Origin of the sequence: Pseudoalteromonas sp. Of11M-6 (assembly GCF_022347905.1) — a bacterium.
In the GTDB taxonomy this organism is placed as follows: domain Bacteria; phylum Pseudomonadota; class Gammaproteobacteria; order Enterobacterales; family Alteromonadaceae; genus Pseudoalteromonas.
Genome location: NZ_JAKRFW010000039.1, coordinates 1 through 52,799 on the forward strand (window position 1 = coordinate 1; position 52,799 = coordinate 52,799).

Here is a 52,799-nt window from a genome sequence, read left to right on the forward strand (position 1 = left end):
GTTGGAGTTTGGAACCTTGTCGCGGGGTTATGTATTCGTAGCAGCGACTTTATGTCGCGATGCTGTTATCTCGGGGTAAATCCGCAGCTTTAGGTGTGGCGTTTCGGTGCTGCTGTCGCGGGATAAACCCGCTGCCACGAGGTTGGAGTGCTTGTCGCGGGGCTATGTATTCGTAGCAGCGACTTTATGTCGCGACGCTCTTATTACGGGATAAATCCCGGTTACGGATCGCGATTCTCTTTTTTATTTTATCTCGTGACGATAGCTGCACTGAAGCTATCGCTACACATTTACAATTTATACCTCGTTAATAAACAACCATTATGTTGCAATTATTTACGATAAATTTAACTTCATTCATTGTGTATTTAGTGTACCAACGGTATCCTACTTTCAAACTAAATCAAGCGGTTGGATCTAACGCTTTACTGTGATAAATTAGCGGGGTCATCGTGGGCTGTTTCTATCTTGGTCATAGTTTTGACTACAAAGCTCGCGTTGAATCGGGTCAGGGAGTGACTTAGTCCCTGTCTACCATACAAATTTTTAATTTAAAGCTTTCATTGCTAGCAATGAAGCTTTTTTTGTGTGTTAACACGCTAACGTGGCGTTGTTAATAAAAAAGAAAACAAGGACTAATCATGATTGCAAACAAAAAATCTCTTCTTGCGCTGTCAGTCGCATCTGCGTTGACGCTTTCAGGCTGTTTCAGCGACGATGACAATAACACAACAACTCCACCACCAGAGCCTACAGATCCTGTAGTTGTAGCACCTGATGCTCCTAATGCTCTTTCTCTAGTTGTGAATGGTAGCGTTGTTGACAAAAACAGCACTAACGTTGTTCCTGCAACAATCGCATTCCTAGAAAATGGTGAAGCTTCTGAAAACATCGTAAATACCAAAGGCGAAGTAACTGCAACAGTTGAAACTGGTGATGCTGGTAATTTTGTATTTACTGTTAAAGAAGGTGCTGAGCTTTCTCAAGTAACAGCCGTTGTTACAGCGAACGGTTACTTCTCAAAGAGCTTCAACATTGATCTAACTACGGAAGAAGATGTTGCTGAAGTTGCGGTTCAACTAGCACTTGTTTCTAAAAATACAGATTCAACTGTTGAAGAAGTTGTAGAAACTGAAGTTGAAGGCGGTGTTGTAGACGCTGCAATCACAGCAACAGCAGCTAAAGGCAAAGCTGGTGCTAACGTGGTAATTCCTGCTGGCGTTGTACTTCGTGACGCAAATGGTGAAGCTATCACTGGTACAAAAGTATCACTAAACGTTGGTTCTGCAGATCCTACATCTTCAGCTGCCGGTGCAGTGCTTCCTGAAGGACTGAATGCAGATAGCGCTGCGACTTTAGCAGCTCCAGTTGGTGTTGCTAACGTAACAATGACTGATGAGAATGGCGTTAAGATCAAAAAGTTCAGCAACCCAATCTCTATCTCAATCTCTATTCCAAAAGATACTGTACTAGCATCTGAAGGCCGCGCTGTTGAAACTGGTGATGTATTAGGCCTTTCATCTCATAACGAAGATACAGGCGTTTGGACTAAAGAGACTAATAATGAAGTTACTGTTGGTGCTTTAAACGAAGCAGGAACTGCGTACAAAGCTTCGTTTATGACCGACCACCTTACATTCTTCACCGCAACTGATGAAGTTGCTGTATGTAATAATGATGTTTCTGTAAACATCACTGGTGACGTACCTGCAGGCGGCTTATTTGTTGATGTGCAATCATCTGATATCAATGCAACTAAGTTCATTGCTTCAGGAGCAACTTCTAAAGTTATTTACACTGCGGAAAACGCGGGTAAAAATAACGTAAGTGCAGACGCGACAGCACGTATTGTACTTCGTGATGCTGAAGGTACAGTTTGGTTTGATACTGAAAATGAAGTAGCTGTATGTGGTGAAGCTGTTGCAGCAACGTTAGAAGCGCCAGCGGTTGAGTACACAACAGCATCATTTGACTTAACGGGTGTTTGTTCTAATGATGAGTCGGTTTCTGTTCCAGTACAAAACTCAGTGATTACTTACCGTCGTGCTGACAAAGCAACATACCTTGCTGCAAATGCTGAAGGTACATATTCGTTAAATAACCTAGTTGTTGGCGAGACGTACACTGTAAGCATTGATCCATTATCACTAGAAGTTGCAGAAGGCCAAGCTACATCGTTTACTTTTGAAGCGGGTGCTGAAGTTGCAGACCAAGAGCTAAAAATGGCTTGTGAGACAGTAACTGGTTCTTAATAACGTCTGTTATTAAGCCTTAAAAAAGCCGCTGAATAGCGGCTTTTTTTGTTGTCAAAAAAGTTACAGACATCCTAACATAAGTACGCTTAGCAAAGTTTGGACGTCATAAATATTATTAAAGTAATATTACGGTTGTTATACACTTGCTTCTATTAAAGGGACTTGAAGTAACTTTGTATACGAAAATCTTTAAAAATTATTAAAAACTTATACTATCAAGCTGGACAATCTTAAAACCTTCTCTATATTTAAACTTCGATGTATTAAAACGCGCGACGGTGCCGCCTGGCGCTTTCAAAAAAGGGAACAAGGACCAATCATGATTTCGAACAAAAAATCTTTACTCGCTTTGTCTGTAGCTTCAGCTCTAGCATTATCTGGCTGTTTTAGCGATGATGATGATAATGTAGTTGTTAAGCCGCCAGAACCAACAGATCCTGTGATTGTGGCGCCAGAAACGCCAGCTGCTCTAGCATTTGCTGTAAGCGGTAACGTAGTTGATATTGATACTGTTGATATCGTTGCACCGGCAACAATTGCCTTTTTTGAGGATGGAGAGCCTGCCTCAAACTTGGTTAACGTCAATGGTGATGCAATAACACAGATTGCAACAGAAGATGGTAGCTACACCTTTACCGTAAAAGAAGGTGCAGACGTTGGGATCGTAACTGCGGTTGTAACTGCTGACGGCTATTTTTCAAAAAGCTTTGAAATTGATTTAAGTAACGAAGACTCTGAGGCAACTTTAGAAGCTGAATTGGCGCTCGTGTCAAAAAGCGGTGATGAAGTTGTTGAAGCAAGCGTTTCTGAAAGTGTAGCTAATGCAACAACTGCATCTGCTGTTACTGCTGCGGCAGCAAAAGGTAATGCAGGCTCTGATGTCACTATTCCAGCCGGCGTGCAATTAAGAGATGCAAACGGTAATGCAGTTACAGGTACTTCTGTTTCATTAACTGTTGGCTCTGCGGATCCTACATCCAGCAAGATCTCCGCTGTTTTGCCAGCTGGATTGAGTGCAGATAGTACAACCAGCGTTAAAAAGCCAGTTGGTGTAAGCAATATCGTGATGCAAGATAACAATGGAACTAAGATCAAGCAATTTAGTCAAGAGATTGATGTTTCTGTTTCACTTCCTGTCGCAACCTTAGCACCATCTGGTGATAGAACAATTCAAACGGGAGACCTGTTTGATGTTTCTTCGAATAATGAAGATACAGGTAAATGGCAGTCAGAAACGAATAAAGCAACTGTTGGTGCGTTAAATGCGGAAGGTACGGCTTATAAAGCATCTTTCAAAACCGATCACCTTACGTTCTTTACATTGTCTCGTTCAGTTCCAATCTGTACGCAAGGTATTACTGTTAATGTGACTGGTGATACTGTTCCGAGTTCAGGTCTATATGTAAGTATGACTTCAGCAGATGCAAGCGTATCAAGTTATTTACGTGGTGGTAGTACGTCAAAAACAGTCGTTTCTGCAAGCACTTCAGCTCGTTACGGTATTAGCTCAACGGCATCAGCACGTGTAGTTATTCGTGACGCAGCAGGTAACGTGTGGGGGAATGCTTCTGCAACGAATGCTGAAGTTCCGGTATGTGATGGCCCAATTTCGATCGCGCTAGCAAATCCAATTCAAACCACAGTTAATGAAAATGTAACTGTTAGAGCAGTTTGTTCTAACGATACAACGGTAACAGAAGTTATCCCAGGTGCGATTGTAAAGTATAGAGCTAGTACTACTAAGCCATTCCGCACAGCAGCAAATAATGGTGACGGTACTTTTGCACTTTCTGCACTTAACGGTGATATCGCATCATATGCTGTTAGCGTAGATCCTCGAATTTCGGCACCATTCACAACGTCTATTACGCCTGATGGAACAGATGAGACCATCGATGTTTCAGTAGCGTGTGACACTGTAACGGGTAGCTAAGAAAAGAATGATTAGTCCAATCAGTTAAGCCGCGGAGACGCGGCTTTTTTCTTTTCTCAATTAAATATATACATGTAGGTATTACTCGTTATCACTTTTTCGCGGGATAAACCCGCTGCTACAAACTTGGCGTAGCAGCGACTTTAGGTCGCGACTCTTTTATGGCTTTAGGTCACGACTCTCTTTTATGGTTTTATGCCACAACTCTTTTCTTTACGCGCTTGTCGCGGGATAAACAGGCTGCTTTGAGGAGAAGGTAACTATCAAACTTCCGAAAAAGACTAAAAACCGTTAAACTTAAGATCTTTAGTATACTCAATACGTTGACTACAGTATGAAATCTCATTTAGGCCGAAGAGCGTTTTCCTCTATGGAACTTCATACTTTGTTCAATGGCTATATATACTCGGATGAAAAGTTGAAGCGTGAGCAACCCAAGCATTGGCATTTTTGGTTACCTTTGCTGAGCTATTATACGGGGGCTTACAGTGATGAAATTGGTTCTCTTACACTTGATGATATTCATTATGAAGATCATGTTCATGTGTTTCATTTTAATACTCACGGTAAAATTCAACCACGTATTGTGCCCATCCATTCTGCTTTATGGCAAAGCGGGTTAGAGCAGTATTTAGCACTAGTCAAACAACAAGCTCATCATCGCATACTATTTGATTTACCAGCTAAGACTGGGCGCTATAGCGAGAAAGTCAGAATTTGGTTTTCTGGCGAAGGGGAAAGGCAAGGGTACTTGCAGAAGTGTGGTCTACCTAATGTTGACCAGCAAGGCATGAAAACTGCGATCAGCAGCCTGCGTTTGAATTTTGAGCAGCAAGTTAGAATTTCAGCTATACAGCTCGGTACAAAAAGCAGCTTCCAATACTTGCTGGGTCTCAAGCAAGATGGCCATGAAGTGAAACGTCCTCCTCTTTGCTTACTGAAGCAGGTCATTTCACCAATCCGAGTTATCAATCCGAATATTACATGGCAACGCTTTTTAGATCGACAGTAAAGTGTAGTATTCAGCTACTACCACTGTGTAGATCGTTTGCTTTATTATTTGCAAGGTAAGTTAAGCAGGTAATACGCAACATTGACGCCAAATTTTTAATCTCACCATGGCGTTCAATTACTTCTTGATAAAGAGTTGAAATAAACTCAGCTAAAGTAAGCCGTTCATTCTTAGCTATGTTTTCTAGCAGGTGCCAAATTTCGTTCTCTAAAGCAAGGCTAGTAACAGCACCTTGAATTCGGATAGAGCGCTTATCTACTTCGTAGCAGTGAGGGGGGGTTGATGCGTAGAGCTCACACATATAAATTCCATAGGTAAAGTAATGGCAAAAATGATCCATTCAATGATCAGAGTGAAAGATGCTGGTCATTCAACTAAATTTTATCATGATGTATTTGCATTGACAGTGAAGCGACGACTAGATTTTAGTGGCTTTTCTCTTATCTATCTTGGCAATGAAGAAACGTCCTTTGAATTAGAGCTGACTTGGAATCATGAGGCTACGGATTATACCATCGGTAATGGCTATGGGCATCTTGCATTTGCTGTAGATAATTTGGAAGTAATTTACGATAAAGCCCAAAAAAGTAACTACAATCCTCAAGCAGTCAAGGACTTTTATAATCACGATGTATTGGTAGCAAGGTTCTTTTTTATCAAAGATCCTGATGGGTATGATATTGAAGTGATTGAAAAAAGTGACGTATATCGGTAGAAACGGGGGACTCCGCGTCAAAGGTTGTAAATCTCAACATAAAATCGTTAAATAAGTCGCGACCTAAAGTCGCTGCTACGCATGTGCAAACCGGTAGCAGCGGGTTTATCCCGCGACCCTAAGCTATAGAAGAGTCGCGACTTAAAGTCGCTGCTACGAATGTGCAAAAACCGGTAGCAGCGGGTTTATCCCGCGACCAAGGTTGGTGTAAGTCGTGATATCAAATCTTACAAGCGTCGCGACCTAAAGTCATAAAAGAATCGCGACCTAAAGTCGCTGCTACGAATGTGCAAACCAGTAGCAGCGGGTTTATCCCGCGACCAAGGTTGGTGTAAGTCGTGATATCAAATCTTACAAGCGTCGCGACCTAAAGTCATAAAAGCGTCGCGACTTAAAGTCGCTGCTACGAATGTGCAAACCGGTAGCAGCGGGTTTATCCCGCGACCAGGGTTGGTGTGAGTCGTGATATTAAATCTTAAAAGCGTCGCGACCTAAAGCCATAAAAGAGTCGCGACTTAAAGTCGCTGCTACGAATGTGCAAACCAGTAGCAGCGGGTTTATCCCGCGACCGGGGTTGATTCCAATATACTTTTCAAGTTTGCTCTCTTTCAAATCTGCTCTATTCTTTATGTACGTAGAGTTATAAGGATATAACATGTACAAAAGTCAAAACTTGAGGAATAAGCGGGTCTCACTCGTAAATCAGTTCTATGCAATTACCGTAACGTGCAAAGATAGAAAGTCGTACTTTAACTCCTTTTCGATTTGTGCTGAGGCCGCTAAGACAATCATGGCTTGCGAAAAGGAACGCCTTTTTAAAGTTATTGCTTTCGTTTTAATGCCTGATCATCTGCACTTAATCATACAGCTAAATGGCTCCCTTAGCTTGTCAGATGCAATTCGCGCCGTAAAGGGTCGAATTACGACTCGTTTACGCTCATTTGGTGTCTTTAGCTTATGGCAAAAAGGTTATTATGAACACTTGATTCGAAGCGAAGATGATTTAAAAGAGCAAGCAAGGTATATAATTCAGAACCCAATAAGGGCTAACCTTGTTACGCGGGTATGTGAATATCCATATTGGTTTTGTATATGGGTGTGATTTATTAAGGTGATTGAAAGTCATTACAAGCGTCGCGACCTAAAGTCGCTGCTACGAATGTGCAAACCGGTAGCAGCGGGTTTATCCCGCGACCAAGGTTGGTGTAAGTCGTGATATCAAATCTTACAAGCGTCGCGACCTAAAGTCATAAAAGAGTCGCGACTTAAAGTCGCTGCTACGAATGTGCAAACCGGTAGCAGCGGGTTTATCCCGCGACAAACTAAGAAGCTAGGCTTAATTGATGAAAGCGTTTTAAGAATTGTGAAAATTCTTCACCTAACTGCTCGTCACGAATAGCATATTCAACGATAGCTTTAAGATAACCCAGCTTATCTCCGCAGTCATGTGAGCGTCCACTCATATGAAAAGCTTCAACGGTTTCTTTTTCCATCAACATATCGATTGCATCTGTTAACTGGATCTCGCCACCGGCACCGACAGGTGTTTTCCTTAATAGGGGCCAAATATTTTTAGAAAGTACATAGCGACCAACCACTGCTAGGTTAGAAGGAGCCTCTTCAATGCTTGGCTTTTCGATCATATGCTTTATCGCGCTACTCTCGCCAGCGCTAAGTTGAATGCCATTAACATCAGCGATACCGTACTTACATACGTCCTGCTGTGGAACCGGTTCTAGCATAATTTGGCTAGTTTTGGTTTGGTTAAAACGAGAAAGCATTGCAGCAAGGTTTTCTTTACTTTGATCCGCAGAATATTCGTCTAAAACTACGTCAGGTAATACAACAACAAAGTCATTGTCACCAACAATGGGCTGCGCACATAACACAGCATGTCCAAGGCCCTTAGCTTCACCCTGACGAACATGCATAATAGTGACGTCGTCAGGACAAATTGAGCGCACTTCATCCAATAGCTTGCGCTTTACGCGCTTTTCTAATGTAGCTTCCAGCTCAAAGCTAGTATCAAAATGGTTTTCAATTGCATTTTTGGACGAGTGAGTCACTAATACGATTTCTTTGATACCTGCTGCAACGCACTCTTTGACTATGTACTGAATCAGAGGTTTATCTACCAAAGGCAGCATTTCTTTTGGAATTGCTTTGGTCATTGGTAGCATCCTAGTTCCCAAACCTGCCACAGGAATCACTGCTTTCATATCATCTCCGGTTTAATTCTTGCTGCCTTTTTTCGACATAGCCCGCAATTTTAACCATTATAAGCTAAGTTGCAAACAAATTTATGTTGCAATATGTACGGTTGGTAATTGAAGTTTGGTTTTTAACTCTAGCGAATGATGTTCCATCGCGATGTAATAACGAATGATTATTAGTTCTTTCTGTTGCAAGTATATAATACCAATTAATCTTAATACTTGTTCAATTTGACGGAGCAAAACTGATGCTATCTGCGTTAAAAATTTCTTATTTAGAACAACTGAATAGCAAACTTTTCTCTTGTTTACATGGATGTAGGTACTTTGGCGATAGCAGGACGCGGTAGCGGTATTATCGACAATATTTTCTCGCCTCAAAATAGATCACTTAATTAAGAGAATTGGTATAAATCCATATTTATCCGCTTATTTAAAGGACTTATGTGGTTAGTACTTCGAGTTGAAGTGGTTATAACGGTTGGGTAGTCAGGTGTTGTATGACGTGTTATTGGGTTTCTAGGTATTAAAATAAGCCTATGTGGCAATATTTTATGGCCCAAAAAAGCCCCTTCCGGGGCTTAGATTATTTTTGGGGATAGAGTGATTAAAAGTTCACTGTGATTTCATTTGAACAGATTTCACTAGATTGACACACTTTATACGTGTAGCTGGTAGCTTCTAAATCACGAGAGAAGTCTCTGAATTTACCAGTATTTGAGACAGATTCAATCGCTTGTCCATCACGGTAAATCGTTACTTCATCTGCACTGCTGCCTTGCCATGAAAGTTCTACGCGGATAAAGCCTAAGCGAGACTTATTTGCGCGAACTAGCGATAGCTCAATTTCATCAGTACTAACAATAACAGATTGGGTTGTTGTGTGGCTGTTGCCTTCACTATCAGTAACAGTCAGAGAAACGCTGTACTCACCAGATGCTGCAAACTCATGGATCGGGCTTGCGTCAGTACTGATGCTGCCATCACCAAAGTCCCATGCCCAACTAACGATGTCATCGTTCGGGTCGCGGCTCTCATCAGTGAATGTCACGGCTAAGCCTGAAGCTGCAAAACTGAAGCCCGCAACTGGAGGTTGAGGAGATGTTTCACCAAGGCCTGTTAGGTTCAGAGTCCAACTGTTCAATGTTCCAGTATCGATACCTGCATTATCTGAGACAGACAATGTCCAATCACCTGTTGCAACTTCACCATTAAACGCAGCTGAGTTAAAGGTTTGGTTAATGTCGTCTGCGGCACCACCTTGACGGTTATGCAGTGTTGCTACTGTTCCAGCTGGAGAGGTAAGTGTAACAATTAAGTCGCCAATGTAGGTGTGTGTAATATCCACTAGGGTATTACTATCAAACACAGTAACCGTATCAGCTACAGTGATCACAGAAGTAATACCAGAAGCATCGTTATCAGGGATGTCTACCGCGGTAGTATTTTCATAGCTGAAATCGCTTAACCCTTGAGGTAATACATATAGTCCTACCTGCTCTTGATCTGCAAGTTCACCTGATGTTGCATTGAGTGTAAAGCTATATTCGCCCCATTGAGTCGAAGCCGTAGTTGGTACTGAAAGTGTTACAGTATCGCCAGGCATTGCGGTAGTCGCAGACAATGTCGCACCAGCAATTGGTGAGGTAACAGACAAGTCTATAGTACCCTGCCAGTCAGCGACCGAAGCAAAAGTAAATTCGTATGTTGCAGTATCGCCCGCCGTGATTTCCTGATTAGCAGGACGAGCTGACACTCTAAAGCCAGGCTCTGGGTCTGCATCGATTACTGCTTGATTCACATTTAAGCGCTTACCAGATACTGTTTTATCTGTAAGGTCAGCATTAACATCACCACTTTGCATCAGTAGGTTTTTAAGCTCGATAGCACTTAGTGTAGGATTGATAGAAAGTACCAGAGCAGCAGCACCTGCAACGTGAGGTGTCGCCATTGAAGTACCTGAGTAACTTGAATAACCACCACCTGGAACGGTAGATAAAATTGCGCTACCTGGTGCGCCCATGTCAACAGACGTTAAACCCCATTGAGAAAATGAAGACATCGCATCGGTATGTGTTGTACTTGCAATAGAGAATACGCTGTCGTGTTCATAGCTTGAAGGATAGTGAGGGTTTACGTCGTTATCTACCGCACTGTTACCAGCTGCGGCAACAAATAAGATATCCGCATTTTCACTGGCTGTGATTGCATCAGAAAGTGCTTGGCTGAAGCCGCCGCCACCCCAACTATTATTAGTAACACGAACGTTATGACCCGTGTTTTTAAGCGCAACCATATAGTCAATACACTCAATCGCATCTGAGGTTGAGCCTGAGCCTGATGCATCGAGGAATTTACAGCCTACGATAGACACCTCATGGTTTACACCAGCAACGCCCGTTGCATCGTTGCCTGAAGCACCGATAGTACCCGAAACGTGCGTACCGTGGCCTTGGTCATCCATCGGATCGCCACTACCAGTAATAGCATTGATACCGTGAACGTCATCAATATAACCGTTACCGTCGTTATCAATACCATCCCCAGCTATTTCACCCGGGTTGTGCCATGCATTTGCGGCTAGATCTGGGTGAGTATAATCAACACCGGTATCGATCACACCGACGATAACATCACGTGAGCCAACCGTAATATCCCACGCTTCAGGAGCGTCAATGTCGGCATCTGCTGTACCACCAGTTTGACCTGTGTTGTGCATACCCCACAATTCGTCAAAACGACTGTCATCGGGAATGCCAAGTGCTTTTACTTGATAGTCAGGCTCAACATATGCAACCGCTGGATGATTAGCCAGTTTTTCAATCGCTTGTTTTGCTGTAATGCTATCTAGCTTAAAGTTTGCTAAACGACCTTTCAAAACATGACGGTATTTATCATCAACACCGTCAGCATTTAAATCTGCCATTTTTGCTTTTACTAGGTTTCTTGCATTTGCACGAAGTGCTGCAGAGGTATTTTCTTTAAATACAACTAGGATGCTGTCGTCTGCAGTCGCGGTTGTTGTTTCAATTTGAACTGCCGCTTGAGCTGTGAAAGCAAGTGCTGGTAGCAAAGCCAAAGACAATGCAGAAAGTTTAGATCTCATATTAATAACCTTTTTAATTTCAAGCGTATCCATCGATACACGATTTTTGAGTTGGTAATTTTTCTGGTAGTGGCTGTGGTCTTTTTGGCAACGTCTTAAAACCTAGACGCAGATATTCAGCAGTGCAATGTAAAAAAAGCGTTAATTAATAAAATCAGGATTTTTTACTGGGTAGGAGGTTTAGGAATGAATTATTTGGTTCTTTTTTATGGGATGTATGGAAATGGGTGCGTTTGAACTTTAACCATACTTTTTTTGTATCTCCATTTTTTGTTCGTAATTTTGTGTAAGTTTAGTTTTGTATCGTAATGAAAAATAAAGGATATTTTTTTCATAAAATCTTCTTATTTATCTTCGGTTGTTCCCATCTTAGAGTTAAAGATGACTAGACGTAATAAAATATATTATTTCATCATATTGATTTGCTGACTTTGATATAGATTACGTTTTTCATTAAAAATGTAACACTCTGGTAACTGGCACAGGTGGGAGCGACTCAAGAGTAATGAGTCATAACAGGACGTTAGTTAAGTGAAAGGTTGCAGTTGGCTGAGTTCGGCAACAGCTCAAAGCCTGCACTAAGCACTTAATTGAAAAATAATATAATAAATCTCTAAGGAGAACAGTGTGAAGTTTTCAAAATCAATCGTGAGTTGCGCTATCGCACTTGCGCTAACACATTCTATTACAGCACATGCTGAGGCAAAATCAGATAATAAACCACTTTCAACTTCTGCACTTTCACAAGTAGAACGTGTAAGTGGAACAAGTAATGAGCTTAAGCTTTCACAAACTTCAGGTAGTCAAGGTGGCAACGAGTTAGCTTCTGTGCAACTGGGAACATCTAATCTGACAGATGTGACTACGGTTGGCGACAACAACATTACAGAAGCCGATCAAAATGGTACTGGTAACGTCGCTATTATAACAACAACCGGTAACAACAATAACCAAGTATATAGCCAAGATGGTGAATCTAACGGCGCATTAACGGAAGTTACTGGCGACGATAACGCGATTGACATTCAGCAGTCAGGTAGCGGGATCCTTGGGATTAACAACGAAGCCATCAATATCATTAATGGCGATCAAAATACTATTACGGTATCTCAAGGTTCTGGCGGTCAATGGTTCTACAACCTAAATATGCAAGGTAGCCAAAACGAGGTATCAGCGACACAATCAGGTATGTGGAACGAAGCCACACTTGAGTCTGTACAAGGTGATATGAACCAAATTACTTTGGACCAAGATGGTGTGTATAACCAATATAAAGTGGTTAGTCTACAGGGTAATGAAAACGAAATTGAATCGAGCCAAAGCGGCAATTTCAATGTTATCGCCGTAGAGACAGTGATTGGGGATGACAACCAAATTGAGATTGAGCAGTCGGAAGGTGATAGCAATACGGTTAACGTATTTGAAATTACTGGAGACAATAACGAGCTTAGTATCGATCAGGAAGGCTCAACTAACACCTTTGCGTCAGATTTATTAGTTGGTAGTGATAATGAAGTGACGGCTGAACAGCGTGGTGATGAGAACAAAGTTCAAGCTGACGTTGTTGGTGATAATAACGAATTTACCGCGATGCAAATTGGCAATGGCAACGAGATGTACCTTGGCGTTGCTGGTGAAAACAATGAGTTTTCAGCGACTCAAGTAGGTAATGCGAACATCGCACATGTTGCGAATTTCAACGGTAGTGATAACGATGTTGATGTTACCCAAACGGGTGATGAAAACGAGGTGGTAGTGCAATCATCTTACCCAGACGTTAGCCTTGCAAGCAATGACAACGCCGTTGATATCTCACAAAGTGGCACTGGCAATGGTGTTGTTGTGACGATGAGCAGTGTGTTCGATAGCAGTTCAAACCAAGTAGATATTGCGCAATCAGGCGAATTTAACGCGATAGATTTAATGCTTGAAGGCAGCCGTAATATGTTAGACATCACACAAAATGGTAGCAACAACTTTGTGATGGGTATGGGCTCAGAAGCATTCATTATCAACGGTGATGATAATGCATTTACAGTAAGCCAAATTGGTGATGGCAACTTAGTTCAAGGTGGAATTACAGGTAGTGGTCAAAACATTACCGTAACTCAGGTTGGTGACAACAACGTTGCGACTATCACTCAGCAATAACTAAGTAATAGCTAAGCAATTTAGACAGGGGGCAACACCAGCCCCCGTATTTTGTACTATTCAGCTAACCAAAATATCAATGTGAATCTCGTCAGTAAAGATATTCTATGCCGTGAGTAAACAAATAATGATAAGAATAATAACATTCTTGAGCGCCATGCTCGTTTCTACATTTTCACTGAGTGCACAAGAAGATGTAGAAATTGATGGTTTAGTGATGGATCAGAGTATTAGCCGATTTGGTCATCAGTTTTACTTTCAATTTTCACAGCTTTGGAGAGATGTTCCTAACACCTCGGGAATTAATATCACGGTTAAAGAAACGGTTTTACCAAGAGCAGGCACTCGGTTAGAAGTTTTAATGAATAATCGCGCAGTCTACGCAACAGCGATGGGAAGGAGAGGTGGCTCTGTTGATGAGCGAGTTGAGACTGCCATCTTTACTATTATGGATGCGATGGCGAGAGAACAATATCAACAGAATGGCTCAGAAGATTTAGCAGCAAGTGGGTGGTAACATGGCAACAATAAAAACAACAATCGTGTGTGCTGGTTTAATGCTACTTAGCGGTGCTCATGTGGCAGCAACGGAGCTGGTATATAAACCAATTAACCCCGCATTTGGTGGTAACCCGTTAAACGCCAATATGTTATTGAGTAAAGCGCAATCTCAAAATAAACACAGAGCGCCAATTATAGAAAAGACCTATGATGAAAAGTTTCAAGAATCACTCGAGCGTACGTATCTCAACCGCTTGGTAAGAGAAATTACGGATGTGGCGTTTGGTGATGACATCAAAGACAGTATTTTTGATCAAGACGCGACGTTTATGAGTGGCGACTATCAAATCCAAGTGATCACCAGTACACCCGACACCATTACGGTTAGAATAACAAATACAGCATCGGGTGAAGAAACCATTCTTGAAGTACCCAGATTTGCCGCTTCGGCTGGTGGAGGATACTAAATGCTCCGCGTAACTTTATTGGTATTGTTGTTACTACTTAGTGGTTGTTCTAGCATGTCACGTGTGTTGCCACCGGCGCAAAGTGTGGCTATTGAGCTGACCGATACCGAAACCTTTGCAGAACTAAAAAATTTACCCACACCTAAGGGGCGAATTCCTGTCTCGGTTTATTCATTTCGCGACCAAACAGGGCAATATAAACCACAAGATAATGTGAGTTCATTTTCAACAGCGGTGACTCAAGGCGCTAACTCGATTTTAATGCAGGCACTACACGAAACGGATTGGTTTATTCCGGTAGAACGTGAAGGGCTGCAAAACCTGCTGACTGAGCGCAAAATTATTCGTGCAGCAAGTGATGATAATGATACAAGCGCTTTGCCACCATTAATGACCGCAAAGATTATTTTAGAAGGTGGGATCATCAGCTATGACTCTAATATCCGCACAGGCGGTTTGGGGATGGAATATTTTGGCATAGGTGCATCTGAGCTTTATCGTGAGGATGTTATCTCTATTTATATGCGCGCAGTTGATGTTCGTACCGGGCAAGTGCTGCTTTCTGTCGCGAGTAGTAAAAAGGTGCTATCCATGGAGGTTCGGGCAGGGTTTTTCCGCTATGTGAGTTATAAACGATTGGCTGAAGCCGAAGCGGGTTTTAGCGATAACGAACCGATGCACATTTGTGTAACTCAAGCGATAGAAAAAGCGCTGACTTTGATGGTACAACAGGGTATCGAAAAAGGCGTGTGGTCGGCAGCTACCGCATCGCAGGTCGCGCTTTAGCGCGACAAACCTTTACCACAACGCTCCCTTTTGCGTGGCACGCACTACTAACCGTAGGTCGTGCTTTAGCGCGACAAAAATTTTAAGAACGATACAACCTTGAGCACGTTCTCACACTACCCACTTTAAAATAAAGAATAATACTGGTGCATGAGATTCAACAATAAAGTCAGCCACCAATAAGCTGAGTATGTTAATCTAAATGGCAATGAAATAATAAAGAACGCTAACATCATGCACGTACATATTTTAGGGATTTGCGGTACCTTTATGGGCGGGATCGCAGCCATCGCTCAATCATTGGGGCACAAAGTCACAGGTTCAGATCTCAATGTTTACCCGCCGATGAGTACACAACTTGAATCACTCGGAATTGAACTAACTCAAGGGTACGACCCTAAGCAACTCATCGATGTTGAGCCTGATGTGGTGATCATCGGCAATGCCATGAGCCGTGGTAATCCGTGCGTTGAATATGTTTTAGAAAAGGGTATGCGTTATACCTCAGGCCCTGAATGGTTAAAAGACCATGTATTACGCCAGTCATGGGTGTTGGCAGTTGCCGGTACACATGGCAAAACGACCACTGCGAGTATGTTGGCTTGGTTACTCGAATACGCAGGATTACGCCCGGGCTTTTTGATTGGTGGCATAGTGCAAAACTTTGGTGTGTCGGCGCGCACTTCAGATACGCCATTCTTTGTTATCGAAGCCGACGAATACGATACGGCGTTTTTCGATAAACGCAGCAAGTTTGTCCATTACTTACCTCGCACGTTAATACTCAACAATCTTGAATATGATCACGCTGATATTTTTCCAGATTTAAATGCCATTCAAACCCAGTTTCATCATTTAATTCGCACGCTACCCAGCCAGGGTAAGGCCGTATATCCAGCGGATGATACTGCGCTACAAAACGTCATTGAACGCGGTTTTTGGAGTGAGCAGGAATCCCTTGGTAAAGAATGGTCGTATAACTTGCTCAAGGCTGACGGCTCTCGCTTTACAGTGTTATTTGAAGGCGAAGAAAAAGGCGAAGTAAATTGGCAAGCGATTGGTGTACATAATGTCAAAAATGCCATGATGGCGATTGCGGCGGCAAGACATGTGGGCATTCCAATCGAGGTGAGTATCGAAGCGCTAGGGCAATTTATTTCTCCTAAGCGCCGTATGGAAATTAAAGGGGAGGTCAATGGCGTTACTGTCTATGATGACTTCGCGCATCATCCCACGGCAATAGCAACGACCCTCGCAGGTCTTAGAGCAAAAGTTGGAGATGCACCTATCATTGCTATTTTAGAGCCTCGCTCAAATACGATGAAGCTTGGCATTCATCAAGAAACCTTATTGCAATCCCTTGATGTGGCAGATGAAGTGTATCTATTCGAACCAGATGGCCTATCTTGGTCTCTTAAAGCACAAGCTGAAGCCGCGGGTCGTCAGTGTTTTGCAAGCGTAGATGAGATTGTCGCACAGGTTGTGACAAATCAAGCACCAAACCAGCATGTGTTGATTATGAGTAATGGTGGTTTTGGTGGCATCCACGACAAACTTTTAACTGCATTGAAAAAGTAATCATTATGTCAGAACAAACATTTAATGGGCCAATTACGCTGGCCTTTAGTGGTGCGTCGGGCGCCCCTTACGGACTGAGATTACTCGAGGTATTGGTGTCGTTAAACTATCAAGTTTACGTGCTAATCTCGAGCGCAGCCAGAGTGGTGCTGGATACTGAGTCCAATTTAAAGCTCTCAGGAAATGAACAAAAAGCAACAGAGCAACTACAGACGCTTTTCTGTGCTAAAGATAAGCAAATTCAGGTATTTGGTAAAGATAACTGGTTTAGCCCTGTGGCATCTGGCTCGGCCGCACCAAAGCAGATGGTGGTGTGTCCGTGTAGCGCAGGAAGCGTGTCAGCCATTGCACTTGGGGCATCTGACAATTTGCTTGAGCGCGCAGCAGATGTGGTGATCAAAGAACGTGGCCAATTAATATTAGTGCCGCGTGAGACGCCCTTTAGTCCAATTCACCTTGAAAACATGCTCAAGCTTAGCCGCTTGGGGGTGACTATCATGCCTGCAGCACCTGGTTTTTATCATCAGCCACAAAGTATCGACGATTTGGTCGACTTTATGGTGGCCCGCATTTTAGATCATCTACACATCGAGCATACCTTAGCTAAGCGCTGGGGTTATGGAGAATAATAAAATATGACAATAGCACTGAACATCAAAGGGTTAAAAAAAGTTTATAGTAACGGCGTCGAAGCCGTTAAAGGCATTGATCTCGAAGTTCAAGAAGGGGACTTCTTTGCGCTACTTGGTCCAAACGGGGCTGGTAAATCTACCACAATAGGGGTTATTGCCTCACTGGTGAATAAGACCCAAGGCAGTGTAGAGGTTTTTGGTCATAGTATTGATACTCATTTGGAAGACGCTAAGTCGAACTTAGGTTTAGTACCACAGGAGTTCAACTTTAGCCAATTCGAGACGCTAAACCAAATTCTAGTGACTCAGGCGGGCTATTATGGTGTGCCAAGAGACGTTGCCCATCAGCGAGCCGAGAAGTATCTCAAGCAGCTGGGATTATTTGATAAAAAAGATAAGCAAGCTCGCACGTTATCCGGCGGTATGAAACGTCGCTTGATGATTGCAAGAGCATTGATGCATGAGCCTAAGCTCCTTATTTTAGATGAACCTACGGCTGGTGTGGATATAGAACTACGCCGTTCTATGTGGGATTTTTTGCGTGAAATTAATAAGCAAGGCGTAACGATTATACTCACAACGCATTACTTAGAAGAAGCTGAGCTGTTGTGCCGTAATATTGCGATTATCGATAAAGGTACGATTGTTGAGCACACGACCATCAAGGCATTACTTGCTAAGTTAGACAAAGAAACGTTTGTACTTGATCTTAAGCCACCCATGCAGCCTGTGGCACTCGATGGTTACCAATTTACCACCGTCGATGACCATACTATTGAGGTAGAGGTAGCTAAGTCGCAAGGGCTCAATGGGGTATTCACACAACTCACAGAGCAAGGTAATCAAGTATTAAGTATGCGTAACAAAGCTAACCGTTTGGAAGAGTTGTTTGTTGGCTTACTGGAGCAGGGGAGAGGGGCATAATCGTGTTGAAATATGGCGTCGCGTTAAAAAGTATTTGGATAAAAGAGTGTATTCGGTTTTTACGTATTTGGGTGCAAACCTTAGTACCGCCAGCGATCACCATGACACTTTATTTTGTGATATTTGGCAGTTTAATCGGCTCGCGCATTGGTGATATGGGTGGCTTTAGCTACATGGAGTTTATTGTACCTGGCTTAATCATGATGTCGGTGATCACCAACTCCTATTCTAACGTCGCTTCGAGTTTTTATTCCACCAAGTTTCAAAAGAGCATTGAAGAACTACTCGTTGCACCTGTGCCTAACTATATTATTGTACTTGGCTATATGGGCGGTGGTATGGCGCGAGGCATGCTCGTTGGGCTTATTGTTACTATCATCAGTCTGTTTTTTGTGGATATTCAAATTCACAATCTAGCGGTTATCGTTATTACGGTTATTTTAACGTCAGCTGTGTTTGCATTAGGTGGTTTGATCAATGCGGTGTTTGCCAACAGCTTTGACGATATTAGTATTATTCCGACTTTTGTGCTTACACCCCTGACTTACCTGGGCGGCGTATTTTACTCAATCACATTGCTGCCGGAGTTTTGGCAAGGTGTGTCACAGGTAAATCCAATCATCTATATGGTAAATGCCTTCCGTTTTGGCTTTTTAGGTGTTTCGGACGTTGATATTGGCGTTGCCTTTACGGTATTAGGTGTATTTATATGTGGTCTATTTTGGTTGTCACTGCACTTAATTAAACGCGGTGTTGGACTAAGACACTAACCGCAGGATAAAGAATGAGCGCTGCTATCAATTGCAGCGCTCTTGCGTTATTTCAGGTAAAATCCTTACCATTCCCCCTTAATAATGACTGGTTATGACAGAAGCAAACTCTCGTAGTATCACCACTAATCAACAAGGGCTACACGAAAAGCTCGATGAAATCGTTACTAAGCATCTAACCGCTGAGTTTAAAAAACCCATTGCGGCACATACACAAAGCGCTTTCGATGAGGTTAATGTGCGAGTACAGGCCTTTAATGGACCGATTATTTTGGACTCATGTTGTGGTGTTGGTGAAAGTACGGCAAATTTAGCGAAGCGACACCCTGATGCATTGGTAATTGGCATTGACAAGTCTGCGCATCGACTAGATAAACATGATGTTGAATATAAACAAACGGAACAAGGCCAATATATTTTGGTGCAAGCCGATCTCAATGACTTTTGGCGATTAGCGCTGGAAGCCAATTGGCAGCCGAGTCACCATTATTTGCTGTATCCTAATCCGTGGCCGAAAGCTAAACACATTCAAAGGCGCTGGCATGGTAGCGCGGTGTTTCCTTTTATCGTTAAGCTAGGCGGTAAGTTGGAGCTGCGCAGTAATTGGGATATCTATGTAAAAGAGTTTGCCAGAGCTTTGGCGCTTAGCGGCGTTGATGTTGAAGTGGAAGCCTATGAAAGTGATGAGGCTATTACGCCCTTTGAGCGTAAGTATTGGGCAAGTGGTCAATCAAGCACCCGCCTCGTCGTAACGCTTTGAGCTAACCCATTACAAGTCCGACTTAAGATCGATAAAAGCGGCTTAAAGATGGCCGCTTGCTTTGCCTATCCAGCTACCTTCTAATCTTGCAACGCCTGCAGCTTCCAATTGTTTTGCCTGTTTGCTGGTGGCAACACAGGGTACAATCAAGTCGATCCGCTTGGCATTGCAATGGCTTGCAAGATATTCAATGGAGCTCAGCAGCATCTCATCTTCATCCAAGTTTTCACAAATACAGGCTTCTAAACAAATGGCATCAAGTGGGAGTTTTAAGATCCGATTGATGGTAAGAAAACCACTATTCACACCCGTTACTGCAACATTTGCACCTTTTGCTTTTAACGACTGCATCATTAAGCTCATATCACTAAAGTTTTTGAGCACATCCGTTTCATTAAACTCAAATGTGATAAGTTGTGGCTGCGGGTAACGGCGCAGGATCTGGCTGATATATTCAAAATATTCCGCATCCGCGATTTCACTGTGGCTCAATTGCATGCTCCAAGCATGGTTTGATTTACGAAACCGGGTGACGCATAACTCAAGCAGCTTCATGCTAATTTGGGCGCGGAGTTTTGGTTGCTTCATCACTGGATAAAAATGTTCGGCATCGATGATAGCGCCGCGCTCGTTAAGGACGCGTGCCGTGCAGTGGTACTGAATGTCAGCATGGTCGTGACAAGCTTTACGCGGTGTAAAAAAAGGAATGATGCGGTCTGATTCACACGCGCTTTGCAGTAAACGGGTGAGGTGGAGATTTTTTGATTGTTGCTGGGGGTTTATTTGCAGCTGAGAATCAAAATAACACACTTGGGTATTTTGCTGTTGGGCCTGACGTAGCGCGAGAAAGGCATTTTCAAGTAACAACGCGCAATTGCCTTTAGCAACACCCGCACACAAATTAACGTATAAATGCGGCGCGTCGTATATGGGTTTTGCACAAGGGAATGACTCGGTTAAGTTCGCCAAATAATGCTCACCATTTTCGATGCTGGTAACTAGCGCAATTTTAGAGGTGGTAAGGCGGTAAACCTCAAACGGATGGGTAAACTCGCTAAAGTAGCTCATGACTTTTGCCATAACGTTATCGCCGACTTCCGTGCCATAGAAGCTAATGATATCCTCAAGCTCCTTCACCCATACTACGCTTAAGCATAGGTGTTGCGATTTAGAATATTTAAGTGCTTGCTCAAGGGCAATACGGTTGCCAAATCCGGTGCGGCTATCTGTTGTTAAGGTCTTCTTGTAGTACATAAAGTACAAGCTCACGACAACCAAAAACATCACAAAGAAGAAGCTAGCGTCAATGGCGGCATCCATTACACTTTCTTGTAACTGACTTTCTAAATCGTGAATGGTTAAGTCTGCACCTGCTATATAAGTAGTGCCATCGGGTAGCACAAAAGGAATAAACACACTTTTAAAGTGGCCCCATTTGTCTTTGGCTATTTCAAACACAGGTTCGGTAGAGTGAAAGGCGCTTTTTAGGGTAATCGAAGCCTCGGAATAAACATCTTGATAACGTGTTAGTCGGTTGAGTTTAAGATCTTCTCGGGTGTAACTGGACGCGGTAAAGTGCACGTAAGGTGGTTTAAGCACCATGGTATAGACGTATTCAACATTTAAAGCACGGGCAAGCTCGGTGAGGGCATGGCTTTTTTGTTTAAACTCGGCTGGGGTTATTTGCTCTGGTGACTCGTGATACTTTTTGCCTACAATGACGTTGGCGCTGGTGGCTGCATTGATTAGCTGGGCGTCGATCCTCGCCATGATATCGCGACGCGTATCATAATAGTTGGCGATAACATAAATCGATAGGGCAGCTAAAAAGATAAAAGAGGCTAAAACGAGCCAAGCAACGGGGAGTCGGGAAGTATAACCTGTGAGCCCTAAAAGCGGCGTTGCTTTTGTCGTAGGCTGCTTAGATTTAGCTTTGAGGGGTTGAGCTATACTCCGAGTATTCATGATAATCCTTTATCCACAATATCGCGATTTAACGACGATCAAAATGCCTAACTAGCGTAAGCGTGGCAGCTGCTTTGTTACATAATATAAACAATACAACATAAATTGATGACTTGAGAAGAAATAAAGCAAAAAATTTCCTCACCAATGATCAATAAAATGCATTGTTGCGAGCAAGTCGGTAATATACCGTTTTGTTGGGTTTATGTCCCCATTTTATACCTTATTTTTGACGAGAATGTAAAATAGAAACTAAGGTATTTTTCACTGAACTTTCGTTGGGTTTTCATAAAATTGTCAATGTTTCATGAATTTTAACTAGACAATAGAAGACAATTCCCTTTCTTTACAGTAAAGTTAGCCATTTCATGTATCACAATCTCTTGTGCAATTTGTATCTACTCAATCTCTAAAATGGGTAGGTAAGCTACTGCACCGTTTGATGTTTAGGTAGTATTGATGGGTCCAAAGCGTTGCGCCGTTGCGTCTGAAGAAAGCTTAATGCGTATATTTACCGTGCCTGAGGCGCCTGATTCAACTTTAAGCAGAATCGAGCAAGAAATCTCGAGCAATTTGGCTGGCTTTTTAAATGAGAATATTGCGGCAGTTGAAAAGCCACTGCACGAAGTTGAAAAAGACTTTCAGTCGGCGGTGATCCCCGAAGTGCCGATGTTTGTCTCCGACTATGCGCAAGATATCATGGAGCAATTAGTTGCCCACTCAGTGCATACCGCAGCCCCAAGCTTTATTGGGCATATGACCTCAGCTTTACCGCATTTTGTGTTGCCACTGTCGAAGTTGATGGTGGGACTCAATCAGAACCTAGTCAAAATTGAAACGTCAAAAGCCTTTACTCCGCTTGAACGTCAAGTATTGGGAATGATGCATCACTTGGTTTACGGCAGCGATGATGCTTTCTACGATAAGTGGATGCACAGCGCAAAAACGTCACTAGGTGCTTTTTGTTCGGGTGGCACAATTGCGAATATAACCGCGCTTTGGATTGCAAGAAACCGCTTATTAAAAGCGGATGGTGAATTTAAAGGTATTGGTGCATCGGGTATTGTGGCTGCAATGCTACATTATGGTTACCGAGGCTTAGCGGTATTGGTTTCTGAAAGAGGCCATTATTCGTTGGGTAAGGCCGCAGATGTGCTAGGTATTGGCCGCGATAACTTCATTTCAATCAAAACGGCTGGCAACAATAAGGTTGATGTTGACGCCATGCGAGCTAAAGCTAATGAGCTTGAAGCGCAAGGGATAAAAGTACTGGCTTTGGTTGGTGTTGCTGGGACGACCGAAACGGGTAATATTGACCCTCTAGAAGAGATGGCTGATTTAGCTGAAGAACTCAATTGCCACTTTCATGTCGACGCCGCTTGGGGTGGGGCAACACTACTATCGAATAACAATCGCTACCTTCTGAAAGGGGTGGAGCGAGCAGATTCAATAACCATAGATGCGCACAAGCAAATGTACGTGCCTATGGGAGCGGGTATGGTGTTATTTAAAGACCCGGCGGCATCTGATGCAATTGAACATCACGCCGAATACATCTTACGGAAAGGCTCTAAAGATCTGGGAAGTCATACTTTAGAGGGGAGTCGTCCTGGTATGGCGATGTTAGTGCACGCATGTCTGCGTGTCATTGGTCGTCAAGGCTATGAGATGCTTATTGATAAAGGGATTGAAAAGGCGCGGTATTTTGCTGAACTAATTAAACAAACCCCTGATTTTGAGCTGATCTCTGAACCTGAGCTATGTTTGCTGACTTACCGCTATGTGCCTGAGCAAATAAAAGCGGCAATCGCACAAGCGGATGAGCAAGAAAAGATAGAGATTTATGCTGCACTTAACCGTTTTACTGCGAGTATGCAAAAGCGTCAGCGTGAAGCGGGCCGCTCTTTTGTTTCTCGAACACGCTTAACACCAGAGCAATATGACCGCCAACCCACGGTGGTATTTCGAGTGGTTTTGGCCAACCCTCTGACATCAGAGTCTTTGCTTAAAGAAATCATGGATGAGCAACGCCAATTGGCAATGTCAGATCCGGTATTTAAAAAATACCTCGCAAAATATATTAAATAATCAACGAATAAAGTGGCCTCGCGCCACTTTAATAATCTCAGGCTTATTACCTTTTAGCATTACCTCCTTTACGGATTACTCTACTTATATTCTTATTTCTTACATAATCGTGTGAAAATATTCCAAAACATAGGTTAATTCTAGTATTTAAGACTATGCTTAAAAATTATGGCGCGTTATGCTAGCAGAAAAGAATAAAATCTTCGTATTATGTTGAAGAACTTTAGCAATGTCACTCAGAGGCTTAGGCGGCTCAGCTCGCAAGAGCTTGATGTATCGGGAACATTTCAAAGCTTCCTGATTGATTTACTAGATGAAGGTAAGCTTATCTTAGACGTCACTCGGGTTTCCGTTTGGTTGTTTGATGATCTTGACAAACCTTCTGAGCTTATCAATGTTGCTAATACAGATTGGCAGGGTGACGAGTTACCGGTGCAATTGCCAGCCTTAACATATGAAAACTTCCCCGCTTATTTTTCAGCAATCAACAGTGGTCAATCGATAGATGCGAATGACGCTGCCGCCGATCCCAGAACGTCCGAATTTAAAGAATGTTATTTAACCCCAAACCACATAGTGACCATGTTAGATACGGTGATCTTTAAAAATGGTATTCCTCACGGAGTGGTGTGCTGTGAAGGGAATAATGGCGTACGTACGTGGCACAAAGATGAAATTGCTTTTGCGGAGATGATTGCAGACTGCTGCAGTCGCCGATTACTGGTTAAAGAGTTATGGCAGTTACAGCTGCAACTTACTGACATGGCGTTTAAAGATCCACTCACTGGATTGAGTAATCGACGTTTTTTAATGGATAACGCGAAACGTGAGATCAGTCGTCATGCACGCTTTGATCATCCATTTAGTATGATGATGCTAGACATAGATCACTTTAAAAAAATCAACGATAATCACGGCCATGAAACCGGTGATTTAGTGTTAAAAAGCTTTGCTGAGATCTGCGTAAATACCTTGAGGTTAGAAGATTGTATGTGTCGTTTAGGGGGGGAAGAGTTTATTGTGCTGTTACCTAACACGCCGGTAAATTCAGCGATGGTGATCGCCGAGCGCCTGCGACAAGAAATAGAGCAATCGGTTATCTCTACGCCATCAGGGGAGATCACCATTACATCAAGCTTTGGGGTCGCAGCAGTCAATACCAATTTGCCTTTTGGTCATTCATTAAAAGCCGTTGATCACGCGGTATATCAAGCCAAAGCTGCAGGCCGCAACTGCGTGATCCCCGCGCAATAGAGGTGGCGTTGAATACACTAACCACAATCGCAGCCAATTTGCTATTGCACGCTCAAGTTAGTTGAAGCGTCCGGCTCTGACGCGCTTTACCCTTTGGTTTATCCAATGTCTAAAGCAGTGTGCATAGAGCCATTGCTTGATGCCAGTTAGATTTTTGTGTTGCTGATACAGCGCATCTGGACTCGTATAAAGCCCTAAATCGCGTGTGATACTTTGCTTTTGAATATATGCACCATTTAATGAAAAGCGATTATCGGGTTGCTGTAAACAGGGAGTAGAAATACCAAATCCAGTAAAGCCTTTTGCCTTCGGGAAGTGCTGCTGAACCTGCTTAAGGTAGCCGTCATCAATTATGTAACCTTCAAGCTCTATCCAGCGCTCCTCTAAATAAACTTCAACCCAACTATGGATAATACTTTTTGGAGCAAACCACGCCAGTAGGGTAGGAATTAACCCTTGTTTAAGACTGTTGGCTATCTCAAACCCATGAATTCGGGTGGGAATATCACAAGCCCTTAGCAATGCGACCAGTAATGTTCCTTTGGTATTACATTGTCCATAGCCTTGCTTAAGCACTTGGCTTGCAGTTAGTGTATCTGTCTCACTATAACCAAACTCTATGTCGTCTTTGATGAAGTTATAGATTTGCTCCGCTGCCGTGATTTCATCAAGCTGCCGCCAACCTTTTGCTTCTATTAAGCTTTGGATCTCTGAATGTTGATAATCAACTAAAGGGGTAGTTACTAAAAATTGCTTCATGGTTATGCTCCTATTTTGGTAGCAGTGTGATGCAACTTAGGTAACTAAGCTTGAATAAACTGGCTAAGTTCATGGTTAGTTAATAGGTGTACAATTAAGTTTTTTATTTTGTATTTAGGGAAGGAGCCTATGAGAAAAACAACAAAGATTGTTGATAAGGTATGTACTGACAAAGTACTGAAGCAGCGACCAAGTAACCGCGATGACATATCTTACGGTTATGGAGGATCGCTTGCATGAAATGGAAAGTCTTATTTTATTTCTTACTACTGACGTTTATTGCCTCAATCTATGATGCATTTACGCTGCCGGATCATTTAGCAATAGAATCAAGCATGTTTACTGGGATTGTGTTATTGGTCGCAGATCTCTTAAATGTATTTGGTGCTTTTTGCGTTGCTTATGGCAAGCGTCCTGTTACAGATGTGTGGTTTTGGAGCGTGTCATTAGCACTATTTATTGCTGCCAATGTTTACATTCAGATCCAAGCATTTATTCAGTTTCGTATTGGCTATACGGTCGATGAGATGATTGTTCATTCGATTATTTTTCTCGTCGTATTAACCATATCGTCGCTACCTATGGTTAAGTTGATTGATGAAGCTTATAAGCGAGGTAATAAACAAACGGCTTAGTTTATAGCGCTTTGTGTTTTTAATGCCTCAGTCGGTGTAATGCCAAACTGCCGTTTAAATGTACGGCTCAAATGAGCGCTATCTGCAAACCCCGCGAGCATTGCTGCTTGTGTAAGGTTGTTGCCTTGTTGTATGGCGACAACTGAGCAGATCAGCCTGCGCCACAGCACATAAGGTCGCCATGCTATCCCCACTTGCTCGGTAAACAGGTGTAAAAAGCGACTTGGTGAGAGATAAAGTGACTCGGCAATCGTATTTGCGCTGAAGTGACTGGGTTTAAGGCAAGTTTGTGCGTTAAAACAAGCATCTAATTGCGCCAATACACGGTCAATTCGTGGATCTAAATCCGTCGTTGGTAGATCGGTAAGTCCTACTGTGCGTATTAACTCGGCAAGCTTGGCATTGCTCTTTGGTGCGGTATTTATCTCGATTGCTGCGCAGCTGTTGCTCTGGAGTTGCCCGCCATACACGCTTTTTGGCTCGACTAATATCACCCAGCCTGAGGTCATTTTTAAGCTATGTTCTACGCCACTAGCAATTACGCTTGGGCCAAATAGCGTTTTGTCACCGACTTGCGCGATACAGTCGCTCACGGGCAGGTTGATTTGAATAAGGTGATGTGAATGGCGCGCGGCATTCAAGTCTTTGACAAAGGAGGCGAATATACCTGGAGTGAGGTGCAGCATAAAAACAGCCGAGACTTTCGTCTCGGCGAGCAGTATTAACCAGCGAATGCGTCTTGCAATGGTGGTACAACTTGCTTTTTACGGCTCAGTACGCCGTCCAACCATACTTTGCTTGCTTCAGGCTCAACGTCGTATGCTTTTGCGATGATCGCTTCATCATCAGAAGCGATCAGCATTTGTGATCCTTCTTTCATGATATCAGTAAGTAGTAGCATCACACTGTGGCGATTACCTTCTTCTTTTAATTTCGCGATATCGGCATGTAGCTCATCTTTGATCTTATCAAATACAGCAAGATCAACCACTTCAAGCTGGCCAATACCAACAAGGTTGCCATTCATATTAAAATCTTTGAAATCACGCATGACCAGGTCACGAATTGGTGTGCCTTCAACTGCTGATTTCACCTTGAACATTTCCATGCCAAGCTCTTTAGCATCATCAACACCCGCGATTTTTGCAAGTGCTTCAACACATTTGATATCCGCAGTAGTACAAGTTGGTGATTTGAAGATGACTGTGTCGCTTAGGATTGCACACATCATGATGCCAGCAATATTTGCTGGGATTTCTACATCGTAGAAGTCGTACATCATTTTAATAATCGTGTTACTACAGCCAACAGGGCGGATCCAACACTCAAGTGGTGTTGAAGTTGTAAGGTCGCCTAGTTTGTGGTGATCAACTACGCCAACTACAGTTGCTTTATCGATGTCGTCTGGTGCTTGCGTTTTTTCAGTGTGGTCAACGATATACACATCTTCGCCAGCATAGCTCATCTTAAGCTCTGGTGCTTCAAAACCAAAACGGTCAAGAATAAACTGAGTCTCCGGTGAGACTTCACCCAAACGCGTTGGGATTGCTTCTTCACCAATTTGGTTTTTTAAATAAGCAAGTGCGATTGCACCGCAGATTGAATCTGAATCAGGGATCTTATGACCCACTACATACATTGCCATTGACGGGACTCCTTAAAATTTTGCCCACATTCTAGCAAAATAACTTGTCATTTAAATAGTGTAAATGCGCAATTTGGCGTAGATAGGGGATGGTAACGACAGATTGTTGAACTAGGCGAAATAGCCTCGGTGAGCAAGGGCTAATTGAGCATGTATAAATACAAATTAGTATTATACACTAACCGTTCAAACGCTTAGGAGATAGGTATGATTCAAATGAGCCGTAAGGCGTGGAATAACGTGGTGATCTTTTCCATGTTACTGATGATCTTTTTTCTCAACGGTCTCCACTATAAATTGAATCCCAGCGACGATAAAGCAAAGATTCAAGCTGTGCTACCAGAGCAAAGCTTTGTCTTAACCGTGGCATTTCCTGGCTATAAAATTGAACGCATTGGTACAAGCTGGCGTATCGAGTTACCGCAAGGCTCAAACCAGGCCTTTAGCGAAGATGCCTTAGGTGCGCTTGTCGCCAAGTGGCAAAGTTTACAGCTATTGGTTGTTGAGGCGCCAAAGCAGTTGGAGCCCGCGTTGAGCGCTGCGCAGTTTTGGCTGGCAACTCAAGAGCTTCCCCTTAGCTACCAGCTGTATCCTAGCGATAATGGCTTTGTATTATTTGATAAACAACAACAGCGTTGGTTTGAGCTTGATAGTGTGCAAGCCAAAGCATTATTTCTACCGATAGAATTGTAATACCACACAGTAATAGAGTGAATTATGCCTGAGTTACCAGAAGTCGAAGTGAGCCGTTTAGGCATTCAACCATATTTAGAGCAACATATTATCCAAAGCGTAAAAGTGCACAATGGTAAGCTGAGATGGCCTGTACCAGAGGAAGTACAATTGCTCGAAGGTGAGAGGGTGCTTGCGGTTAAGCGACGGGCAAAATATTTGCTTATCGAATCCAAGCATGGCACTGCGATTTTGCACTTGGGGATGTCAGGAAACTTACGTGTTGTTGATAGCAAAGAGCCACTAAAAAAGCATGATCATGTGGAGATCATTCTGGCCTCAGGTAAGTCGCTCAGATTGAACGACCCGCGTCGCTTTGGTGCCTTCTTATGGCAAGGTGCAGGCGAAGATCATAGCGTTTTTGAAAAGCTGGGTCCTGAGCCGTTGACCGAGCTTTTTACAGCAGAGTACTTATTTGAAAAAAGCAGAGGCAAAAAGCAGCCGATTAAACAATTTGTTATGGATAATCATGTGGTGGTTGGTGTGGGTAATATTTATGCCAATGAATCTTTGTTTAAAGCAGGGATCCATCCCAAAAAAGAAGCAGGTAAAATTTCACTTAAACGCTACCAATTACTGACACCGATCATCAAGGAAACCTTAAGTGCAGCTATCAAACAAGGGGGAACGACACTTAAAGACTTTGCTCAAAGTGATGGTAAGCTGGGTTACTTTGCTCAAGAGTTACTGGTGTATGGTCGCAAAGGTGAGCCTTGCGTAAGCTGCGAAACGCCATTAAAAGAAATACGTCTAGGGCAGCGCAGCACAGTGTATTGCGCTAAGTGTCAGCGCTAAAGTAAAGTGCAGGCTAGGAGCCCGCGGTTTTAAAGTCTATCTTGACTTGGTTTTCTTGTAGCGTTGCTGAGCAAGGGGGGTAACTGCGGGTTGTTTTATACACGCGATCAAAGATATGAATTTCAACCCCTGAATGAAGCGCTTTGTTTGCCGCAAGTTTCGTGTTGTCGAGCAAATCGTGTAAGTCGTGATCAAGCTGGCTGAGCTTTTGCTCAAGGTGCTCGGCTTGCTGGCAGTAGTGCATCTGTGTTGCGCCAATTTTAGTTTTGAGTTGTTGCTTTTTAGCTGCGTCTTTTACTAACTCTGCTTTTTCAATCGCTTGCTGTAGTTGATCTAAAGAATCATTGGTGGCGGCGACTTCTTTGAACAGGGTGTCGGTTTCTTGGGTGATTTTAAGGCCTTTGCGTGCAAGATAAATCATCATCTTAGCGCCAGACTCACTGCCAATCTCTCCCGCTACCACCATTTGCGCATCTATGATTGAACCACCTATTAACTTGCCACTTGGATGATCGCCAGTGCCAACTTGTATCAGCTTTTGCGCTTTAATATCGCAGTGGTTACTCTGCTTATTGATAATAATGTTATCGCCTTCAAGGTAAGTATATTGTCCATGGGCAATCTCAATATTGCCTTTGGCGATAAGCTTGCAGGTTAAGCCTTGTTCATTATTTTGATGGTCGACGTGGCCGATCACGCCACCTCGTACCTCAATATGACCACCTGCAATAAGTTCTCCAGATTCCACCGTGCCGAGCACTGTGATATCGCCTTGTGCAGTCACGTGCATACCCGGCTCCACATTATGGGTAACTATAACGCTGCCATTAAAGTCGACATGACCACTTTTTACTGTGACATCGGCAATCGTAAATACATCATCCACGCGCATACCGTTGGCGATATCAGAGGGGCAACCTGCAATGGTTGCGATAAGCTCTAGTGGGTTGTTGGGGTTGATCTCGGTGCCTTCACCCGCCATAAGCTGGAATGATTCGCCGGGCTTTGCTTCAATACTTTCACCACTAACTGTAAAGCCTTCTTTGCCTGGTGTTGCGGGCTTTTGAGTCACCAGTAAATCACCCGGGGCGACGCTTGCAAGCTTGCCAAAATCACGCATGTCAACGGTGCCATCTTCACGCATTCTAGGTTGTTTGAGTCTCTCTTTTAAAGTTTGTACGTGCGGCAGTAATTTTGCTGATTGGCCGTCTTGTGGTGGCCGGCCTTGGGCGATTAATCCAGATGCTTCTTCGCCAGGTGGAAGTTCAAACTGTTTGCGCAGGATATTTTCTAGGTAAGCTTGCTTATAGCCACGGCTGACGCCCGCTTTAACAATGGCTTTTTTTGCCTCTTCTAATGATACGGCTTTACCACCTCGAGCAGTTTTAAGTTGCCCAAAGGCCTGCATTTTATCGTCACTTAAGGTGACTTCAAATTCGGCATCATGTTGTTTAGCAACGACGATTTGGCTCTCTGGAAAGTCGCTTTGGAAAAAGGCATTAATCGAGTCGTGATCAATTTCGCAGTCGGCAAATTGTGATTTTTCAAGGGCTTCAATCACAAACGCAGCACTTGGCGGTGAAGCAGACTTCACATCCATTAAGATATTGCCATTGTGCGCAAGCTTGAACACGATAACTGCCTCGTCGAATTTTTATCCTATAGTTTCAGCTTGCTAAATAAACATCAATTGGTCAAGTGCTTAGGCCAATTTTCTTACGTTAATATGGGTTAAGTTAAAAAACAGAAATAAATCGTGATTTTCTAATACTTTCAGGTGAATAAAAATCAGCGTGCTTAAAAATGTGCGGGCTTATCACGCGCTTCTTGCAGCAGGATTTTAATTGCTTCAGGAACAACCTTTTTCTGTGTTGAAATCGCATAAAAATACTCATAAATATTAGGTAGTTCCTGATATTGCTGTAGCACCCCTTGGGCTATTTCGTCTTTTACTACTACGGCAGGTAAAACGGCTACCGCGCCACTATCTCGTGCCAGTAGTCGCATCATCGCCATATCGTCGACCTCTGCCAAAATGTTGGGGAAATACTGATACTGAGCGCACAGCGCATTAAATGCGGTGCGTAAATCTGAGTTGGCAGGTGGCAAGATCCAGCGTGTTTTTTCAAAGCCTTGTGGAAATGGCGTGCTTGGCTTGAGGGCAGGCGGACCAATGATCGCCAGCGGTTGCTTGGCTACTAATTGGCACTGCCAATAGGGATCTGAAGTATCTAGGTTTATTGTTCGGTTGGTAAGCACTAAATCCAGCTCATAATTAGTTAAGCCGTTGAGTAGCTCTGAAATACTGCCTGACTTTAACTTAAATTGCACATCGCTACGCCGCATCAAAGGGCTAATAAAAGCTTCTACAAAGTTACGTGACAGAGTGGTCAACACCCCAATAGTTACATGGGTGGTTGACTGTGCGCCTTTGCTTAGCAAGGCTTCGAGTTCTTGCCCCGTGGTAAAAATATCATCGGCATAGCTCAGCACCTTTTTACCCTGATCGGTGAGCATTAGGTTACGGCCTACGCGCTCAAATAGTGATACCCCGATATTGTGTTCCAACTGTTTGATTTGCGCAGAGAGCGCAGATTGCGAAACATGTAATTCTTTAGCGGCTTGAGTCAGGTTTCCGAGCTTAGCAACCTGCCAAAAGTAGTAAAGGTGGTGATAATTAAGTCGGCTCATCTAGGCTCATCTATATATAAGTAAAACAGAACGAATAGTTAAATTATATCTATTTTTATTAAATTAAAAAGGTTGAAATAATGACCTGATTCAAGACTTAGGTGAGAAGCATAGAAAGTGATGATTAATATCTTAGTGGTGCTGTTGCTATTACACTTTTTGATTGCTGCGTCTTTCATGAGCAAAGCGTCTCGCAGTAACGCTGGGTTATTTCGTATCGCGAACGGTTTTGCTATCGGTGTGGCAATTTGTATCGCTCTTGGCTGGGGGAGTTGGGCAACACAAGGTGATATTGCCAGTAGCCTGTTTGAAATAAACTTTTTACGGCTTAGCGTGGTGTCATTGATTGGCTTTATGAGCTTTATTTTACTGCGTTACTCTATTCACTATTTACATGGTGAAAAACACCGAGGCCGCTATTTTCGCTATCTACTCACGACATTACTGAGCGTGACTATTGTGGTGCTCAGTAATCACTTAATCCTATTTTGGTTGGCTTGGGTTGGCATTAGTTTGAGCCTACACCGTCTACTGCTGTTTTATCCTAACCGCCCGAGAGCGGCATTGGCCGCACACAAAAAGTTTATTTTGGCGCGCTTGGCAGAAAGTGCATTGCTGGGGGCTTTCATTTGTATCTACCTCAGCACTGGCATGCTCCAGCTTAATGACATCACAAACTATTACTTAACTCACTCAACGACACTGACTGCGCTAGAGCAATCTGCAGCTGGCTTACTCGCAATTGTGGCGCTGATAAAATGCGCGCAACTGCCAGTGCATGGCTGGTTGATGCAAGTGGTTGAATCACCCACACCGGTAAGTGCGCTGCTGCATGCAGGGATCATTAATTTGGGTGGTTTTTTGGTGATGGTGTTTGGCCCTTTGATTTTACGCGTAGAAGCTGCGAAATGGTTGATCTTGATCGTGGCAGGAATAACGACATTATTGGCCGCGCTTATCATGACAACGCGGATCAGTTTAAAAGTGCGCTTGGCTTGGTCAACCTGTGCGCAAATGGGACTGATGCTAGTGGAGTGTGCTTTGGGATTATATGAATTAGCGCTGCTACACTTATTAGCCCATTCAGCCTACAAGGCTCATGCATTTTTAAACTCAAGCCAGTGGATCCATGAAGATTTGACTCGTCGCTTGAGCGACCAACTTGAACCGCCCTTGTGGCAATGGCTCATTGCACTTGCCGTGGCAACTGGCCTCACTACAGCAGCTGCAGTCGTTATTGAATATCAAGGTCCTATCAGTATTTGGGGATTAATGGTTGGCGCATTAACGGTGTGGCTAGCGCTGCGTTTTGAGGCGCAAGCCCCTAGCAGCTATTTTAGAATCATCACCGCAGCCGTTGTGTTGTTGGCAGCCTATAGTGCGCAAAAATGGCTATTGCACTTGGTGGTCGCGCTACCAAATGATCTTAGAGCGCAAGCACTCGATGGTGCTGATATTTGGTTGCTCAGCTTAGTAGTGGTACTTATCGTAGTAAATTATTTGCTCTATTACCGCGCACATTTGGTAACAGTGCAAAAACTCTCTCGAGTGTTGTATGCCGGCCTGTACTTAGACGAGTGGATGACGCGATTAACCATATTACTTTGGCCCGTCCATTTGCCAAGTATTAAAAAGCAGAAACACCTAGCCATTCATCGCTATGCTGCGGGGCACGAGGAGCAGAAGTAATGATAGAGACACAAGACAACAAACAGACTCAGCTATCTAAGCCGCAACAGCAACAACTCCTGAGTGCTGAAACACGCATTGCGCCAACTTGGCCACTCGATCAATTGATCGCAGTGAATCCATTTTGGGGAATGCGCGATCTGCCCTTTGATGCGGTGGTCAATAAAATGAGTGCGTTGGCACAAGTTAGAATGCTGATGCCCGTGGCATTTTATCTTGAAAAATGGCAGCAAGAGGCGATTTCAGAGCAAGCATTGCAGCAATCTGCGGCACATTATGCGGTGGATCGCAGTACCAATGCGCTACTTAATTGGCTCAAAAAAAGTCACTGCGGCGAGTTGCCACATTGGCATACATTAGCGGACTTACTTGACCGTTATCGCTCAGAGCATAAGATGCCATGGCAAGAGGAAATCAGCCACCAAATTAGCCAATTTTGCGCCGCGCATTATCAGCAGGTGCAGCCTATTCTCAAACAAACCCAAGGTGAGGATAAACTCTGTTTGTATCGCCACTGGTATGAAACCGTATCGCGAGACTTGGGGATAAGCATCGTCATGGGGGAGTCGGGCTTAGTGGATTACTTTAAGGCTTTGCCAACGTCTCCTGAGTCTTTAATTGTACTCGCTGTCGACACCTTAGAGATTGGTTTTAATGAGCTGAGTGATTATGCACACATGCTACTGTTAGATATTAATGGTTGGGCATCTTGGGCGGCTTATGAACGCTGGCAAGCAAATCTTGCCCAGCATCCGGCTTCTGATATGCGTGCGCTACTGGCAATTCGAATGGCGTGGGAGCTGGTGATTTGGCGTTATGTGAGTGAGCGCCATCCAACGACCTTTACCCGTATTCAATACCATTGGAACAAGCAAAAGCAGCAACTTGCAGAGATTGTGATTGAACATAAAAAGGCATTGTTGCCGCGCCTGGTATTTCAGCGGGCACTCGAGCTCAGTTATCAAGTCACTTTAGTGGGGCAGCTAAAGACTCAGCAGGTAAAATCTGAGGGAGCTCGTGAGCAAGCTACACCAACCTTACAAGCGGCTTTTTGTATTGATGTACGCTCAGAGGTGATCCGCCGTGCGTTAGAAACTCAAAACGCAGGCATTCAAACCATAGGCTATGCTGGTTTCTTTGGCCTACCGATTGATTATCGTGCGACTAACTGTCGTTTTAGTCGGCCACAGTTACCCGGATTATTTAAAGCACCAATCACCGCGATACAAACGCCAGCACCCCAGCACCTTGCCACAAAACGCCAGCAAGCTGGCCGTTGGCATAGCTGGTCTCACTCTGCGGCTGCTTCATTTTCGATGGTGGAGTCGATGGGGATGAGTTACTTTTATCAGCTATTTAGCAAAGTGTTTTCACTGCAAAAAACTCATCATCCCGTCGATAGTCATATTGATTCAAGAAAGTGGCAATTAAAACAGGGCGAACACGAAGTTACTGTTTTGGAGCAAGCTAAACTCGCAGCTGGCATATTAAAAGGGATGGGACTGACTGAATTTGCTGATACAGTCCTATTGGTTGGCCACGGAGCACATACCACCAATAATTTACATGAAGCCGGACTGCAATGTGGTGCATGTGGCGGCCAGTCGGGAGAAGTGAATGTTAAAGTACTCGCGCAACTTCTTAATGACCAAGCGGTACGCGCAGAATTAATCGCGCTAGGCATCGCTATTCCGTCGCAAACCCGTTTTGTTGCAGCGCTACATAATACCACCACTGAAACAATTACCCCCTATGGCGAAATAGATACAGAGATGACCCGCTGGTTAAAGCAGGCATCGCGTCTGGCTAGAGTAGAGCGCGCTCATACGCTTGCGATAACTGGTAAAGAGTTATCCGAGCAGCAATTAGAGCAGCGATTTATAGCCCGTACTAAAGATTGGTCTCAAGTCAGGCCGGAATGGGGCCTTGCCAACAATGCAGCATTTGTGGTCGCGCCGAGACAAGTTACGCAGGGTGTTGACTTGCAAGGCCGAGTCTTTTTGCATGAATACAGCGCGGAGCAAGACCAAGACTTTAGTCAGTTAACTGCTATTTTAACCGCCCCTATGCTCGTCACTAACTGGATCAATATGCAATATAACGCTTCGGTAACCGATATCCACAAATACGGCAGTGGTAACAAGGTGTTGCATAATGTAGTGGGGGGGAGAATAGGAGTGTTTGAAGGCAATGGCGGAGATTTGCGAATTGGCCTGCCAATGCAATCCGTTCATAACGGTGAAAAATGGATGCATACCCCACAGCGTTTGAGCGTAATTGTACAAGCACCAACCGAAGCACTAGAGCAAATCATGGCAGCACACCCAGTTGTAAAACAATTGGTAGAAAACGAGTGGCTTTATCTTCTGTCTATTTCGCCTAATTGTAACGAAGTTAGACGATTTGATAACAGGAAGTGGGAACTTCTTTGAATTCAAACGAAACTCGTTGCAACTTAACAAGTTATTGTGCAGAGTATTGCAGAAATTAAAAGGTGTGGCTGGACGCTGCGTAAACTAGACGACCTCCTAGCCACCGACATTGGACTGTTTATACAAGGAGGCTGCTAGTGGCTTTTGATTATGGCTCTATTGATTTAGGGCTTAAAAACCCATTTAAAACGGAAGGTAAAATCACAGCTATTCGTGGTGCAATACAAACTATTGCTGGAATTGCATTACTGGTGATTGCCGCCAGCTCAGTTAAGAGCGATGCGGGTATGGGTTGGATCATCATGCTATTTGGCATGTTGATTTTAGGCTTTGGGATCACTTCTCTTGCAAAAGGAATATATGCAACGCTGCGCTTTTTTGTGGGTCGTAACCATCCCACCTCTTTAGCTTATAACTTCAGTAAATCAGAAACTTCAACTGCCAAGCAAGAAAAGGCTGATGTCGCTTATGCGGCGAAAACGCTAGAAGAAATGTTGATTGGCCGAAAGAATAGTACTTTTGTAGAGCCTAAGGGATTCTTATCGCGTTTACTTCACAGCATTGCACCTAAATTACTCTTTCTCCCTTATCCTATCAGAAATATGAGCCAACGCTTATTTGGTGCATGGGTGAGTACATTAACCGCACTTGTGCTTTATGGCGTGGTGGCGTTTGTATCGCTGTCGGGCTTTGCCGGTGATGCTGGGGAGCTGACTTTTCCAATCTATAGCACCTTACTGATGATATATATTTTGTCATGCTGGTATAGCGCGGCTAAACCGATTTCACGCAAAGCGGAACATGCTATTGAATCTTTGGGGAGTGCGACCCTCACTAAAGTGATTTCGCTCTCTTTTGTGCTACCAATCTTGATAGGTCTAACTTTGTCTTACATCATGGATGAAGGAAAGTTAAGTAAAGCCGATATTGAGCTCTTTTTTGCGCCGTTACCTAGTCTTCATACTTGGGCTTATCTCACGGGCGTTATCGTGCTTGCACTTGGCTGTAGCGCCATTATTGCTGTTATGCTTAAAGCGCGTTTAGACAAAGTAAACCCAGTGGTTGAAGTGTCTGAGTTAAGAGAAAACTGGCAAGAATCAGTACATCCAAATGAGATATTTATTAACTTAGACAACTTGGTGATGGCTAATCGCCGATATAAAGAAGTACCAAACCGAGTTTATCGTGAGCTAGATCCCAGCTTGCAAGAACAAGTTGATGGTAAAGGTGGCTTTAAAGGCGAAATGATCCAAGAAGTACAACCTAAAGTTCTGCCCCTAGATTTAGGTAAATCGTTTGAACGCTTTAGGTTTTTATCCTTGCTTGGTGGTAACTTACTGCTGCTAGTAACCCTTGGATTAAGCGTCTTTTTTGCTTATGCCGTAGTAGATATTTACCACTATGTAACGAGCGCCAATATCAGTAATTTTTCTAGTGCCTTCAGCGAAGAAAACATCGCGTCATTTAGCGCCGTTGTGATGGTAGCCGTACATTTACTGCTAAGTGGCCTATTGATTAAATCGTTTGCATCAATGCTAAGCAATGCTGCACACGTATTCTATGCCGAGATGCAATTTGAATCTCTGCTGGTTTATTTTAAATGTGAAGGGACATTTACTGAGTCTAAAATATCAACAGGTACTGGCATTCACGATTCCACACGCTCTGAAAATACGCTAGTACGCAGCAGTATTACCCCTTGGGTAGTGGTGTCGAGAATAGTATCAACGACCTTCGCTGCAACGGGCATGAAAAACCTAGAGCACCCAAGACATATTTTAGAAATGCATAAAGACGATGCACAGCTAAGCGACATCCGTAAAGATGTGATTAGTTTCTTAAAAGATCGGGAGTCCATCGCCGCAATTACCAGCGAGCGTGATTTAGGCAATGCCTCACAAGTGTACCAACTCAATCAGCAAACGAGAGCGGTGGATCAAAACCACCAACTGCGTGCAAGTAGTGATGAAGCCGGCGCCTATCTGCGCCGAGAAGAAGCACTCGAAAATAAAGAAGAGTAAAATGAAAATGCCACCCTCGGGTGGCAATCTAAACATTTAAAAACTCAAAAACTTACTGAAAAGAAACCGCTCAAAAATGCCTATTTTCCCAACAAACTGCCCACCACTTGTCTATGGCTTTTACTAAATCTTAGTGGTGCTCCTTGGCTATGACTACGGAAAAACAGTGCCGTTTTTATGCTGCTGTTAGGACTTAAAAATAGAGGTTTTGAAGGGCTTTATCGAGCGGGATTTCCGTCAACATAATTTGGCCATTTTTTGCTGGTTCTACGTGATAGTGATAAGTCAGCAGAAACTCACCTAACCTGAAGTGGACATTATGGTGTCCATTTCAATAGAAATAAGCTCAATATGGATACTATGGCATCCAAGAGAGGTAAGACTGAGTGTCGAATGGTAGGCATTCAGGCCTACAAATTATTACCCATAAGGTAACTTTGTGTAGATCTTGTGCTTCTAGATAACGCGCTTTTACCATCTCTGAGGTAAATACTGCGTGAAATACAAAGGCATTACGATTTTGGTTTGTTCTAACGCTGATGAGCCTTGTGTACCAGTTAACTTAAAAGTTTTACTTGGTGCACATTTTTCAACATAAGATGCCAACGATTTTGCCCTTGTACGGTTACCACTTTTGACTTCAACAGGGATGATATCGCCTTCATCGGTTGCCAAAATAAATTCGATTTCGGCGCGGGCGTCATTCCATGAATAACTTGGGTCAACGCCGATGGTTGTGAGCTCTTGCTGCACGAAGTTTTCAGCCACGTAACCTTTGTATTCATAGCTTTGTTGCTTAATCTCTTTATAACTGCTGCCTAGCATATGATTAAGCAGCCCCACATCAAATAGAAACAATTTAACCATATTTTCTTTTTTATAGGCCGCTAGTGGCGATTTTGGCAATCCTTCAACTGGGTAGTTTGGCAAAGCTAAACGGCAGCAATGAAGCCAATGGATTGCGGTTTCAAAATCGCTATAACGAGATTTACGCTCATGCACATGTTTAAATTTAAAGCGTTTAACGGACTCATCGCTGACAAGTGATAGCTGCGCTGGAATGCTATTAAACACAGATTCAATCAGTGTAGCATCGACCTTGCCTGCGTACTTACCAAAATCGCGGCGATAACCTTCAACTAAATCGGCATGAATTTTTGTGACTTTTTCAACACGCTCTAGAATGCTTGAATCCTTATACTGATACCAAGCAGAAACGGCTTCCGGCATACCACCGGTAAAAAAGTAATCTGTTAGTTTATCCATCAATTTAGTGTGCACTGCAGGTGTGCTTGCTTGACTGTCAAACGCTTTGATCAGCGCTTGCTCGTTTGATGCATAAATAAATTCTTGGAAGGTCAGTGGTCGTAAATTGTATTGTTCTACCTTGCCCACAGGGAAGGTGTTGAGCAAACCAATATTTGAACCGCTGGCAGCGACAAAATAGGAGGGGGCTTTCTCGGCAAAGTACTTAAGTGAGGTAACGGCACGCTCACATTCGCCAATTTCATCTAATATCAGCAGATCGGTTTCTGGGTTGAACACCTGATTGGTCAAAAGCTCAATGTTCATTATTAGCTCGTCAGGTGAGAGTGAGCCATCGAACGCTTCTTTGTAGGCGGGATTTTCAAGAAAGTCGATACGAAGGATGTTGGCAAAGGTGTTACCAAACAACTCTTGCAGCAGATAGGTTTTACCTGTTTGTCTTGCGCCATCGATTAATAATGGCTTGCGTACAGATTGGTTTTTCCATGCCATTAAGGCGCTAAGTAAGTTACGCTGCACTGTTATTTCCCGCCAATTAAGATTGTTAACGACCTATACTATAACTCAAACCACACTTTTATGCGCATAAAAGTGTGGTTTTTTACATTTTTACGCGCATAAAAGTGTGGTGGTGTTCGTTCTAGTTGAGAAAGACTTTCTCTTTTTGACAAGGGGGCAGTATGGGCAAAGTCTTAATTCACGCCACTTAGTCACACACCAACCCTGCCCACACGGTATTTATCACTTGGGGCATTATGTAAATTCTGGGGCTCGTTATGCCAGAGAGCAAATATTGGTTGGCTTTGGTGTGTCTACTTTTGAAAAGCAGGCTAATTCTCGAGAAGGTGTTTTTAGCATTCGAGAGCAAAATATTGAGCTGCTATTCGTTACGTTGAATAAAAACGAAAAGCAGTTTTCGCCCACTACTATGTATCACGACTACGCGATAAATGAACAGCTTTTCCATTGGCAAAGCCAAAACTCAGCAAGGCCTGATTATGGTAGAGGTCTAGACTATATCACTCACAAAGCAAAGGGTAAGCGACTTTTTCTGTTTGTTAGAGAGCAAGCAAAAGACGAATTTGGCAAAACCATAGGGTTTGTTAACTTTGGCGAAGTTGACTATGTATCGCACACTGGTAGGCAGCCCATGAACATTACTTGGCAGTTGCGAAATACCATGCCGACGTTTATGTGGAAACACGCGGCTAAGTTAGCAATGGCTTAGCAGGTTGATATTGGAGCGTTAGCTTAATAAAGCGAGCATTTCCTTAATGGGCCAAATACAGTCTTTTTGTCCTTTAACCATACAAGGGCGTTCAGCTAACCAGGCGGCAGTTCTATAAGGCGAACAATCCATGATGTTAATTTGGTCGAACCAAAGTTGATGTTCTATATCGCCTTTCATTTGATTCATCGTCCCTTGCACCCTACGGTTATTGGCTTTGGCGATTGTTAGCGGGCCGAGTAATGAAGCTGCTTTTTGTAATTGCTGGTTACTTGCACCCACTTTTAGCAAGGTATTCATAAAGCTATCAGCAAATAGAAAATCTAACTTTGCAAAATCTGGTTTGGTGAGGCCAATAATAAATACCGGAAAGCGGGTTTGATTATGCATCAGAAGCATACAGTTTCTGCGTTGTATTGTGAGCAAATTAGCATGCCAATCTGACAAAGGGTGAGTGTCTGGCGTGCTTAAATCAGTCAGTTTTGCATCGGAACAAGCGGGTATAACTCCTTCATTGACAGGGAGCTTTGCAATGAGTTTTTGTGTACAGAACAGGTTAATCATGCGGTTGCCTTTTTGTTCTAATAACAGTTGAAGTTTAGCGAAACTATGAAGGTTAATATACTCCATAAAATGAACCCAATAAAAAACCGCCGAGAGGCGGTTTTTCAAAGCTGATAGAATATCGGCGTGTTATTCAATATTCTGGATCTGCTCACGCATCTGTTCGATCAACACCTTTAGTTCAACGGCGGCGTTGGTGATCTCGCTGTTGATTGACTTTGAGGCTAGGGTGTTAGATTCGCGGTTGAATTCTTGCATCATAAAGTCTAAACGACGGCCACAAGCGCCTCCTTTTTTGAGGATTTTGTGGGTTTCTTTGACGTGTGACTTGAGGCGGTCGAGCTCTTCTGCAACATCTTGCTTTTGTGCAAGGTAAATCAGTTCTTGCTCCAGGCGACCTTCGTCGATGTCGGTTTTTAGTTCTTCTAATTTTTGTGAAAGTTTTTCACGTTGCCACTTAGTGACTTCAGGCATGTAGCCTTCAACGATGGCAACTTGCTCTAGAATACCTTCAAGACGAGTGGTGAGCATGGTTTCTAGGTTTTCGCCTTCACTTGCTCGTGCAGCTTTAAAGTCTTCTATTAGCTCATCAAAGCCACCTAACAGTTCGCTGTTTACGGTGTCTAAATCGACTTCTTCGGCTTCCATTACGCCAGGCCAGCGTAGAATATCTACAGGATTGATATCACCGCCGCTTTGTGATTGTAGCCACTTGGCGCTTTCAACAAGTTGCTTTGCAAGCGATTCGTTGACGGTTAGTTGGCCAACGTGCGCAGGATTTGCGGTGAACTTTAGGAATACTTCAACTTTGCCGCGTTGTAGGTGTTTACGCAGACGTTCACGTATTACTGGCTCTAAGCCTCTAAATTGTTCTGGTGCGCGGATAAAGGTTTCGAGGTAGCGTTGATTCACTGAACGAATTTCCCAAACCCCAGTGCCCCAGTCACCTTTCACTTCTTTGCGGGCGTAGGCGGTCATACTATGGATCATATAAAGTCCCTAAATTAGCTTGGTTTAACCGAGGCATTATAGCCGAATTTCCGCACAGCCCTAAAGTGAATTTTATTTTTAGTCGGATCGCGTGGCATAGTCTCTATGATCCCTTTATAATGTACGGCAAATTTTGATGATGGGGGAACGTGGATGCGTCCAAGCGAAAGAACTGCAAATCAGATCAGGCCGGTTACATTTACTCGTAACTATACAATGCACGCTGAAGGCTCAGTAATGGTAGAGTTTGGTAACACTAAAGTGTTATGTACGGCTTCTGTAGAAGCGGGTGTGCCACGCTTTATGAAAGGTCAAGGCAAGGGCTGGATCACCGCAGAATACGGTATGCTTCCGCGCTCTACACATACGCGTAACAACCGTGAAGCGGCACGTGGCAAACAAGGTGGCCGTACCATGGAAATTCAACGCTTAATCGCGCGCGCTCTCCGTGCCGCAGTTGATTTAAAAGCGTTAGGTGAGAATACCATTACTATCGACTGTGATGTTATTCAAGCGGACGGTGGTACACGCACGGCGTCAATTAGCGGTGCTTGTGTGGCATTGGTCGATGCATTAACACACATGCGTGCCAAAGGCATGATCAATGTAAACCCGTTAAAGTTTATGATCGCGGCAATCTCGGTTGGGGTTTATAAAGGTCAGCCAATTACCGATCTTGAGTATCTTGAAGATTCAGAAGCAGAGACAGACATGAACGTGATCATGACTGAAACTGGCAAACTGATTGAAGTACAAGGTACAGCTGAAGGCGAACCGTTCTCGTTCGACGAGCTAGATGAGTTACTTGGTCTTGCGAAGCACTCAATTCGTGAAATCATTGATCTACAAAAGCAAGCGTTAGCGTAATCAACACTCAGTAGGAAAAACATGAAACCGTATCAAAAAGAGTTTATTGAATTTGCCTTAGAAAAGCAGGTGCTTAAGTTTGGTGAGTTTACGTTAAAGTCTGGTCGTACTAGCCCTTATTTTTTCAATGCAGGCTTGTTTAACACAGGTCGTGATCTGGCGCGTTTAGGTCGTTTCTATGCTTCGGCATTGGAAGATGCTGGCATTGAGTTTGATGTGTTGTTTGGCCCAGCGTACAAGGGTATTCCTATTGCGACAACGACAGCCGTTGCACTTGCCGATCATCACAACAAAGATGTGCCTTATTGCTTTAATCGTAAAGAAAAGAAAGAGCACGGTGAAGGCGGTAACTTAGTAGGTTCGGCGCTTGAAGGTCGTATTATGCTTGTTGATGATGTGATCACAGCGGGTACTGCTATTCGTGAGTCGATGGAGATCATTGCCGCTAATAGTGCAGATCTTGCCGGTGTATTAATCGCATTAGATCGCCAAGAAAAAGGCAAAGCTGAGCTTTCTGCTATTCAAGAAGTTGAGCGCGACTTTAATACTCAAGTGGTGTCTATCGTGAAATTGGCTGATTTGATTACTTACCTTGAGCAACAAGGTGGTATGGATGCGCACTTAGATGCAGTTAAAGCATACCGTGATAGCTATGGTGTAGCGTAAGCCCTACGATTTTCTGCTGATGGCTAGCACCATGCTAGCCATTCATTCACTCCTATTTTATCTCGGTTTTATTGTATGTCTTTACACAGCTCTTAATTCAAACTCACTATCGGTATATGGCGTAGTGCCCAATTAGCAAGTTCAACTCGGTTGCGTGAATTGGTTTTTTTAAATGCGCTGTAGATATGCGTTTTAACTGTGTGACTACTGATGTTTAGTCTATCAGCGATATCTTCGTTTTTAGCACCAGCAGCAATAAGCTTGATCACAGATTTTTCTCTGCCGGTAAGCATATTTAATTCTTCATTACTTAAGATGATGTCGCTGTTAGGCAATGCTTGTGGCATGGCGGCAATCAGTTCGCTAAACGCCTCTGAAATAGCACTACGACAAAACCAAAGCTCGCCTTTGAGCACACTGCTTAATCCTTGAAATAACGTCTCTGGCGGAGCGTTGCGATAGAGTATGCCTTTCACATTGCCAAGTAGCGCCGTTTTTTCATTAACGTTGTCTTCATTGGCATTAAATAGCAGTACCTTGTGCTTAGCCGCCAATAGCTTTACTTCAGCACTGATAAGTTCATTACAATCTCGGTGTTCTGTATCTACCAAAAATAACGCGATTTGTTCGCGTTGCGCAGACTCTGGTAGTCGAGTGTCGACTTTTACCGTATGTCCCAGTGTCTCAAGCACTTTGATAAGCACGGTATAATTTGTGGAACTGGTATTAGCTCGAGCATGAGTCAGAATAAAAAACGCTCGATCTTGCCATGCTAGCGAGTTATTGGAATATTCCTTTGCAAACATAGAAGTATTAAATCCTTTTTTATTCCTGATTAAATTTAATATACATTTGTTTTACAAAAATTTTAAGTTTTTTATTAGGCTCAAACTAAAAAGTTGAGCCTAATACCATGGTTGTGCAAGTTCACGTTACTTATATAACGCACGCCATGCACAAGTACGATACCCATTCTTCTCAAAAAAGAAGCGATTACAGTTATCGTCATAGTTGGAGTTACCCACATCTATACGATAGCCACTGATGTACCAATTATGCAGCGAAATATGCCCACCGTTGTACAGTAGCGAAAAGTGAACGTGAGGACCGGTTGATTGGCCGCCTTGGCACAATGCTGTTGCTTTATCGTCCGCGTAACGGCCAAGCCAAGCGCCTGCAGAAATGACATCACCAGTGTTATATTGCAAACTTTCCATATGGTAATACTGAGTTGAATAACCGCTTGAGTGAGTCACGCGAATATTACAAGCTGAGTAGCGAGTCACTGTGCCGCCGTGCGCTGCTTGAACCCAAGGTGTATTACTTCCCCAGCCACCTGAACCGTTATTAAAATCAAGCGAAGAGTAAGGGTAACCAGAGCCTGTATTTGAGTGTGCACCACCGCTATACCAAGCGTAACCCGACGGCCATGGAAAGCTCATGCTAAAGCTAGCAGCCGATACTGCCTGTGTTGAAGCCCGCTCACTAAAAGCGATGTTGCTGTCCGCTTTTAGTGCTAATGACTCGCCGTTAAATAATGTTTGATAGGTGTCTAATAGCTTGTTTGCAGATGTATGGGTTAGATCTGCAAGTGCAACGGTTGCTTCGTTTACCGCAGGTAACTTTTTGGCTTTGCCTTCATCGCGAAGTTTTTGAAATGCGTAGTACCTCGCACTCAGATTAAGCGCTACATCTTTTACTTGCGCATCAAACCCCTGTTCATGAGAGAGTTTACCAAACGGTGCAGAGAGGGATTGTTTATCTGGGTTGTTTATCACACCTGATTCAAGTTCCATTAGTGCCAGCAACAATTTAGGGTTAATACTGGCATATCCAGCATAGTGTAAGAGCACTTCGAGCTTGTCACTTAAATGTGGTGCCGTGCTGTCAAGCACTTGCTGCCAATCTACTTGTTGTAAAGCATTGCTGAAAAGAAACAGTTCAGGGTTTACTGCCATTACACTAGAAATAGGTAAGGCACTGATGTGTTCCGCAGTAAATTCAGGTATAGCTACTGAGTCATGCTGACCAGCAGCTGTTGCCTGATGTGAGAGGAGCGCGATTAAACACGCTGATAGATAGTGGCGTTTCATGTTGTATCCTTTCTGTTTGTTTTTTGTTCAATTAAGTTATACCTAAATGTGATTATTTTGTAAAATAAAAGTTTACAGTATGGTTTTTTTGATATGGATCATATGTTCCTGATCCGATAGATTGGGTTTTAGGGTAAAAGCGACTATAGAAAATAAATTAATGTGATGTGGAGGTTGCTATGAGAAGGCAAATTACTCTGTCTCAGCTTGAAGAGTTGCTAGAGGAAAGACAAGGGGGAGAGCGCCGAAAACAGCGAAGTAATGTTTTGCCTCTCGTCGAAAGGCGCAACCATGTTAGGCGAAAGTCTGATAGGCAATACTTGCACAATAGAGTTGAATAGCTCTCTCTATTCCTGTTTTGTCGTGAGCCCTGCATCCGAGTATAACGCGTAAGGTAGTTTATTAGTTTTTGCGTGATACATGGCTTTGTCGGCTTTAGCAACTAACTCTTCAGCCGATGTTGCGTCAGTGGGATAAATCACAGCACCTATACTCAAGTCTAGCTTTACTTCGTGGATGTTGGCGCTTTCATCTTGGAGACAGTAATTATCACTGAGCAAGTCATACTTATGCTGAGCCAGTTTTCGTAACTGGTTTTTTTCGGTCAGGTGAGGGGCGATAACCACGAATTCATCACCACCGTAGCGTGCTACAAAGTCCGAAGCACGTTTATACATTTTAAGTTTTGCCGACAGTATTTTTAGCAATTGGTCGCCTGCTTGATGACCAAGTTGATCATTGACTGGTTTAAAGTTGTCGAGATCAATAAACAACACACCAAATCCATGACCATATCGCTCTGATTCACTAATCGCTCTTTCTAGTTCGCTATCAAATGCGCCGCGGTTATGTAACATAGTGAGTCTATCCATAACCACCAGGTTCTCTAGATTCCGCTGCATTTCGTAGCGTTCTTTTGAGAAGGTAATTGTACGTGCCAATAGTGGGCCGCTCACTTCATGTTTTGGGATATAATCTTGCGCACCAAGTTGAATTGCTTTTTCGCCAAACAGCGTTTCAGATACCCCAGTTAACACGATTATAGGGGCGCTGACGGGTAACTGCTTTACTTTAATCAGCGTGGTAAGACCTTGACTCTCATCGATATTCAAGTCGATTAGGATGGCTTCAGGCTTGACTGTATTTAAGGCGGTTTCAAGTTGTTCTAAATTTTTAAAATGTTTAACGTTAAACTTTTGTCTACCGTCAGTACTTGCAAGTGTGCGCTTAACTAAGTAAGCATCTTCATCGTTGTCTTCAAGAAGATAAATCAGCCATGTATTCATAGTTACCCTTGCACGACACAGTTATTGTCAAACCAATACTGCTTGATTAATTTGATCAACGACTCTAAATCACTCAAGCGTCCAGGCTTGGTAATATATGACTTAGCACCCAATTGATATGCTTTACGAATGTCACTGTGGTGAGTGGAGGTGGTATAGCATACCGTTATTAATTTATCGGCAACTTGTTCATTTTTTAAAGCTTCCATGACTTCAAAGCCACTCATTTTTGGCATGTTTAAATCCAGCAAGATAACTTGGTCGTAAGTTGCGATAGAATCGAGGTAATGTAGCAGCTCATGACCGTCAGAAAAAATTTTAAGCTCTGGCGCATTGGTAATACTGCTGTATGCTCTTTTAAAAAAGTAAACATCATCTGGATCATCTTCAACTAATAACAGTTCCATTATTACTCCTTAACTTCTTTTGGCAGTATGATTTCAAACAAAGCGCCATCATCACTTTGCAGGCATTTTATTGTGCCGCCATGTAGTTTTACGATTTGTCGGCACAGCGCAAGGCCAATACCACTGCCATACTCTTGTGTGGTGCCAAAACGCCTGAACGGTTCAAAGATTTGCTGGCGTCGAGATTTTGGGATCCCAAGTCCATTGTCTTTGTAATGGATCACCGTTTCATGGCCGGTTTGGCTGGTGTAAATTTGGATCACGGGCGCAAGCTCTTGTGACTTAAACTTAATGCTGTTACTGATTAAGTTTTGCAACACTTGAAGAAAAAGCGAGGGATCAAGTTTGATAGGTAAATCACCATTCTCGAGTTTAATTTCTGCGCCGCTTTCCTCGATACTAAAGCTCATCACTTCACAGATATCTTCTAGCAATAAAGTTAGATTAGTTGTTTGTAGCTTCAACTCATGGGAATGTAAGCGTGATAACTTGAGTAGGTCTTGGATCATGATCCGCATTCGTTGACTGGCATCAACTAAGCGCTCTATTTCAAACTTTGCATCATCGTAGTTTTTTAAATCTGGCGTAATTCTTTGCGCCAAACTGTCCGAAAAAGCGGTGATCTTTCTGAGTGGCTCTTGCAAATCATGAGACGCAATGTAGGCAAAGTGCTCAAGGTGGGCGTTGGATTCTTGCAGCTGTAATAGCAATTCGGTGTGCTCGGTCATATCGACAAAAGTACCCAGCATCAACTCTGGCTCGCCATTGTGATCTCGAGTGATCACGGTATCGACAGAATAACACCAAACCCAATGCCCTTCTTTGTGTCTAAAGCGATATTTTATCGGGATAAGTTCACCGTCTTGGCTGGCTCTCACTTCATCAATATGCTCGTAAATGAGTGCGCGTTCACTTTCATGAAAACATAGTTCTAAATTTGAACTTTCTAACTCTTGAATTGTATAACCAAGGAGTTGGGTATAACGCTTGTTTATGCGCGTGTTTTTTTGGAGTTTTAAGTCGTAGAGATAAAGGCCACACACCGCTGAGTCAATCATTCGCTGTAAAAAGCGTTGGTTGTCTTCTAGCTCTTTTTCTGCGAATTTTCGCGCAGTAATATCGACGGCGATACCAACGATCCGCTCAACTTGGTTTTTACTGTCTTTAAGTGGATAAAGAGTCGTCTGATACCAATACTCTTTGTTTTTAAACGGTATCATTTCGGTGTAATCTACGGGTTTTGCGACCTCAACACAAAGTTGGTAGTTTTTTTCGATTCTATCTACTAGCTCCGCTTCTAACACTGTCCCCCTTAGTTCGCTGAGGGTTTTACCCAATATTTCATCAAGTTTGACGCCAGTGCGTTGACAAGCAAACTTATTGTACTCGAGCACTCGAAATGTTTGGTTTTTTTCTACCTTTAATAGCCAAATAGCCTGACTTGCACCTTCGTAGATGGCATTGAGAATTTTGTTTTTTTCCGCAACTTGCAGCTCAAGGGATTTTTTCTGATGGATATTTCTAAGTGCTCCAGACATCACCAATGCTTTACCGTGGTCGTCAAATTGGCTGTTGCCTACGGCGGAAAACCAAGCGTATTCTCCTTTGTTGTCTCGCCCTAAGTACTCGACAAAATATTGATCTTTGGTGGCAAAGTGATGATCTATGGCATCTTGCACTTTGCCCTGATGGTCTGGGTGGATATGTGCAAACCAATCGTCATAGGTGACTTTTTCGTCGTCGCGCTTACCTATCATGGTTTTTAAACGAGATGAATAGCTGACGCTGTTGTCGACAACGTTCCACTCCCAAATGCCATCTTCGGTTGCCCCGATTGCACGCTTCATTTGTTCGGTGGATTCCGCAAGTGCTTGCTCTGTGCGTTTAAGTGACGATAGGTTATTAAACACCGCTAAAATGAGATTGGCACCGTCATGGGGTTCTTGTACTAAGCGCATCTCCATCGGGATTAGATTGCCAAATTTGTCTTTCACATGGCACAGTGCTTCTTTACTGTAATCGTTTTGGTTGAGTAGAGATTGGCTAATGGATTCTAAGCTGTAGAACGGATCATCCAAACTGACGATATCGTGTAGTCTCAGCCCAATTAATGCATCTGGCGTGTCGTACCCAAGCTCGCGATAAAAATAAGGATTGCACTTACTCACGGTGAGTAGCTGGTCAAGTAGCAAGGTACTAGTGGGTAAGGCATCGAGCATAAACTCGGTAACTCTGTGTTGGTCGAGTTGCGAATGAAGCGCTTGCTTTTCATCGGTAATACGTTTGAGCCTTGCGGTCACGCCATGGAATTGATTGGGAGTTGGGATTGCGACGGCGCTTGGGATAAGTCTAAAAAGATAAACCGCCGTTACCATTGAGATAAACGCTGTGACTGCTTTTGAAATGCCATGAATACCATAAGCGCCATGCCAAACGGTATAAACGCCAATTAAGTGCGTGAGTCCACATAAGGTGATGAAGCTACAGAACAACACAAAGACCCAATTTCTGCCAACGTCAGGGCGTTGTTTTGCATAAATCATAATCGCCATAGGAATAGAAAAGTAGGCGGCGGCTATCAAGATATCGGAGATGACATTGGTCCATAGCAGGTGAGGTTGCCACAAATAGCAATGACCATGCGGCATGTAAGCGCTATTAAAAAATGACTCAAACGAGTTCAAATCCATGTTATTTCCTTACCTCAACGTAAAGCCGATTCATATAAAAACATCCGCCGTTAAGACGCTAAAAGCGCACTCAAGCTGCGATAGTAAAATACGCTTTAAAAGTCCTAATGCTCTGCTTTAACTGTAGTATATCTATTTGAAATTTCGACAAGAGGCGCAAGAAACCTGAACTTCGGATAATTAATGCCTTTCTAGCAGCCAGTTTTAGCGCTAACTGTGTTGAATTCACTTCCAATAGCCAGCTATTGGTGCGTAAATTCGCCTTGCCTACAGGACGTAGGTACCAGGGCGGTAGCAGGACGCGAGAGCGGAGTTATCCCCAAAACTCTCTGGCTAGATAAGAAAGTAATTTAATGTAATTTTAAAAACAGAGGGTTAGATCATTCCTTATCCTAACCTCAGGTTTGGAAATCTTTATCGTGAGGTAGGGAAGAGGGGGAGTTGAGAGATTAACAAGGTGAAGCGCGTGGCTTCACCTTGTTATTCAGTGAGTCGAAGGTACTTTTCGGCTAACTGATCAAGGCTTTCTTTGTGGTTTGGATCTGGTTTAATGCAATCAATGGGGCAGACACTTACACAGGTTGGTGTGTCGTAATGGCCGACGCATTCAGTGCATTTGTCAGGGTCAATTTGATAAATTTTATCGCCCATGTAAATGGCCTGATTAGGACACTCAGGGTCGCACATATCACAGTTGATACATTTATCATTAATAAGTAGTGCCATCGTTATGCCTTTTTAAAAGGATTACGAGTGTCCTCACTTTGGCCCAAATTGCGCATTAAAATGGCGTGACTTAAGTCTATGTCTTCTGGCAGTGGAATTTTGACGATATGACCAGAGCCCTTGGCGTCATCTATCGCTTCGCCTTTTTTATTTTCCATGTGTTCAAGATTAAAGTGAATATTGCCCTTAGGCGTCATCAATTCTAAGCTGTGACCAGTACAGAACTTGTTTTTAACCTCAATCTCAACGAGGCCATTATTAGTGCGACCTAGCACTTCACCAACAAACTGCTGTTGGTCAGACACCGAATGACCGTAGTCGTAATTTTGATAGTCTTGATGTACATGACGTTTCAAGAAACCTTCGGTATATCCTCGGTGGGCTAGATTTTCTAGGGTTTTCATTAAGCTTGGGTCAAATGGTTTACCTGCAACAGCATCATCAATGGCTTTACGATAGACTTGTGCGGTGCGGGCAACGTAATAGAATGACTTGGTTCGGCCTTCGATCTTAAGGCTGTGCACGCCCATGCGAGTCAGTTGATCAACATACTGGACTGCACGTAAATCTTTGGAATTCATGATGTAAGTACCATGCTCATCCTCAAATGCTGGCATGTATTCACCTGGGCGACCTTGCTCTTCGAGCATAAACACTTCGTCGCTTGGTTGACCTTCCCCTAAGGTTGGAATAATCGCTTTTGGATCGACTTTATGGACAACATCCCCGGTTTCGTTTTCTTGACCAGGTTTGACATCGTAGCTCCAGCGGCAGGCATTGGTACAAGTACCTTGGTTTGGATCGCGCTTGTTGATATAACCCGACAATAAACAGCGACCAGAATAAGCCATACATAAGGCGCCGTGAACGAACACTTCAAGCTCAGTGTCTGGGCACAATGTACGAATTTCTTCTATTTCTTGTAGCGACAACTCGCGAGAAAGAATAACGCGCTCAACCCCTTGTTTGGCCCAAAATTGCACCGCCGCATAGTTAACAGCATTCGCTTGTACGGATAAGTGAATTGGCATGTCTGGCCACTTATCGCGCACCAGCATAATTAGCCCGGGATCGGACATGATAAGCGCGTCTGGCTTCATCGCGATAACGGGCTCAATATCACGTAAGTAAGTTTTCACTTTGCCGTTGTGCGGCGCAATATTTGATACGACATAGAGCTTTTTGTTTTGCTGGTGGGCTTCGTTAATACCGGTTTCGAGGTTGTTTAGGTCAAATTCGTTATTGCGTACACGTAGACTGTATCTTGGTTGTCCGGCGTACACAGCGTCGGCACCGTACGCAAAAGCGTAACGCATATTCTTTAAACTGCCGGCAGGAGAGAGAAGTTCTGGTACAAACATGGTTTACCTCATACATTGAACTAGGGCCTGTTGACCTTTGCTGTTTTATTTTTGTTCTCCTGAGTGTGTTTTGGTCGCGACGCTCGACTTGCCGCCTAGTAATCTAGGCAAAAGTTGAGCAACAATGAACAAAGCGCACTCAGGTG

At 43.3% G+C, this 52,799-nt stretch carries 43 protein-coding genes and 1 pseudogene; 25 read left to right on the forward strand and 19 right to left on the reverse strand.

Going from position 1 to position 52,799, the window contains the following annotated elements:
- The first annotated feature begins 641 nt into the window (after window positions 1–641).
- The 3 genes from MHN32_RS17060 to MHN32_RS17070 all read left to right on the forward strand — a co-directional run bounded on the left by MHN32_RS17060 (window position 642) and on the right by MHN32_RS17070 (window position 5,200).
- Window positions 642–2,252, forward strand: a complete 1,611-nt coding sequence (locus MHN32_RS17060) for a hypothetical protein (protein ID WP_010605746.1) — start codon at window positions 642–644, stop codon at window positions 2,250–2,252.
- Window positions 2,253–2,574: 322 nt separating this feature from the next.
- Window positions 2,575–4,188, forward strand: a complete 1,614-nt coding sequence (locus MHN32_RS17065; RefSeq protein WP_010605745.1) for a hypothetical protein — start codon at window positions 2,575–2,577, stop codon at window positions 4,186–4,188.
- Window positions 4,189–4,522: 334 nt separating this feature from the next.
- Window positions 4,523–5,200: a hypothetical protein gene (locus MHN32_RS17070; RefSeq protein ID WP_239422379.1), complete on the forward strand. Its 678-nt coding sequence runs from the start codon at window positions 4,523–4,525 to the stop codon at window positions 5,198–5,200.
- Between the two features lie 10 nt (window positions 5,201–5,210).
- Here the strand turns inward: MHN32_RS17070 and MHN32_RS17075 are convergent, their stop codons facing one another.
- Window positions 5,211–5,501 carry a ribbon-helix-helix domain-containing protein gene (locus tag MHN32_RS17075; RefSeq protein ID WP_239422380.1) on the reverse strand — a complete coding sequence of 97 codons (291 nt, stop codon included), beginning with the start codon at window positions 5,499–5,501 and terminating at the stop codon, window positions 5,211–5,213.
- A gap of 21 nt (window positions 5,502–5,522) precedes the next feature.
- Between MHN32_RS17075 and MHN32_RS17080 the strand changes: the two genes are divergently transcribed.
- Both MHN32_RS17080 and MHN32_RS17085 read left to right on the forward strand, forming a co-directional pair.
- Window positions 5,523–5,915, forward strand: coding sequence for a VOC family protein (locus tag MHN32_RS17080; protein WP_239422381.1), 393 nt, complete (start codon window positions 5,523–5,525; stop codon window positions 5,913–5,915).
- A gap of 655 nt (window positions 5,916–6,570) precedes the next feature.
- On the forward strand, window positions 6,571–7,017 hold the full coding sequence (locus MHN32_RS17085) for a transposase (protein ID WP_010605741.1): 447 nt from the start codon (window positions 6,571–6,573) through the stop codon (window positions 7,015–7,017).
- Between the two features lie 220 nt (window positions 7,018–7,237).
- On the opposite strand, the gene galU is transcribed toward MHN32_RS17085, so the two are convergent.
- Together galU and MHN32_RS17095 are read right to left on the reverse strand one after the other, a co-directional pair.
- Window positions 7,238–8,134 (reverse strand): UTP--glucose-1-phosphate uridylyltransferase GalU, encoded by an 897-nt coding sequence (gene galU, locus MHN32_RS17090; RefSeq protein ID WP_102056114.1) that lies wholly within the window; start codon window positions 8,132–8,134, stop codon window positions 7,238–7,240.
- A gap of 601 nt (window positions 8,135–8,735) precedes the next feature.
- On the reverse strand, window positions 8,736–11,234 hold the full coding sequence (locus MHN32_RS17095; RefSeq protein WP_343224410.1) for a S8 family serine peptidase: 2,499 nt from the start codon (window positions 11,232–11,234) through the stop codon (window positions 8,736–8,738).
- Window positions 11,235–11,861: 627 nt separating this feature from the next.
- Between MHN32_RS17095 and MHN32_RS17100 the strand changes: the two genes are divergently transcribed.
- From MHN32_RS17100 to MHN32_RS17140, 9 genes are all read left to right on the forward strand, one after another.
- Window positions 11,862–13,385 (forward strand): curlin, encoded by a 1,524-nt coding sequence (locus MHN32_RS17100; RefSeq protein WP_235366864.1) that lies wholly within the window; start codon window positions 11,862–11,864, stop codon window positions 13,383–13,385.
- A gap of 127 nt (window positions 13,386–13,512) precedes the next feature.
- Window positions 13,513–13,902 carry a CsgE family curli-type amyloid fiber assembly protein gene (locus tag MHN32_RS17105; RefSeq protein ID WP_029215819.1) on the forward strand — a complete coding sequence of 130 codons (390 nt, stop codon included), beginning with the start codon at window positions 13,513–13,515 and terminating at the stop codon, window positions 13,900–13,902.
- A 1-nt stretch (window position 13,903) separates the two neighbouring features.
- Window positions 13,904–14,353, forward strand: a complete 450-nt coding sequence (locus MHN32_RS17110; protein ID WP_010605736.1) for a curli assembly protein CsgF — start codon at window positions 13,904–13,906, stop codon at window positions 14,351–14,353.
- Window positions 14,354–15,139 carry a CsgG/HfaB family protein gene (locus MHN32_RS17115; protein ID WP_174170378.1) on the forward strand — a complete coding sequence of 262 codons (786 nt, stop codon included), beginning with the start codon at window positions 14,354–14,356 and terminating at the stop codon, window positions 15,137–15,139. It abuts the gene before it with no gap.
- Between the two features lie 234 nt (window positions 15,140–15,373).
- A complete protein-coding gene (gene mpl, locus MHN32_RS17120) occupies window positions 15,374–16,717 on the forward strand; it encodes a UDP-N-acetylmuramate:L-alanyl-gamma-D-glutamyl-meso-diaminopimelate ligase (protein ID WP_010605734.1) in 1,344 nt (447 codons plus the stop codon).
- 5 nt (window positions 16,718–16,722) lie between these two features.
- Window positions 16,723–17,346 carry a flavin prenyltransferase UbiX gene (locus MHN32_RS17125; protein WP_010605733.1) on the forward strand — a complete coding sequence of 208 codons (624 nt, stop codon included), beginning with the start codon at window positions 16,723–16,725 and terminating at the stop codon, window positions 17,344–17,346.
- Window positions 17,347–17,352: 6 nt separating this feature from the next.
- Entirely contained in the window at window positions 17,353–18,273 is a 921-nt protein-coding gene (locus tag MHN32_RS17130) for an ABC transporter ATP-binding protein (RefSeq protein ID WP_010605732.1), read from the forward strand.
- 2 nt (window positions 18,274–18,275) lie between these two features.
- On the forward strand, window positions 18,276–19,043 hold the full coding sequence (locus MHN32_RS17135; RefSeq protein ID WP_239422383.1) for an ABC transporter permease: 768 nt from the start codon (window positions 18,276–18,278) through the stop codon (window positions 19,041–19,043).
- Between the two features lie 94 nt (window positions 19,044–19,137).
- The gene (locus MHN32_RS17140) at window positions 19,138–19,803 is read left to right on the forward strand and encodes an SAM-dependent methyltransferase (protein WP_102056120.1); all 666 of its coding nucleotides are present in this window, start codon (window positions 19,138–19,140) and stop codon (window positions 19,801–19,803) included.
- Between the two features lie 42 nt (window positions 19,804–19,845).
- On the opposite strand, the gene MHN32_RS17145 is transcribed toward MHN32_RS17140, so the two are convergent.
- Window positions 19,846–21,768 (reverse strand): EAL domain-containing protein, encoded by a 1,923-nt coding sequence (locus MHN32_RS17145; protein WP_239422384.1) that lies wholly within the window; start codon window positions 21,766–21,768, stop codon window positions 19,846–19,848.
- A gap of 459 nt (window positions 21,769–22,227) precedes the next feature.
- On the opposite strand from MHN32_RS17145, the gene panP reads away from it, so the two are divergent.
- Together panP and MHN32_RS17155 are read left to right on the forward strand one after the other, a co-directional pair.
- On the forward strand, window positions 22,228–23,856 hold the full coding sequence (gene panP, locus MHN32_RS17150; protein ID WP_102056122.1) for a pyridoxal-dependent aspartate 1-decarboxylase PanP: 1,629 nt from the start codon (window positions 22,228–22,230) through the stop codon (window positions 23,854–23,856).
- A gap of 210 nt (window positions 23,857–24,066) precedes the next feature.
- The gene (locus MHN32_RS17155; protein WP_010605727.1) at window positions 24,067–25,110 is read left to right on the forward strand and encodes a sensor domain-containing diguanylate cyclase; all 1,044 of its coding nucleotides are present in this window, start codon (window positions 24,067–24,069) and stop codon (window positions 25,108–25,110) included.
- A gap of 57 nt (window positions 25,111–25,167) precedes the next feature.
- On the opposite strand, the gene MHN32_RS17160 is transcribed toward MHN32_RS17155, so the two are convergent.
- Window positions 25,168–25,869, reverse strand: a complete 702-nt coding sequence (locus MHN32_RS17160) for a transglutaminase family protein (protein WP_010605726.1) — start codon at window positions 25,867–25,869, stop codon at window positions 25,168–25,170.
- A gap of 236 nt (window positions 25,870–26,105) precedes the next feature.
- Between MHN32_RS17160 and MHN32_RS17165 the strand changes: the two genes are divergently transcribed.
- On the forward strand, window positions 26,106–26,504 hold the full coding sequence (locus MHN32_RS17165) for a hypothetical protein (protein WP_206471444.1): 399 nt from the start codon (window positions 26,106–26,108) through the stop codon (window positions 26,502–26,504).
- Here MHN32_RS17165 and MHN32_RS17170 read toward each other — a convergent pair.
- The gene (locus tag MHN32_RS17170) at window positions 26,501–27,190 is read right to left on the reverse strand and encodes an AraC family transcriptional regulator (RefSeq protein WP_239422385.1); all 690 of its coding nucleotides are present in this window, start codon (window positions 27,188–27,190) and stop codon (window positions 26,501–26,503) included. The two genes, MHN32_RS17165 and MHN32_RS17170, sit on opposite strands and share 4 nt — an antisense overlap.
- Before the next feature lie 35 nt (window positions 27,191–27,225).
- Window positions 27,226–28,149 carry a manganese-dependent inorganic pyrophosphatase gene (locus tag MHN32_RS17175; protein WP_010605724.1) on the reverse strand — a complete coding sequence of 308 codons (924 nt, stop codon included), beginning with the start codon at window positions 28,147–28,149 and terminating at the stop codon, window positions 27,226–27,228.
- Between the two features lie 207 nt (window positions 28,150–28,356).
- Here MHN32_RS17175 and MHN32_RS17180 point away from each other — a divergent pair, with 207 nt between their 5' ends.
- Together MHN32_RS17180 and mutM are read left to right on the forward strand one after the other, a co-directional pair.
- Complete coding sequence (locus MHN32_RS17180) at window positions 28,357–28,842, forward strand: hypothetical protein (protein ID WP_174170371.1); 486 nt, start codon at window positions 28,357–28,359, stop codon at window positions 28,840–28,842.
- A gap of 24 nt (window positions 28,843–28,866) precedes the next feature.
- Complete coding sequence (mutM, locus tag MHN32_RS17185) at window positions 28,867–29,676, forward strand: bifunctional DNA-formamidopyrimidine glycosylase/DNA-(apurinic or apyrimidinic site) lyase (protein ID WP_239422386.1); 810 nt, start codon at window positions 28,867–28,869, stop codon at window positions 29,674–29,676.
- A gap of 13 nt (window positions 29,677–29,689) precedes the next feature.
- Here the strand turns inward: mutM and MHN32_RS17190 are convergent, their stop codons facing one another.
- Complete coding sequence (locus MHN32_RS17190; protein WP_174170369.1) at window positions 29,690–31,309, reverse strand: FapA family protein; 1,620 nt, start codon at window positions 31,307–31,309, stop codon at window positions 29,690–29,692.
- A gap of 164 nt (window positions 31,310–31,473) precedes the next feature.
- Window positions 31,474–32,367, reverse strand: coding sequence for a LysR family transcriptional regulator (locus MHN32_RS17195; RefSeq protein WP_239422387.1), 894 nt, complete (start codon window positions 32,365–32,367; stop codon window positions 31,474–31,476).
- Between the two features lie 120 nt (window positions 32,368–32,487).
- Between MHN32_RS17195 and MHN32_RS17200 the strand changes: the two genes are divergently transcribed.
- The 3 genes from MHN32_RS17200 (at window position 32,488) to MHN32_RS17210 (ending at window position 38,509) form a co-directional block, all read left to right on the forward strand.
- Window positions 32,488–34,056: an NADH-quinone oxidoreductase subunit L gene (locus MHN32_RS17200; protein ID WP_239422388.1), complete on the forward strand. Its 1,569-nt coding sequence runs from the start codon at window positions 32,488–32,490 to the stop codon at window positions 34,054–34,056.
- On the forward strand, window positions 34,056–36,488 hold the full coding sequence (locus MHN32_RS17205; RefSeq protein WP_239422389.1) for a DUF2309 domain-containing protein: 2,433 nt from the start codon (window positions 34,056–34,058) through the stop codon (window positions 36,486–36,488). The genes MHN32_RS17200 and MHN32_RS17205 overlap by 1 nt, the downstream gene beginning before the upstream one ends.
- 137 nt (window positions 36,489–36,625) lie before the next feature.
- Complete coding sequence (locus tag MHN32_RS17210; protein ID WP_239422390.1) at window positions 36,626–38,509, forward strand: hypothetical protein; 1,884 nt, start codon at window positions 36,626–36,628, stop codon at window positions 38,507–38,509.
- Between the two features lie 471 nt (window positions 38,510–38,980).
- On the opposite strand, the gene MHN32_RS17215 is transcribed toward MHN32_RS17210, so the two are convergent.
- On the reverse strand, window positions 38,981–40,294 hold the full coding sequence (locus tag MHN32_RS17215; protein WP_239422391.1) for an AAA family ATPase: 1,314 nt from the start codon (window positions 40,292–40,294) through the stop codon (window positions 38,981–38,983).
- Between the two features lie 250 nt (window positions 40,295–40,544).
- Here MHN32_RS17215 and MHN32_RS17220 point away from each other — a divergent pair.
- Window positions 40,545–41,003, forward strand: a pseudogene (locus MHN32_RS17220) (DUF3427 domain-containing protein); the annotation flags it as partial.
- Window positions 41,004–41,021: 18 nt separating this feature from the next.
- On the opposite strand, the gene MHN32_RS17225 reads toward MHN32_RS17220, so the two are convergent.
- Both MHN32_RS17225 and MHN32_RS17230 read right to left on the reverse strand, forming a co-directional pair.
- Window positions 41,022–41,633, reverse strand: a complete 612-nt coding sequence (locus MHN32_RS17225; RefSeq protein ID WP_239422392.1) for a hypothetical protein — start codon at window positions 41,631–41,633, stop codon at window positions 41,022–41,024.
- 63 nt (window positions 41,634–41,696) lie between these two features.
- Complete coding sequence (locus tag MHN32_RS17230) at window positions 41,697–42,557, reverse strand: YicC/YloC family endoribonuclease (protein WP_010605679.1); 861 nt, start codon at window positions 42,555–42,557, stop codon at window positions 41,697–41,699.
- A gap of 153 nt (window positions 42,558–42,710) precedes the next feature.
- On the opposite strand from MHN32_RS17230, the gene rph reads away from it, so the two are divergent.
- Window positions 42,711–43,424, forward strand: a complete 714-nt coding sequence (gene rph, locus MHN32_RS17235) for a ribonuclease PH (RefSeq protein ID WP_010377321.1) — start codon at window positions 42,711–42,713, stop codon at window positions 43,422–43,424.
- Window positions 43,425–43,445: 21 nt separating this feature from the next.
- The gene (pyrE, locus tag MHN32_RS17240; RefSeq protein ID WP_010605678.1) at window positions 43,446–44,090 is read left to right on the forward strand and encodes an orotate phosphoribosyltransferase; all 645 of its coding nucleotides are present in this window, start codon (window positions 43,446–43,448) and stop codon (window positions 44,088–44,090) included.
- 92 nt (window positions 44,091–44,182) lie between these two features.
- Here the strand turns inward: pyrE and MHN32_RS17245 are convergent, their stop codons facing one another.
- The 7 genes from MHN32_RS17245 to yegQ all read right to left on the reverse strand — a co-directional run bounded on the left by MHN32_RS17245 (window position 44,183) and on the right by yegQ (window position 52,653).
- Complete coding sequence (locus MHN32_RS17245; protein ID WP_102056135.1) at window positions 44,183–44,896, reverse strand: response regulator transcription factor; 714 nt, start codon at window positions 44,894–44,896, stop codon at window positions 44,183–44,185.
- 126 nt (window positions 44,897–45,022) lie between these two features.
- A complete protein-coding gene (locus MHN32_RS17250) occupies window positions 45,023–46,183 on the reverse strand; it encodes a M23 family metallopeptidase (protein WP_211867843.1) in 1,161 nt (386 codons plus the stop codon).
- Between the two features lie 347 nt (window positions 46,184–46,530).
- The gene (locus tag MHN32_RS17255; protein WP_102056137.1) at window positions 46,531–47,469 is read right to left on the reverse strand and encodes a GGDEF domain-containing response regulator; all 939 of its coding nucleotides are present in this window, start codon (window positions 47,467–47,469) and stop codon (window positions 46,531–46,533) included.
- 2 nt (window positions 47,470–47,471) lie between these two features.
- Window positions 47,472–47,876, reverse strand: a complete 405-nt coding sequence (locus MHN32_RS17260; protein ID WP_010605674.1) for a response regulator — start codon at window positions 47,874–47,876, stop codon at window positions 47,472–47,474.
- Window positions 47,877–47,878: 2 nt separating this feature from the next.
- The gene (locus MHN32_RS17265) at window positions 47,879–50,566 is read right to left on the reverse strand and encodes a PAS domain-containing sensor histidine kinase (RefSeq protein WP_211867845.1); all 2,688 of its coding nucleotides are present in this window, start codon (window positions 50,564–50,566) and stop codon (window positions 47,879–47,881) included.
- 480 nt (window positions 50,567–51,046) lie between these two features.
- On the reverse strand, window positions 51,047–51,292 hold the full coding sequence (locus MHN32_RS17270; RefSeq protein WP_010377334.1) for a YfhL family 4Fe-4S dicluster ferredoxin: 246 nt from the start codon (window positions 51,290–51,292) through the stop codon (window positions 51,047–51,049).
- A 2-nt stretch (window positions 51,293–51,294) separates the two neighbouring features.
- A complete protein-coding gene (gene yegQ, locus MHN32_RS17275; RefSeq protein WP_211867847.1) occupies window positions 51,295–52,653 on the reverse strand; it encodes a tRNA 5-hydroxyuridine modification protein YegQ in 1,359 nt (452 codons plus the stop codon).
- Window positions 52,654–52,799 lie beyond the last annotated feature (146 nt).

Coding starts and splice junctions, on each gene's coding strand:
- MHN32_RS17080 (WP_239422381.1), top strand. CDS start 5,523: ATGGCAAAAATGATCCATTCAATGATCAGAGTGAAAGATGCTGGTCAT.
- MHN32_RS17205 (WP_239422389.1), top strand. CDS start 34,056: ATGATAGAGACACAAGACAACAAACAGACTCAGCTATCTAAGCCGCAA.
- MHN32_RS17180 (WP_174170371.1), top strand. CDS start 28,357: ATGATTCAAATGAGCCGTAAGGCGTGGAATAACGTGGTGATCTTTTCC.
- MHN32_RS17260 (WP_010605674.1), bottom strand. CDS start 47,876: ATGGAACTGTTATTAGTTGAAGATGATCCAGATGATGTTTACTTTTTT.
- MHN32_RS17155 (WP_010605727.1), top strand. CDS start 24,067: ATGTTGAAGAACTTTAGCAATGTCACTCAGAGGCTTAGGCGGCTCAGC.
- mutM (WP_239422386.1), top strand. CDS start 28,867: ATGCCTGAGTTACCAGAAGTCGAAGTGAGCCGTTTAGGCATTCAACCA.
- MHN32_RS17070 (WP_239422379.1), top strand. CDS start 4,523: ATGAAATCTCATTTAGGCCGAAGAGCGTTTTCCTCTATGGAACTTCAT.
- MHN32_RS17265 (WP_211867845.1), bottom strand. CDS start 50,566: ATGGATTTGAACTCGTTTGAGTCATTTTTTAATAGCGCTTACATGCCG.
- MHN32_RS17225 (WP_239422392.1), bottom strand. CDS start 41,633: ATGGAGTATATTAACCTTCATAGTTTCGCTAAACTTCAACTGTTATTA.
- MHN32_RS17125 (WP_010605733.1), top strand. CDS start 16,723: ATGTCAGAACAAACATTTAATGGGCCAATTACGCTGGCCTTTAGTGGT.
- MHN32_RS17145 (WP_239422384.1), bottom strand. CDS start 21,768: ATGAATACTCGGAGTATAGCTCAACCCCTCAAAGCTAAATCTAAGCAG.
- MHN32_RS17105 (WP_029215819.1), top strand. CDS start 13,513: ATGATAAGAATAATAACATTCTTGAGCGCCATGCTCGTTTCTACATTT.
- MHN32_RS17200 (WP_239422388.1), top strand. CDS start 32,488: ATGATTAATATCTTAGTGGTGCTGTTGCTATTACACTTTTTGATTGCT.
- MHN32_RS17175 (WP_010605724.1), bottom strand. CDS start 28,149: ATGGCAATGTATGTAGTGGGTCATAAGATCCCTGATTCAGATTCAATC.
- MHN32_RS17130 (WP_010605732.1), top strand. CDS start 17,353: ATGACAATAGCACTGAACATCAAAGGGTTAAAAAAAGTTTATAGTAAC.
- MHN32_RS17170 (WP_239422385.1), bottom strand. CDS start 27,190: ATGCTGCACCTCACTCCAGGTATATTCGCCTCCTTTGTCAAAGACTTG.
- yegQ (WP_211867847.1), bottom strand. CDS start 52,653: ATGTTTGTACCAGAACTTCTCTCTCCTGCCGGCAGTTTAAAGAATATG.
- MHN32_RS17140 (WP_102056120.1), top strand. CDS start 19,138: ATGACAGAAGCAAACTCTCGTAGTATCACCACTAATCAACAAGGGCTA.
- MHN32_RS17060 (WP_010605746.1), top strand. CDS start 642: ATGATTGCAAACAAAAAATCTCTTCTTGCGCTGTCAGTCGCATCTGCG.
- pyrE (WP_010605678.1), top strand. CDS start 43,446: ATGAAACCGTATCAAAAAGAGTTTATTGAATTTGCCTTAGAAAAGCAG.
- MHN32_RS17065 (WP_010605745.1), top strand. CDS start 2,575: ATGATTTCGAACAAAAAATCTTTACTCGCTTTGTCTGTAGCTTCAGCT.
- galU (WP_102056114.1), bottom strand. CDS start 8,134: ATGAAAGCAGTGATTCCTGTGGCAGGTTTGGGAACTAGGATGCTACCA.
- MHN32_RS17115 (WP_174170378.1), top strand. CDS start 14,354: ATGCTCCGCGTAACTTTATTGGTATTGTTGTTACTACTTAGTGGTTGT.
- MHN32_RS17160 (WP_010605726.1), bottom strand. CDS start 25,869: ATGAAGCAATTTTTAGTAACTACCCCTTTAGTTGATTATCAACATTCA.
- MHN32_RS17270 (WP_010377334.1), bottom strand. CDS start 51,292: ATGGCACTACTTATTAATGATAAATGTATCAACTGTGATATGTGCGAC.
- MHN32_RS17095 (WP_343224410.1), bottom strand. CDS start 11,234: ATGAGATCTAAACTTTCTGCATTGTCTTTGGCTTTGCTACCAGCACTT.
- panP (WP_102056122.1), top strand. CDS start 22,228: ATGGGTCCAAAGCGTTGCGCCGTTGCGTCTGAAGAAAGCTTAATGCGT.
- mpl (WP_010605734.1), top strand. CDS start 15,374: ATGCACGTACATATTTTAGGGATTTGCGGTACCTTTATGGGCGGGATC.
- MHN32_RS17165 (WP_206471444.1), top strand. CDS start 26,106: ATGAAATGGAAAGTCTTATTTTATTTCTTACTACTGACGTTTATTGCC.
- MHN32_RS17085 (WP_010605741.1), top strand. CDS start 6,571: ATGTACAAAAGTCAAAACTTGAGGAATAAGCGGGTCTCACTCGTAAAT.
- MHN32_RS17255 (WP_102056137.1), bottom strand. CDS start 47,469: ATGAATACATGGCTGATTTATCTTCTTGAAGACAACGATGAAGATGCT.
- MHN32_RS17110 (WP_010605736.1), top strand. CDS start 13,904: ATGGCAACAATAAAAACAACAATCGTGTGTGCTGGTTTAATGCTACTT.
- MHN32_RS17195 (WP_239422387.1), bottom strand. CDS start 32,367: ATGAGCCGACTTAATTATCACCACCTTTACTACTTTTGGCAGGTTGCT.
- MHN32_RS17245 (WP_102056135.1), bottom strand. CDS start 44,896: ATGTTTGCAAAGGAATATTCCAATAACTCGCTAGCATGGCAAGATCGA.
- MHN32_RS17250 (WP_211867843.1), bottom strand. CDS start 46,183: ATGAAACGCCACTATCTATCAGCGTGTTTAATCGCGCTCCTCTCACAT.
- MHN32_RS17075 (WP_239422380.1), bottom strand. CDS start 5,501: ATGTGTGAGCTCTACGCATCAACCCCCCCTCACTGCTACGAAGTAGAT.
- MHN32_RS17230 (WP_010605679.1), bottom strand. CDS start 42,557: ATGATCCATAGTATGACCGCCTACGCCCGCAAAGAAGTGAAAGGTGAC.
- rph (WP_010377321.1), top strand. CDS start 42,711: ATGCGTCCAAGCGAAAGAACTGCAAATCAGATCAGGCCGGTTACATTT.